The sequence below is a fragment of the Paenibacillus sp. FSL R5-0908 genome (assembly GCF_038006245.1).
GTDB classification, from domain to species: Bacteria; Bacillota; Bacilli; order Paenibacillales; family Paenibacillaceae; genus Paenibacillus_AQ; species Paenibacillus_AQ odorifer.
This window is the reverse complement of the sequence record NZ_JBBOUV010000001.1, coordinates 6,169,662-6,227,332: the sequence shown is the minus strand read 5'-3', so window position 1 is coordinate 6,227,332 and position 57,671 is coordinate 6,169,662. Positions and strand designations below refer to the sequence as shown.

51 protein-coding genes and 2 riboswitches (1 of these 53 only partly in view) are annotated in these 57,671 nt (G+C 45.7%); of the genes, 37 read left to right on the top strand and 14 right to left on the bottom strand.

The annotated features are described in order from the left end of the window. Window positions 1–4 precede the first annotated feature (4 nt). The 8 genes from MKZ09_RS28230 to MKZ09_RS28195 all read left to right on the top strand — a co-directional run bounded on the left by MKZ09_RS28230 (window position 5) and on the right by MKZ09_RS28195 (window position 7,481). The gene (locus MKZ09_RS28230; protein ID WP_038573189.1) at window positions 5–490 is read left to right on the top strand and encodes a DUF456 domain-containing protein; all 486 of its coding nucleotides are present in this window, start codon (window positions 5–7) and stop codon (window positions 488–490) included. Between the two features lie 26 nt (window positions 491–516). Continuing rightward, complete coding sequence (locus MKZ09_RS28225) at window positions 517–2,142, top strand: putative polysaccharide biosynthesis protein (protein ID WP_076206394.1); 1,626 nt, start codon at window positions 517–519, stop codon at window positions 2,140–2,142. A gap of 78 nt (window positions 2,143–2,220) precedes the next feature. Next, window positions 2,221–2,565: a thioredoxin family protein gene (locus MKZ09_RS28220; RefSeq protein ID WP_036685265.1), complete on the top strand. Its 345-nt coding sequence runs from the start codon at window positions 2,221–2,223 to the stop codon at window positions 2,563–2,565. A 93-nt stretch (window positions 2,566–2,658) separates the two neighbouring features. Then, window positions 2,659–3,651, top strand: coding sequence for a COX15/CtaA family protein (locus MKZ09_RS28215; protein ID WP_445323459.1), 993 nt, complete (start codon window positions 2,659–2,661; stop codon window positions 3,649–3,651). Between the two features lie 155 nt (window positions 3,652–3,806). Beyond that, window positions 3,807–4,541, top strand: coding sequence for a Cthe_2314 family HEPN domain-containing protein (locus tag MKZ09_RS28210; protein WP_036685261.1), 735 nt, complete (start codon window positions 3,807–3,809; stop codon window positions 4,539–4,541). Window positions 4,542–4,643: 102 nt separating this feature from the next. Continuing rightward, a riboswitch (SAM riboswitch) is annotated at window positions 4,644–4,779 on the top strand. A gap of 102 nt (window positions 4,780–4,881) precedes the next feature. After that, complete coding sequence (locus MKZ09_RS28205) at window positions 4,882–5,898, top strand: methionine ABC transporter ATP-binding protein (protein WP_076206389.1); 1,017 nt, start codon at window positions 4,882–4,884, stop codon at window positions 5,896–5,898. Window positions 5,899–5,927: 29 nt separating this feature from the next. Beyond that, window positions 5,928–6,557 (top strand): methionine ABC transporter permease, encoded by a 630-nt coding sequence (locus tag MKZ09_RS28200; protein WP_370510542.1) that lies wholly within the window; start codon window positions 5,928–5,930, stop codon window positions 6,555–6,557. A gap of 57 nt (window positions 6,558–6,614) precedes the next feature. Continuing rightward, a complete protein-coding gene (locus MKZ09_RS28195; RefSeq protein ID WP_036685252.1) occupies window positions 6,615–7,481 on the top strand; it encodes a MetQ/NlpA family ABC transporter substrate-binding protein in 867 nt (288 codons plus the stop codon). A gap of 158 nt (window positions 7,482–7,639) precedes the next feature. Here the strand turns inward: MKZ09_RS28195 and MKZ09_RS28190 are convergent, their stop codons facing one another. Beyond that, window positions 7,640–7,888, bottom strand: coding sequence for a NifU family protein (locus MKZ09_RS28190; protein WP_036685249.1), 249 nt, complete (start codon window positions 7,886–7,888; stop codon window positions 7,640–7,642). An 81-nt stretch (window positions 7,889–7,969) separates the two neighbouring features. Here MKZ09_RS28190 and MKZ09_RS28185 point away from each other — a divergent pair, with 81 nt between their 5' ends. Continuing rightward, on the top strand, window positions 7,970–8,224 hold the full coding sequence (locus MKZ09_RS28185) for a YuzB family protein (RefSeq protein ID WP_036685247.1): 255 nt from the start codon (window positions 7,970–7,972) through the stop codon (window positions 8,222–8,224). 409 nt (window positions 8,225–8,633) lie between these two features. Here MKZ09_RS28185 and MKZ09_RS28180 read toward each other — a convergent pair whose 3' ends face one another. Together MKZ09_RS28180 and mqnE are read right to left on the bottom strand one after the other, a co-directional pair. Continuing rightward, complete coding sequence (locus MKZ09_RS28180) at window positions 8,634–9,695, bottom strand: NAD(P)/FAD-dependent oxidoreductase (protein WP_076099373.1); 1,062 nt, start codon at window positions 9,693–9,695, stop codon at window positions 8,634–8,636. 51 nt (window positions 9,696–9,746) lie between these two features. Further along, entirely contained in the window at window positions 9,747–10,853 is a 1,107-nt protein-coding gene (mqnE, locus tag MKZ09_RS28175; RefSeq protein ID WP_036685236.1) for an aminofutalosine synthase MqnE, read from the bottom strand. Between the two features lie 458 nt (window positions 10,854–11,311). Between mqnE and MKZ09_RS28170 the strand changes: the two genes are divergently transcribed. Both MKZ09_RS28170 and MKZ09_RS28165 read left to right on the top strand, forming a co-directional pair. Beyond that, on the top strand, window positions 11,312–11,671 hold the full coding sequence (locus MKZ09_RS28170; protein ID WP_036685235.1) for a HesB/IscA family protein: 360 nt from the start codon (window positions 11,312–11,314) through the stop codon (window positions 11,669–11,671). 106 nt (window positions 11,672–11,777) lie between these two features. After that, complete coding sequence (locus MKZ09_RS28165; RefSeq protein ID WP_076128052.1) at window positions 11,778–12,230, top strand: GNAT family N-acetyltransferase; 453 nt, start codon at window positions 11,778–11,780, stop codon at window positions 12,228–12,230. Window positions 12,231–12,672: 442 nt separating this feature from the next. Here the strand turns inward: MKZ09_RS28165 and MKZ09_RS28160 are convergent, their stop codons facing one another. After that, window positions 12,673–12,882, bottom strand: coding sequence for a hypothetical protein (locus tag MKZ09_RS28160; protein WP_036685233.1), 210 nt, complete (start codon window positions 12,880–12,882; stop codon window positions 12,673–12,675). A 333-nt stretch (window positions 12,883–13,215) separates the two neighbouring features. Between MKZ09_RS28160 and MKZ09_RS28155 the strand changes: the two genes are divergently transcribed. Continuing rightward, on the top strand, window positions 13,216–13,878 hold the full coding sequence (locus MKZ09_RS28155; RefSeq protein WP_076127972.1) for a YheC/YheD family protein: 663 nt from the start codon (window positions 13,216–13,218) through the stop codon (window positions 13,876–13,878). A 315-nt stretch (window positions 13,879–14,193) separates the two neighbouring features. Then, entirely contained in the window at window positions 14,194–14,337 is a 144-nt protein-coding gene (locus MKZ09_RS28150) for a sporulation histidine kinase inhibitor Sda (protein WP_036685584.1), read from the top strand. Between the two features lie 132 nt (window positions 14,338–14,469). On the opposite strand, the gene MKZ09_RS28145 is transcribed toward MKZ09_RS28150, so the two are convergent. Then, the gene (locus MKZ09_RS28145) at window positions 14,470–15,444 is read right to left on the bottom strand and encodes an NAD(P)/FAD-dependent oxidoreductase (protein WP_076134261.1); all 975 of its coding nucleotides are present in this window, start codon (window positions 15,442–15,444) and stop codon (window positions 14,470–14,472) included. 331 nt (window positions 15,445–15,775) lie between these two features. Here MKZ09_RS28145 and MKZ09_RS28140 point away from each other — a divergent pair, with 331 nt between their 5' ends. Continuing rightward, window positions 15,776–16,969 carry an NAD(P)/FAD-dependent oxidoreductase gene (locus MKZ09_RS28140; protein WP_036685230.1) on the top strand — a complete coding sequence of 398 codons (1,194 nt, stop codon included), beginning with the start codon at window positions 15,776–15,778 and terminating at the stop codon, window positions 16,967–16,969. A 1-nt stretch (window position 16,970) separates the two neighbouring features. Continuing rightward, window positions 16,971–17,249, top strand: a complete 279-nt coding sequence (locus MKZ09_RS28135; RefSeq protein ID WP_076206387.1) for a hypothetical protein — start codon at window positions 16,971–16,973, stop codon at window positions 17,247–17,249. A 67-nt stretch (window positions 17,250–17,316) separates the two neighbouring features. Here MKZ09_RS28135 and hemQ read toward each other — a convergent pair whose 3' ends face one another. Next, window positions 17,317–18,075 carry a hydrogen peroxide-dependent heme synthase gene (gene hemQ, locus MKZ09_RS28130; RefSeq protein ID WP_036685226.1) on the bottom strand — a complete coding sequence of 253 codons (759 nt, stop codon included), beginning with the start codon at window positions 18,073–18,075 and terminating at the stop codon, window positions 17,317–17,319. Window positions 18,076–18,448: 373 nt separating this feature from the next. Here hemQ and MKZ09_RS28125 point away from each other — a divergent pair, with 373 nt between their 5' ends. The 3 genes from MKZ09_RS28125 to dnaI all read left to right on the top strand — a co-directional run bounded on the left by MKZ09_RS28125 (window position 18,449) and on the right by dnaI (window position 21,499). Continuing rightward, on the top strand, window positions 18,449–18,745 hold the full coding sequence (locus MKZ09_RS28125) for a YuiB family protein (RefSeq protein WP_036685224.1): 297 nt from the start codon (window positions 18,449–18,451) through the stop codon (window positions 18,743–18,745). A 240-nt stretch (window positions 18,746–18,985) separates the two neighbouring features. Continuing rightward, on the top strand, window positions 18,986–20,524 hold the full coding sequence (locus MKZ09_RS28120; protein ID WP_076134189.1) for a DnaD domain protein: 1,539 nt from the start codon (window positions 18,986–18,988) through the stop codon (window positions 20,522–20,524). Between the two features lie 18 nt (window positions 20,525–20,542). Further along, window positions 20,543–21,499 carry a primosomal protein DnaI gene (gene dnaI / locus MKZ09_RS28115; RefSeq protein ID WP_076134190.1) on the top strand — a complete coding sequence of 319 codons (957 nt, stop codon included), beginning with the start codon at window positions 20,543–20,545 and terminating at the stop codon, window positions 21,497–21,499. Window positions 21,500–21,694: 195 nt separating this feature from the next. On the opposite strand, the gene MKZ09_RS28110 is transcribed toward dnaI, so the two are convergent. Beyond that, window positions 21,695–21,853 (bottom strand): YqzM family protein, encoded by a 159-nt coding sequence (locus tag MKZ09_RS28110; RefSeq protein ID WP_094902239.1) that lies wholly within the window; start codon window positions 21,851–21,853, stop codon window positions 21,695–21,697. A gap of 353 nt (window positions 21,854–22,206) precedes the next feature. On the opposite strand from MKZ09_RS28110, the gene trxA reads away from it, so the two are divergent. After that, window positions 22,207–22,524 carry a thioredoxin gene (gene trxA / locus MKZ09_RS28105; protein ID WP_036679814.1) on the top strand — a complete coding sequence of 106 codons (318 nt, stop codon included), beginning with the start codon at window positions 22,207–22,209 and terminating at the stop codon, window positions 22,522–22,524. 121 nt (window positions 22,525–22,645) lie between these two features. Then, window positions 22,646–24,598: an excinuclease ABC subunit UvrC gene (uvrC, locus tag MKZ09_RS28100; protein WP_269473518.1), complete on the top strand. Its 1,953-nt coding sequence runs from the start codon at window positions 22,646–22,648 to the stop codon at window positions 24,596–24,598. An 89-nt stretch (window positions 24,599–24,687) separates the two neighbouring features. Here the strand turns inward: uvrC and MKZ09_RS28095 are convergent, their stop codons facing one another. After that, a complete protein-coding gene (locus MKZ09_RS28095) occupies window positions 24,688–26,364 on the bottom strand; it encodes a CPBP family intramembrane glutamic endopeptidase (RefSeq protein WP_076206384.1) in 1,677 nt (558 codons plus the stop codon). 320 nt (window positions 26,365–26,684) lie between these two features. Next, window positions 26,685–26,862, top strand: a riboswitch (cyclic di-AMP (ydaO/yuaA leader). 61 nt (window positions 26,863–26,923) lie between these two features. Between MKZ09_RS28095 and MKZ09_RS28090 the strand changes: the two genes are divergently transcribed. Beyond that, window positions 26,924–28,282 (top strand): TrkH family potassium uptake protein, encoded by a 1,359-nt coding sequence (locus MKZ09_RS28090; RefSeq protein ID WP_076206382.1) that lies wholly within the window; start codon window positions 26,924–26,926, stop codon window positions 28,280–28,282. 13 nt (window positions 28,283–28,295) lie between these two features. Continuing rightward, window positions 28,296–28,967 carry a potassium channel family protein gene (locus MKZ09_RS28085; RefSeq protein ID WP_036679808.1) on the top strand — a complete coding sequence of 224 codons (672 nt, stop codon included), beginning with the start codon at window positions 28,296–28,298 and terminating at the stop codon, window positions 28,965–28,967. Between the two features lie 524 nt (window positions 28,968–29,491). Here the strand turns inward: MKZ09_RS28085 and MKZ09_RS28080 are convergent. Beyond that, window positions 29,492–30,394, bottom strand: coding sequence for a LysR family transcriptional regulator (locus tag MKZ09_RS28080; RefSeq protein ID WP_076134195.1), 903 nt, complete (start codon window positions 30,392–30,394; stop codon window positions 29,492–29,494). A gap of 402 nt (window positions 30,395–30,796) precedes the next feature. On the opposite strand from MKZ09_RS28080, the gene MKZ09_RS28075 reads away from it, so the two are divergent. The 7 genes from MKZ09_RS28075 (at window position 30,797) to MKZ09_RS28045 (ending at window position 37,602) form a co-directional block, all read left to right on the top strand. Then, window positions 30,797–31,462 carry a succinate dehydrogenase cytochrome b558 subunit gene (locus MKZ09_RS28075; protein WP_036679804.1) on the top strand — a complete coding sequence of 222 codons (666 nt, stop codon included), beginning with the start codon at window positions 30,797–30,799 and terminating at the stop codon, window positions 31,460–31,462. A gap of 45 nt (window positions 31,463–31,507) precedes the next feature. Next, complete coding sequence (gene sdhA / locus MKZ09_RS28070; protein ID WP_076206380.1) at window positions 31,508–33,250, top strand: succinate dehydrogenase flavoprotein subunit; 1,743 nt, start codon at window positions 31,508–31,510, stop codon at window positions 33,248–33,250. A gap of 75 nt (window positions 33,251–33,325) precedes the next feature. Further along, window positions 33,326–34,090 carry a succinate dehydrogenase iron-sulfur subunit gene (sdhB, locus tag MKZ09_RS28065; protein ID WP_036679800.1) on the top strand — a complete coding sequence of 255 codons (765 nt, stop codon included), beginning with the start codon at window positions 33,326–33,328 and terminating at the stop codon, window positions 34,088–34,090. 210 nt (window positions 34,091–34,300) lie between these two features. Next, on the top strand, window positions 34,301–35,092 hold the full coding sequence (locus MKZ09_RS28060; protein ID WP_076206377.1) for a DUF3891 family protein: 792 nt from the start codon (window positions 34,301–34,303) through the stop codon (window positions 35,090–35,092). Between the two features lie 57 nt (window positions 35,093–35,149). After that, complete coding sequence (locus MKZ09_RS28055) at window positions 35,150–36,079, top strand: metallophosphoesterase (protein WP_081394311.1); 930 nt, start codon at window positions 35,150–35,152, stop codon at window positions 36,077–36,079. A 38-nt stretch (window positions 36,080–36,117) separates the two neighbouring features. After that, window positions 36,118–36,660: a GNAT family N-acetyltransferase gene (locus tag MKZ09_RS28050; protein WP_051491088.1), complete on the top strand. Its 543-nt coding sequence runs from the start codon at window positions 36,118–36,120 to the stop codon at window positions 36,658–36,660. A 210-nt stretch (window positions 36,661–36,870) separates the two neighbouring features. After that, the gene (locus MKZ09_RS28045; protein WP_232061547.1) at window positions 36,871–37,602 is read left to right on the top strand and encodes an NADPH-dependent oxidoreductase; all 732 of its coding nucleotides are present in this window, start codon (window positions 36,871–36,873) and stop codon (window positions 37,600–37,602) included. Window positions 37,603–37,745: 143 nt separating this feature from the next. Here the strand turns inward: MKZ09_RS28045 and MKZ09_RS28040 are convergent, their stop codons facing one another. Continuing rightward, window positions 37,746–38,555 carry a histidinol-phosphatase gene (locus MKZ09_RS28040; protein ID WP_076134201.1) on the bottom strand — a complete coding sequence of 270 codons (810 nt, stop codon included), beginning with the start codon at window positions 38,553–38,555 and terminating at the stop codon, window positions 37,746–37,748. A gap of 71 nt (window positions 38,556–38,626) precedes the next feature. Then, window positions 38,627–39,529: a LysR family transcriptional regulator gene (locus MKZ09_RS28035; protein WP_038573173.1), complete on the bottom strand. Its 903-nt coding sequence runs from the start codon at window positions 39,527–39,529 to the stop codon at window positions 38,627–38,629. Between the two features lie 254 nt (window positions 39,530–39,783). On the opposite strand from MKZ09_RS28035, the gene MKZ09_RS28030 reads away from it, so the two are divergent. From MKZ09_RS28030 to MKZ09_RS28005, 6 genes are all read left to right on the top strand, one after another. Next, window positions 39,784–40,239: a chemotaxis protein CheX gene (locus tag MKZ09_RS28030; protein ID WP_036679793.1), complete on the top strand. Its 456-nt coding sequence runs from the start codon at window positions 39,784–39,786 to the stop codon at window positions 40,237–40,239. A gap of 28 nt (window positions 40,240–40,267) precedes the next feature. Further along, window positions 40,268–41,044, top strand: a complete 777-nt coding sequence (locus MKZ09_RS28025; protein WP_076206372.1) for an SDR family NAD(P)-dependent oxidoreductase — start codon at window positions 40,268–40,270, stop codon at window positions 41,042–41,044. 97 nt (window positions 41,045–41,141) lie between these two features. Then, a complete protein-coding gene (locus tag MKZ09_RS28020) occupies window positions 41,142–42,650 on the top strand; it encodes a DEAD/DEAH box helicase (protein ID WP_076134204.1) in 1,509 nt (502 codons plus the stop codon). Beyond that, complete coding sequence (locus MKZ09_RS28015; protein WP_036679788.1) at window positions 42,647–43,393, top strand: ABC transporter ATP-binding protein; 747 nt, start codon at window positions 42,647–42,649, stop codon at window positions 43,391–43,393. The genes MKZ09_RS28020 and MKZ09_RS28015 overlap by 4 nt, the downstream gene beginning before the upstream one ends. 1 nt (window position 43,394) lies before the next feature. Next, the gene (locus tag MKZ09_RS28010) at window positions 43,395–44,615 is read left to right on the top strand and encodes an ABC transporter permease (RefSeq protein ID WP_076206369.1); all 1,221 of its coding nucleotides are present in this window, start codon (window positions 43,395–43,397) and stop codon (window positions 44,613–44,615) included. Between the two features lie 261 nt (window positions 44,616–44,876). After that, window positions 44,877–52,727 carry a carbohydrate-binding protein gene (locus MKZ09_RS28005; protein WP_256719237.1) on the top strand — a complete coding sequence of 2,617 codons (7,851 nt, stop codon included), beginning with the start codon at window positions 44,877–44,879 and terminating at the stop codon, window positions 52,725–52,727. 562 nt (window positions 52,728–53,289) lie between these two features. On the opposite strand, the gene MKZ09_RS28000 is transcribed toward MKZ09_RS28005, so the two are convergent. From MKZ09_RS28000 to MKZ09_RS27990, 3 genes are all read right to left on the bottom strand, one after another. Then, a complete protein-coding gene (locus MKZ09_RS28000) occupies window positions 53,290–53,409 on the bottom strand; it encodes a YjcZ family sporulation protein (protein WP_212592220.1) in 120 nt (39 codons plus the stop codon). A gap of 150 nt (window positions 53,410–53,559) precedes the next feature. After that, on the bottom strand, window positions 53,560–54,861 hold the full coding sequence (locus tag MKZ09_RS27995) for an aminotransferase class I/II-fold pyridoxal phosphate-dependent enzyme (protein WP_076134264.1): 1,302 nt from the start codon (window positions 54,859–54,861) through the stop codon (window positions 53,560–53,562). Between the two features lie 111 nt (window positions 54,862–54,972). Beyond that, complete coding sequence (locus MKZ09_RS27990) at window positions 54,973–55,590, bottom strand: pyridoxamine 5'-phosphate oxidase family protein (RefSeq protein ID WP_076206367.1); 618 nt, start codon at window positions 55,588–55,590, stop codon at window positions 54,973–54,975. A 142-nt stretch (window positions 55,591–55,732) separates the two neighbouring features. On the opposite strand from MKZ09_RS27990, the gene pdxR reads away from it, so the two are divergent. After that, window positions 55,733–57,238, top strand: coding sequence for a MocR-like pyridoxine biosynthesis transcription factor PdxR (gene pdxR, locus MKZ09_RS27985; RefSeq protein WP_076206365.1), 1,506 nt, complete (start codon window positions 55,733–55,735; stop codon window positions 57,236–57,238). A gap of 254 nt (window positions 57,239–57,492) precedes the next feature. Continuing rightward, window positions 57,493–57,671, top strand: partial view of a helix-turn-helix domain-containing protein gene (locus MKZ09_RS27980; protein ID WP_036679782.1) — the 5' end (the start) only. 607 nt of this gene lie beyond the right edge of the window; the window shows 179 of its 786 coding nt (coding positions 1–179); it begins with the start codon at window positions 57,493–57,495; the stop codon falls past the right edge of the window.

Below are 57,671 nucleotides of genomic sequence, written 5' to 3'. Positions count from 1 at the left end.
GGAATTGACGATCCTGGGTTGGATTCTTATCATTGTTTTGTTTGCTGTAGGATTGGCAGGGGCTGTGTATCCTATACTGCCGGGTGCGTTAGCGATCTATCTTGCCTTTTTTGTATACGGCTGGTTCTTTTCTTTTGAGCCCTTTGGGGTTTGGTTCTGGATTATTCAAACACTGATCGTTGTAGTTCTGTTTGTTGCTGATTATGTTGTAGGAGCGTGGGGTGTCAAAAAATTTGGCGGCTCACGTTCATCGATTATCGGGAGCACGATCGGGCTGATCTTAGGACCTTTTGTTATTCCAGCTTTTGGTCTTATCATTGGACCATTTCTAGGGGCTTTTATTGGAGAATTGATTGTGGGATCTTCCCCGTCTAAAGCTGCTAAGGTAAGTGTTGGCTCCATACTCGGCTTATTTAGCAGTACCTTGGTCAAAATCGTATTGCAGGTAATTATGGTCGTCCTCTTTTTTATATGGGTCGCCCGGTTTTAATTTAACAGTGAAGAAGGGGAAAGAGTTTGTCCAAGAAAGAGTCTTTTGTTAAAGGCACGCTTATCCTTGCTGCTGCAGCTTTGGTGGCAAGGGTACTCGGGCTTGTCCAGCGGGTGCCGCTGGAGCATTTATTTAATGATGTTGGTAATGCTTCATTTACGCAGGCAAACACAGTTTATTTGATGTTATTACCGCTGGCTACAGCAGGGATTCCAAGTACATTAAGTAAAATGGTATCTGAGCGTTATGCACTGAATAGACCAAATGAAGCTCAACAGGTGTATCGGGCGGCATTAATGTTTGGTGTTGTAGTTGGCGTAATTATGAGCGCATTGTTATACATAGGTGCTCCTTATTATGCAGAATATGCAAAAGTTCCTGAAAGTACTTTGGCGATCCGGGCCATAGCTCCGGCACTCCTACTCTTCCCTTCTATAGCAATGATGCGTGGGTACTTTCAAGGGCGGAATAATATGATGGCTGGTGGCATCTCTCAAATTGTGGAGCAGATCGCGAGGGTATCTACAGCTGTTCTTCTGGCATTTGTATTGTTACAAAAAGGGTACGACAACACTTGGATGGCTGCTGGAGCATCATTCGGTAGTGTATTTGGTAGTGTTGGTGCTTTTGGTGTAATGCTCTATTACGCTATGAAATTACGGCGTAGTGAGGGGCAAACTGCGTTATACGAAACGAATGAAGCGAAGCTTCCTCTATTTGGAATTTATAAGGATATATTTAAATTATCCATTCCTATCGTTCTATCTTCAGTTACGGTTCCAGTAGTGAACTTTATTGATACATCTTTAATTGTACCGTTACTGAGTGGACAAGTTGGTGTAGCTGATGCCACACGTGCTTTGGGTATTTTCGGGAGTCGGGCACAGAGTGTCGCCGGGATTCCGCCGGTTCTTTCTATAGCACTGAGCACTTCACTAATACCAATTATTTCAGCTGCATATGCCCGTCGGGATGAGAAACATCTAAAAGGGCAAGTGACGTTAGCGCTTCGTATCTCTATTTTAACAGGAGCACCGATTGTTCTATCACTCGTAGTTGCTGCATATTCAGTTAATGGCCTCTTATTCAGTAGTTTAGATGGCAGTGGTATCGTAGCCATGCTTACTTTAGGAACGATCTTTCAGATTACGATGATGACAACGAACTCTATTTTGTTAGGTATGGGCAAATCGCGAATTTCCATGTATTATGTGTTAGCGGGTATTATTGTAAAATTAGTGGCAAGCTTATTACTTAGTAAGGTGTTTGGCATCTACGGAATCATCGGTGCAACAGCACTTTGTTTCGTGGTCATTACTTTGCTTAACTTACGTATGCTGAAATCGATTGTGCCTTTTGAAATTATGGGCAAACGTTGGGGCGGTTTCGCGATTGCGGTACTTGTGTCCGGCGGGATTGGTTATGGCTTGAATGAGGCTGGGATTCTGTTAACAGATCTGATGCCTGCACGTTTGGCGTTTCTGATCACTTGTCTTGTTGTAGGAGCCGCTGTTGTTGTTATTTATCTAGTACTGCTTATTGTGCTGGGCGTGCTGACTAAACAGGAAATCTCCAGTTATCCGCGGGCGCTGCAAAAATTATTGAATCCGCTGATGAAGTTACAGCCTGCACGTGTTCGTATGAGAGAATAGGTTTGACTTCTACCCTGCATTTTGCTTCACTTAAAGAGTAGAAAATAGACAGATATTGAAGAAGGGACTGAGTAAATCATGGACAAAATTAGTTCTCCTGCTGAATTTCAGGTAGCCATTCAATCACCTCGATTAACAGTGGCCATCTTCAAGGCTGACTGGTGCTCGGATTGCAAATTTATCGATCCTTTTATCCCAGAGGTAGAGCAGGCTTATGCAGACCGCCTTACACTGGTTGAGGTAGATGTTGATGCCGTGGGCGATGTTAGCCAAGAACAAAATATTATGGGTATTCCAAGCTTCGTCGCATATTCGGATGGACGGGAATTGGTTAGATTCGTTAATAAATTGCGCAAATCCCGTGAAGAGATTGAGAATTTCCTTGATAAAGCGGTCCAAGTGCATCAAAGCCTTCAAAAGTAATTCCTAAGGAACCACCGCTTTCGCCTGTTTGTGCAAAAGCGGTGGTTTTTTGAAATATAAGTCTGGCTGCTTCTTCATTACTAAAAACTGCGGGTGATATTTTTGACGACAAATCAGTTGAAATGGCTTAGTTATCTTACTTGCCTTATCATGTTCCTCGCTGTACTCGGAGGAGCGGTAGTGACGAAGACTGGATCGGGCTTGGAATGCGGAAATGAATGGCCGCTCTGTCATGGGAAATTAATTCCGGCTTATACTATAGGCTCGATGATTGAATACACCCATCGCTTGTTTAGCGGTTTGGCGGGGTTATTCTCACTTGCCTCGATGTTTGCTTTTTGGCGTTATGCCCGTACTCGGCGCGATTTGCTGGGATATGCATTTATGACTTTATTATTCGTCATCGTTCAAGGTGGTATGGGAGCGCTTGCAGTAATTAAATCCCAATCCGCCGCTGTAATGGCGCTGCATATGGGTTTTTCTTTGATCGCCTTTTCGAGCGCTATGATGTTGGCTCTTGGAACCAAGAGATGGCATGAAGCGCGCGAATATGATCATAAGCTGGAGGCTCAAAAGAAGCCTGTAAGTAAGGCTTTTCGCAATTTAACCTGTTTTACTGCCATCTATTCTTATATTGTCGTGTATATGGGAGCTTTTGTAAGTCATACGGATTCACAAGGCGGGTGTTCGGGTTGGCCGCTTTGTAATGGAGAATGGGTTCCAGAGCTTTCCGGAGGTGTGGGTGTTGTTTTTATGCATCGTATTGCGGCTTTGATCTTATTCATGCTTACGGCGCTGCTTGGGCATTTAGCATTTTGGAAACATAAGGATTATCCAGAGCTTAGAGCGCTAGGTGTAGCTGCAGTGCTGTTATGCTTGATGCAGGTATTTAGTGGGGCGGCTGTGGTTTACACCTTAGATAATGAAAGATTGTACATATTTGCCGCTTTGGCTCATATTTTGCTGATTGCCAGTTTGTTTGGTGTCTTATGTTATATGAGTGTAAGAGTCTGGCAGTTAAATCGCGCGAGTAGTGTCGTGTCTGGAAAAAATGTAACGAACCCAATGATTCCACCGCCTTGGTAGAACATTCCCTCCGTGGATAGAGGTGCTTCACCCGCGGAATAATAAAGTGGAAATCGGTATATCGTGGAGCTGATTGGCCGATGCTTACGTCGCGAGTTTTGTACGAAGCAGTCCATGGAAGCAGACGCTGAACAAAACTTTAGGAGGACTGGGATATGCTGCGGGTATTACTTGGAGAGCCGCCTCGAAAGAACAGTGGTGTGTTGGCTGATGCGATGGAGAATATGGCCACTTTTGCAGCATTGCTGCGCAAGGAAATGAGTGCCCATGAGGATAATGACCATGAATACCGCAAGCTGGAGATTTGGACACGTGGGCTGATTTCCTCTCTGGATGAACTGGAGCAAAGTTGGTTCGCGGCCGCTTTTTACCGGAAATTAGTGATTGCGGGTTATATGGATGATATGACACCGGTGGAACAGGGCGATTATGCACGTTATGTTTATTTTTATAAAGATGGCTTTATCCGGGTTTTCTCTCTCCTGGACAAGCTTGGGACGGTACTGAATCATTTTTATGATCTCAAAACATCCAAATTAAAAACGCACTTTTCTTACTTTACAGTGCTGCGTCAGCTTCAATTATTGAATGTGCATCCTGCATTAGCGGATCAACTGGAGCAGATTAAGAACTCCTACCGCGATCCATTGGAGAATTTACGCAAGCGCAGAAATGCTGAAATTCATTATATGAATTCCGAAATGCAAGATGATCTGTGGCAGCGGCACCAGGGTCTGCATGACAAAATTCAGCTCGAGGATCTGGATAGCCATCTTGAGGATTTAAAACAATCGCTCGAAATGAACTGTAAGACATTAATTGCGGCATTCAGCTACAGCAATGAACAGCTGCGTAAGGAAATAAGCAAGGCAAAGAGCATAAAATCGTAATCGTTCAATATATTTCCTTTTGACAAAAATCGATAAACTCACTATACTTATGCTTGCATTAAAGTATGTACGATTTCAGAAAAAATATAATTTCATAACTTTATCTTATCGAGAGCGGCGGAGGGATAGGCCCGATGAAGCCCGGCAACCGATTTGTATCCAGCGCGTGAAGCGTTGTACAAATGTCATGGTGCTAATTCCTACAATGGCGCAGGTTGCGGTCGTTGGCAGATGAGAAGGCATTGTCTTAATAAACCCACAGAGCCTCTTGCGATCTGCATCGATCGTTGGAGGTTTTTTTGTATAGAATAAGTGAAGTATAAAGGGGGGGCGACGAGAGTTGATTAATCTAAAAGGGATAACAAAGGTTTATGGAAAAGGGAGTAATGCGGCAACAGCACTTTCTGGATTAAATCTGTCCATCGAGAAAGGTGAAATATTCGGAGTCATCGGCCACTCTGGAGCCGGGAAAAGTACATTGATCCGTTGCATTAATCTGTTGGAACGTCCGACAGAAGGAGAGGTCTGGGTAGACGGTGTTGAGCTAACCAGTCTTAACCAAGGTCAGCTGCAGGAACAGCGGCGCAAGATTGGGATGATTTTTCAACATTTCAATTTGCTATCTTCGGCGACCGTATACGATAATATTGCCTTTCCACTGCGACTTGCAGGCACATCTAGAACAGCTATTGATACAAAAGTGAAAGATCTGCTCGCTCTAGTTGGGCTTGAAGAACATAAAGATAAGTATCCTTCTCAGTTATCTGGAGGACAAAAGCAGCGGGTCGGCATCGCCCGGGCGCTAGCCAGTGACCCCGATGTACTCCTGTGTGACGAGGCCACTTCTGCGCTTGATCCCCAGACAACGGACTCCATTCTTAAGCTGCTGCTCGATATTAATAAAAGATTCCATTTGACCATTGTGCTGATCACGCATGAAATGCATGTAATCCAGAGCATCTGCGACCGTGTCGCGGTCATTCATGGTGGTGGGATTGTTGAGCAAGGCAAAGTTACAGAGGTATTTCTCAAGCCGCAGCATGAGGTTACACGTGATTTCATCCGCAGTGAGACACAGAATGAAGGACCTCTTCGAGTGGCGCTTGATGCTGCTGCCGGGGATAACTCTAAAGCTGTCAAAATTACTTTTTTCGGAGAAAAAACATACGGTTCGGCACTATCCGATGTCGTGCGTGATACGGGTGTAAGCTTTGCAATCTTACATGGTACCATTTCAACGATTAAAGATGTGCCTTATGGACAGATGATTGTGCGGTTCGAAGGGCCAGCTGAGGCGATTGCTGTAACGATCTCCAGACTAATTGCTCAAGGCCTTGATGTGGAGGTGATTTCGTAATGAATTTTGCAGATCTAAATTGGCAAGAAATGATGGATGCTACGGTTGCTACTATAAAAATGATATTTTTTTCCGGATTGTTCACAATTATTCTTGGTTTACCACTCGGAATTCTATTGTATTTATGGGGGAAATCGAATAGTATAGTAATCAGAGTAACTTACTCGGTCTTATCATTACTTGTAAATATTCTACGTTCCGTACCCTTTATCATTTTGATGGTGGCTCTAATTCCTTTCAGCAAAGCCGTTGTTGGAACCTCCATTGGTGTACTCGGTACGATTCCACCTCTGGTGATTGGTGCAGCTCCGTTTTTTGCCCGCTTGGTAGAGACGTCGTTAAGAGAGGTAGACCGCGGAGTCATCGAAGCCGCACAAGGTATGGGAGCATCGACGAATCAAATTGTTATGCGTGTTCTTTTGCCAGAAGCTCGTCCAGGTCTGCTAGCTGGAGTTACGATCACACTGGTTACACTGGTCTCCTATACAGCAATGGCTGGAATGGTTGGGGGCGGCGGATTAGGTGACTTGGCGATTCGTTATGGTTACCACCGCTATGAGACGGAGATTATGATTGTTTCTATAATATTTATTGTCGTACTGGTGCAATTGCTACAAATGGCCGGTGACCGGCTCGTAAAACATTACACACGGAAATAAGGTACATCCATATATATCCTTATTCAATACAAAATATAGATTAGAGGGGGATTTACAATGAAAAAAGTACTACTTACATTTTTTAGCCTGACACTGGTTGCGGTGCTTGCAGCTTGCGGTAACAACAATGCATCTAATAATGCTGGGAGCTCGGCTGCTACAACAGCACCAAACGCAGAAGCAACAAGTGAACCTACTAAAGATCCTGTGAAACTGGTCATTGGTGCCTCACCTGTGCCTCATGCTGAAATTTTGAAGGCTATTGCTCCATTGCTTGAAAAAGATGGAATTACACTTGAAATCAAAGAATTCACTGACTATATTCAACCTAACGTGCAGCTTGATGAGAAGGAGTTAGACGCTAACTTTTTCCAACACCAACCGTATCTGGATGACCAAAACAAAAATAATAAAACAGATCTGGTCTCCGTTGCATCCGTTCACGTTGAGCCTTTTGGAGCTTATTCCAAAAAAATCAAATCGATCGATGAGTTGGCTGATGGTGCAAAAGTTGCCATTCCGAACGATGCTACTAACGGTGGACGTGCACTAATCCTACTTGCAAAAAATGGTCTGATTACCTTGAAAGATGATACAAACATTGCTGCAACGAAAGCAGATATCACTGAAAATAAGAAAAACCTCGACATCATTGAGTTGGAAGCAGCTATGCTCCCACGTCAATTGGATGAGGTAGATCTTGCTTTGATCAACACGAACTTTGCGCTAGACGCTGGTCTCGTACCAACTAAAGATGCATTGTTCATCGAGGGTGTAGATTCCCCTTATGCTAACATTTTGGTTACCCGTCAAGACAATAAAGATTCCGAAGCCATCAAAAAGCTGGTTGCTGCCCTGAATTCTCCAGAAGCTAAAGCTTTCATTGAAGAAAAGTACGAAGGTGCGATCATTCCAGCGTTTTAAGGAATTAAGTTAAATTCATCTATAGTCATAACAAGAACCCGCAGCCAAGTTGGCTTGCGGGTTTTATGTTCTAAGGTTGTGAGAGAATGTTAAATCCTCTATAATAAGAAAATCCCGATCTCCTTTACAGGAGAATCGGGAGGGTTATTGAACGGGATTTAGAATACTTGAACTACTTCTTCAACGCCTTCTACTTCTTCAAGGAGGGCGCGTTCAATCCCGGCTTTCAAGGTGATCGTGGAGCTTGGGCAGCTGCCGCAGGCACCCATAAGTTTCAACTTAACGATGCCGTCTTCTACATCGACCAGTTCTACGTCACCGCCATCGCGCTGCAGGAACGGACGAAGCTTATCCAGCACTTCTAGTACTTCATCATACATTTCGGTGCTTTGTGCATTCTCACTCATTTCTCAATCACTCCTTTCGTAAGTTCATTATAGTACAAAAAGTTAAAAAATAAAATGGTTAGGCGGAATAGGGAGATCATCATGAGACCAATTATTGAATTTTGTTCCAGCAACATGGGTCACGGAACAGACAAGCTAATGCATAAGCTGGAGGAAAATCCGGATTATGATGTCATTGAATACGGATGTCTGAACAATTGTGGAGAGTGTTATTTAATGCCTTTCGCCATGGTTGAAGGTGACATTATTGCAGCAGACACTGTTGCAGAGCTAGAAGAGAAAATTGAAGCCAAGATCAAAGAGCTTGAGGCTTGGTTTAATATAGATCTTGACTAAATTTCTCGAGAAAAAAAGAGGGAGCACTCCATAATCTAAATTATGGAGTGCTCCCTCTTTTTGGAACCTTGCTTGAACAAAATCCACCAATTTGCTCGATTAGGCAACATATTGGAGAGTGCAGGTGCTACCGTGAAGGTGCCACCGGACTCAGGTGACCTTATATTGAGTGTCTTCCTACATTTGGATAGCTATCGGACCCCATAGTCATTATTCACCTGAAAAGCAGCATAAATGAACCTCATTATAAGCAATAACTTCACTGGAGACCGAAACTCTCATCCAAAGGCTAAAAATTTGCGAATAAGGTCATCTGAGTCCGCAGGGTATACGCACAATAACGTAAGAAAGCTACTCTCGTGTTTATCTGAGAGTAGCTTCGTTGAATACTTATGAACCAATCTTAGGTTTATCCTAAAGTGCGTTTCGACATCCAGAGCACTCCGCTCTTGAGGATACGGGGAACCCGTCCTTTGACGGAGCGTTGTCCCATAAGTCCGAATCCTGCTTTTTTGCCTAGTGACCCTAAAGTACCCTTCAGGCGAATAGGATGAAGCTTAGGAGTCTCTCCGCGCCAGGTCGCTTGAATAACCTGAGCTACCTGCTCACCCTGTGCTCCAGCGGCTTGTGCGCTTGGTGCGAATGGCAGACTGGCACAGTCACCAATCACATATACCTCAGGATAATCCGGTATACGATAATACTCATCCAGCATAATCCGTCCACCGCGGTCCTTCGACACATTCAAATCTTGAACTACTTTTACAGGTTGAATCCCTGCGGTCCATACTGTCACATCTGAAAGGATTTCCTCGGTACCGTTAAAAATCGAATCCTTCTCTACATGAGATACAGAGATTCGTCCCAGCGTTTGCACCTGATGGTGATGAAACCATTCCTCTACGTACTGTGACAGCTTTGCCGGAAAGGCAGATAAAACACGCTCACCGCGATCCAGAATAGCGATGTTAAGATCTGGACGGCTCTCCCGAAGCTCTGCGGCTAATTCAACACCGCTTAATCCTCCACCTACGATGTTTATCGTTCCGTAAGGCTTCACATCATTTAAACGGCGGTAGGTTTCCCGAGTACCAGCAAAGGTCTGGATGCTGCAGGTATATTGATCAGCACCAGGGATGTTGTGGTAATTGTCGGTACAGCCAAGAGCAATGGCTAGGAGATCATAAGATACAATCTCACCGGATTCCATACTGACTATTTTGCTCTCCAAATCAATGGAACTCACTTCACCGTACCGGACAGTAAGCCGGGGGTGAACCGGAAAATGAATGCGCAGGTGATAATCAGTTACGGTACCTGCGGCGAGCGCATAATATTCCGTTTTGATTCCTTGATAAGGCATTCGGTCAATTAAGATAATTTCAACATCATGAGGAAGATGATTATTGAGTAATTCTTGAATTAAGGCTAGGCCGCCGTAGCCACCGCCAAGAACGAGTATTGTTCTCATGCTGACCGAACTTCCTTTCCAATATGGGATAACAAATCTCAGGTAGTTTTCTTATTCGTATACCTTAACCTCATTATAGAAAGTGTCACGTTCAACAGGAATTCGTCCAGCACCTTTCACTAGCCAGATCAATTCGTCGCGAGTCAGACCTTCCGGTGTTAAGGCGCCAGCCGCGTGGCTGATACGTTCTTTTAGAATTGTGCCATGCACGTCTGATGCACCGAAGTTCAGCGCAACTTGAGTAAGCTGAGGGCCAATGTTAATGAAGTACGCTTTGATGTGATCGAAATTGTCCAACATCAATCTGCTGATCGCAATGGTCTTCAGATCCTCATAAGCAGAGTTGCGGCGCATAATGCCAGCGTTTTTATTCTTAGGCTGCATGGACAATGGAATGAATACCATAAAGCCATTGGTTTCGTCCTGCAAATCACGGATTTGCATCATATGGCGGATACGGTCTTCGTGAGATTCAATGGAGCCGTACAGCATAGTGGTATGGGTCTTCATCCCAAGCTGATGTGCTGTCCGATGGACTTCCAGATATTCTTCTACATTAGCTTTGTCTACACGCATTTTTTTACGATATTGGTCGGATAATATCTCTGCGCCACCACCGGTGAGTGTTTTGAGTCCAGCAGCACGTAATTGTTCCAGTACCTCACGAATACTCAAACCGCTAATACGGGTGAAAAAATCAATTTCAGCGGCAGTGTAGGCTTTTAAGGTAACCTCAGGGAAACGTTCGTTCAAAGCTTTTAAAGAATCCACATAATATTGGAATGGAACCTTGTCGTTATGGCCACCAACAATATGGAATTCGCGTACGCCTGGGTGGATATGCTGTTCGACATATTGCACCATTTCTTGACCGGAAAGGGTATAGGCTCCCTCTTCTCCATCATCTTTGCGGAAATTGCAGAATGCACAGTGCGATTCGCAAACATTGGTGAAATATAGACTCATGTTTTCGATAAAATATACCCGGTTGTGATTCTTGGCGATATTGACTTCATTCGCTAGCTGGCCAATGGTAAGTAAATCGTTGCTTTGATATAAATAAACGCCATCTTCCAAATTCAATCTTTCGCCGCTGCGAACCTTATCAATAATGTTCGCCATTCGGGCATCCGTGTGGGGGGTAAAAAGAGTAGACATATTATGATTTCCTCCTGAAAGTTTACGAGCAGACTGCTCGAAGATAAATTCCAGACGTACCCAAGTGGTAGCTGTTCATTCTAAAAAAGAAAGAGGCGAGCTTGCCTCCGTGACAAATTTCCGAATTTTTACTTAGAGTGCCTTCCCTATTATAAACCTACTCTCCTAAGGGTATCAACAGCTTGATATTGATGGTGTTTTTTGCTGTGAAGGGTCATGCCTAAGGCAGTTGTGACTTGAGGGTAACGGAATAGTCGGTTATACTGAATTTATCAAGCATAAACGTCATTGGCATCCTTATAAAGGTGATAAGCGTTTGAGCGAGAAATATAAGAGATAAAGAATAGGTGCAACACTTATACTTTCTTATATTTTTAAGAAATAACTTTTGGCCGGAAGGCCCCTTAAACATAAGTTTCCGCTTATGAAGTGAGACGAATTTGTAGGAGGATGAGATCATGATTAATATTAGTGAAAAGGCAGCAGAACAATTAAAGGCGATGCTTGCTGAACAAGAAGTACCGAACATGTTCCTCCGTATTGGAGTAACGCCCGGCGGTTGCAGTGGATTCTCGTACGCTATGGGCTTTGATGATAATGAAACCGATCAGGACGTATATATGGACATTCAAGACATGAAAGTGGTTGTGGAGAAGGAGAACCTTCGTTACCTGGACGGTCTCGAAATCGACTTTGAAGAATCCGGCATGACGGGTGGCTTCACCATTAATAACCCTAACGCTACTGCAACTTGCGGCTGCGGTTCAAGCTTCCGTACAGCTACGGATGCAGGGAAACCTAACGAAGAGCCTTGCTAATCACAGCAATCACGGCTCCAAGCCCCGTGTTGGATTCTAACAACACAGGCTTGGAGTTTTTTTATTCTCAATGACAAAAATCATCACAAGGAGTCCGGAAGTGGAAATGGAAATCAGAAAATTAAAAGCTGGTGAACAGCCTCCATTAGAATTACTTCTATTAGCAGATCCTTCGGAGAGCTTGGTTAACGGATATTTACAAAGAGGGTTATGTTGTGTGGCTGAGGTGGATAACAGCATCATCGGAGTCTACGTTGTGCTGCAGACAAGACCGGAGACTGTAGAGATCGTAAATATCGCCGTCGACGAAAATAAACACGGGCAAGGAATAGGTAAACAGCTGCTGAACCATGCGATTCAGAATGCCAAGCTGCTTGGAGCAAAAACCATTGAAATTGGCACAGGAAATTCGAGTGTTGGACAATTGGCACTTTATCAGAAATGTGGATTCAGAATCACCGGCATTGATAGAGATTTTTTTATTAGACATTACAGTGAAGAGATCTTTGAAAATGGGATTCAAGTCATAGATATGATACGCCTGTCGCTGGATTTATGAGTAAAGAGGAGTTTATCAAAAGCCTGGTAATGACCGCTGGGGCAGCCCTCTATTCTTTTACATAGGAAGCAAAACTGTATCGCAAACCATGTATCGGACACAGATGACCCCAAACGCCGCATTTTCCCATATTTGTGGTGCCAACGGACCGCATTGCCGCTATTGCTATGAAAATCAGTAAATATGAAGCTCTTTCTAAGCAATAGTGTCACTGGAGTCCGAAACCACGCCTCAAAGGTTGAAAATCTGCAAATAACGTCATCTGGGTCCGAAATACTCATGGGTTAACGACACTGTTGAAGCAGATAGCTATTGATTAAAAACACAGAGCAGCGATTCTCCAGGTAACTGGAGAATCGCTGCTCTGCTTTTTTTTTTTTTTGCGATGGTCGGACCGTCTGTGCATAGAAATAAGCTGTTTATAGGACAGTCTCTGCGTACATTAGGCTGGAATAATAAACTTGTAATTAATCATAAATACGATGAGCGCTGCAGCTCCAAGGGAGAAGGCGATACAGCCCGTACCCAGTGCTCTGCGTTTGTCTTTAATAAATTTAAAGCCAATGGCGCAGATCAGTATAGTCGTTCCAGCCAATACAATGGACATCCCAAGCATAGCCACCCAATATAAAACTTCAAAAAACTGTGCCATTCTGAGCCCTCCCCGCGCTGTGCTTTTTAGTGATTCTGTTAGTACTCACTATAATAGTAGAAATTGAAAATGTAACCGCTATTAATAATACAACGATTTTGAAGATTATTCTAGTTATAGTGAACTCATCCATTAAGATAATCTTGTCGAATTTTTTGAGAATTGAATCTACAAAATCCGCGGTTGTACCCTATCGCTGTCGACTGATGCTGTGCTAAACACTAAGCCCTTTTTGCTAAGAGCGGCATCTTACACGGACAATCATACAAGAGGGCGAGACCTTCTCTGAGTAATGTATAGGGTAGGCTGGAATGTGAAGGGAGGGAAAGGACGATGGCAGGAAGACAATTGGCCAGTAAGTGGCTGAAGACAGAGGCGTTGCTGACCGACGCTCGGGTTGCACCCTATATCCCAATGACAAGGGGGTACAGGGCAGAAACGCTCCTGGCAATGCTTCGTAGATATGGAAATGTTGTCATTAAACCTATTGTGGGTGGCGGGGGTTACGGTGTAATCAAAGTTTTTCGGGATAGTCGCGGTTATGGATTCACCTATATGGACAGAACTCGAATTTACAAGGATTTTGGATCCATGAGACGTGCGCTTAATACTGTGAAGGCAAGACGCAGATATTTGATTCAACAAGGGATTTCCCTGGCTAGAATCGGCGGGCGGCCTATTGATTATCGGGTCAAAGTAGTTAAGAATGGTGAGGTTTGGGAATTTCGCTCCATGGTAGGGAGATTGGCTCGGCCAGGTCTGTTCGTAACCAATCTTTGTAAAGGGGGAACGATGCTATCATGTCGTGAAGGACTTCGTAGATCGTTGCCGCGGATTAAAGCTTCAGCGAAGAAAGCAGAAATGCGAAGACTAACCCATGTATGTATCGGAATTATGGAACGGCATTTTCCGGGAATAGGTGAGCTGGGCTTTGATTATGCTGTGGATTATTCAGGGAAAATATGGATTCTGGAGGTTAATACAAGACCTCAATAAATTAACAATTATTTTAAGAATTGACGATAATAGAGTAGTAAGATAAAATTGCGTTTAGTTGCGTTCTTTTGGGGTAAATAACATTGTAATTTATTTACAATAAAAATATATTTTTTGCTGTATACAAGTGGTTCAATCCTGTGTATAACTATTATCCCCATAGTCCACTGTGTAGCTAGTACCTTTACAACGCTTACACACATTTTATACACAGGATTTCCACATGTACTTGTGGATAACGCGAACGCTTGTTCGAAAAATGATAGTTTGATATGATAGATTCAGATCCAAATAAAGGAAAGGTAGATGAAGTTTATGGTTGAATTGTCGGATGAGATGCTGCTTGACTCTTACCATAGAGCAATAGAGCTGCAACTAGAGCATGATTTCATCGCTCTTCTACTCGTTGAAATTCGCAAACGAAACTTACACTCTCCAGTACATGCGGTTCTTCATTAAAAAGCGCAAAGGATAACTTTGTAGCAGGCTACATATATAAAACCGCGAGGCACAAACAAACATAAAAGGGTATCCTCACAGGCTGTTATTAACAGGCCTGTAAGAATACCCTTTTTTATTGTGTTAATAGATTTAGAGTTTCATATTACTGCTGTGACCCGGTGAAAGCTTCGCTTCTGGATCAATGTACACCTTAGCATTATTCACAGCCGTTGGAGCTTCGCCAAATCCTACAGCAATCAGCTTCAGCTTACCAGGATAAGTTGTGATGTCGCCGGCAGCAAATATGCCTGGAATGCTTGTTTCCATACGCGAGTCAACAACAATGGAGTTCCCTTCAATCTCAATACCCCATTCGGCAATAGGACCTAGGGAAGAGATGAATCCGAAGTTAACAATAACGCTGTCCACTTCAATTTCTTGAGTTTCTTTGGTCTTGATATTTGACAATGTAACCTTGGTAATGAACTCATCACCATGCAGCTCTGTAATTTCAGTAGGGGTAACTACGTTAACCTTGGAAGCCATCAGGTTCTCAACGCTATGTTCATGCGCACGGAATTTATCCCGGCGGTGAATCAGGGTTACCTGTTCAGCGATGGGTTCCAGCATGAGCGCCCAGTCAACTGCAGAGTCACCGCCACCGCTGATCAGAACTTTTTTATCTTTAAAGGCATTTAGATCATTTACAAAATAATGGAGGTTTGCTTTTTCAAAACGTCCAGCGTTGGGTAATTCCAAACGACGAGGTTCAAATGCACCTACACCAGCTGTAATGATGATCGCCTTACTGTGGTATTCGGCTACATCGGTTGTAACCACAAAATGACGTTCGTCCCGTTTTTGAACAGAAATCACTTTCTCCTCCAGCCGGATATTGGATTGGAACATATCCATTTGCCGAGACAGGTTGTCGACCAATTCTTGTGCTGTTACTTTTGGAAAACCTGCCACATCATAAATGTATTTTTCTGGATAAAGCGCAGCAAGTTGTCCCCCCAATTGGGGCATACTTTCAATAAGGGTTACTGATGCCTGACGCATTCCGCCGTAAAATGCGGCAAACATGCCAGCTGGCCCGCCACCTATGATTAAAAGGTCGCTCATAGGAACGCTGGATTGCTCTTGGGTCACGGGATATTACACCTCCGAGTTGATATATTCATTTTGCCATACTTGTGTACCTACTTATTATAATCATTGTGACACATACCTGCAAAGAAAGACTTTAGAAGTCAATAAAAGTGTGACGTTTTTTAGTATTTTAATGTTTGATTAATGCTACACTAAGGTTTACAATGGATATGGTCAATTTAGAAATGCTTCAAGTTTGATTGGAATTTCTTCTAAATATAAGTGTATAAATTCACAAAAAGGACCGTACATTGTTTCAATAAAAAATACAAAGACAGATTTACCTCTTGGAAGGAGCCGGAACATGAGTAGTATTCCCAAAATCGTTATCTTAGGCGCGGGCTATGGGGGTATTTTGACCGCACAGCGCTTGCAGAAGGCTTTGAATTATAATGAAGCGGATGTCACGCTTGTAAACCGTCACGAGTACCACTATTTTACTACCCATCTACATATGCCTGCGGCGGGTACGGACAGTATTGAACACACTCGGGTGTCCATTTCGAAACTAATCGATGAATTCAAGATCGACCTCGTGAAGTCATCTGTTCAGGAAATTCGTACTCAGCAGAAAAAGATTATTTTGGAGGATGGTACCCTATCGTATGATTATCTTGTCATTGCTTTAGGTGGAGAACCTGAAACATTTGGTATTCCTGGACTTGATAAATACGCACTGACAATCCGGAGCATCAATTCCGTTCGTTTAATTCGCGAGCATATTGAATATCAATTCGCTAAGTACAAGAACGAGAACAATGCTCAGGAGCATATTAATTTTGTTGTCGGTGGTGCCGGCTTTAGCGGTATCGAATTTGTAGCTGAATTAGCTGACCGTATCCCTGGATTGTGTAAAGAATATGACGTTGATCCAAGTATGGTTAATATATATAACGTAGAGGCTGCTCCGACAGCACTGCCTGGTTTTGCTCCTGAGCTTGTTGAGTATGCGATGGACTTGCTCACCAAAAAGGGAGTTACCTTCAAGATGGGTGTTGCGATCAAGGAGTGTCTGCCAAACGGGGTAATTCTGGCATCAGGCGAAGAAATCAAAGCCTCCACAATTATTTGGACAGGCGGAATCCGTGGCAATCGTCTTATTGAGGCTGCCGGATTTGAAGCTATGCGTGGGCGCGTGAAGGTAGATGAATATCTACGTGCACCGGGCCAAGAGAATATCTTCATTATTGGGGATGGCTCCCTTATGATTAATCCGGAAGGACGCCCTTACCCGCCAACCGCTCAAATTGCTATGCAGCAGGGTGAATGCTGTGCGCATAATTTGGTGGCAGCAATCCGCAATCAACAGCCAAAGAAATTCGCATTCAGCAATAAAGGAACCGTAGCTTCCCTAGGCAAAGGCCAAGGAATCGCTGTAGTAGGCAGCAAAACTTACAAGGGCTGGACTGCAGCTCAGTTGAAAAAAGTTGTAGATATGCGCTACTTGTTCATTATCGGCGGAATTCCGCTGGTTCTGAAAAAAGGAAGATTCTTATAAGATGCGCCATTGCAGCGTACAGGTACGCGGACTGCTGACTCGTGAAGAATTGGACCGTTATAACGGACTGATAGAGGTTGGATCTTATCTGGAGGATCAGAACCAGTATGATCTGGCTTATATCGTTCAGAAGGAAATTGATCTGCTCATTCTCCCTGGTATCGAACGTCTGAAGGATAAAGGGCGCGCTCGGGATCGGGCCACGGCTGAATATCTGGAAAGTTTACGTGAAGATGATGAGGATAAAGAAGACGAGGATTCAGGAACTTCGGTGTCTTAATCTAATGATATGGCAGTTAAAAAGGGTGTGTCTCCATGCGAACTGGAGACACACCCTTTTTTTATTGTTACAGCTTGAGCATTTCTTCAAAAGATTCTTCAGTCAGCAGATTGCCGACATAAAAAGGTCCGAATTCGCCGTAGCGAGCACTTACTTCGTCAAAACGCATTTCGTATACCAGCTTTTTGAATTGCAGTGCATCTTCAGCGAACAGAGTTACGCCCCATTCCCAGTCATCAAAACCGACGGAGCCGGTAATAATTTGCTTCACTTTACCTGCATATGAACGTCCAATTAACCCGTGTGAAGCCATGAGCTCCCGGCGTTTGTCCATATCAAGCATGTACCAGTTATCGGCAAGCTCGCGTTTTTTGTTCATAGGATAGAAACAGATGTGTTTCGCTTGCGGTAAAATAGGCTTTAGACGTGCGGCAACATGCGGATTCTGCATAGGATCGCTACCGTCGCTGCCACTGCCACCAGCAGCGTAGTTGCTTAATTCAACAATACTTACATATGAATAAGCTTTGGTTGTATATTGAGCAAAAGCGATTTTGTTAAAGGCGGTCTCAAGTTGGTTCAAAGCTTCTAGGCTTTCGCGCAAAAACATCATTACAAAATCGGCCTTTTGGCCCACTATGGAGTATACTGCGGTGCTGCCTTCTTTAGCTTCCTCAACAGGGCTCCATTCCTGCATAAAAGCATGTAGTTCTTCCAGGGCAACGGCACGTTCTTCATCATCTGCTGCCGTCCAAGCGGTCCAGTTCAGAGAGCGGAAGTCATGCAGTGCATACCAGCCTTCCAGTGTCAAAGCGGCTTCGATCATGATCTCACTCCTTAAAAGTTTTACGAAGCATAAGCCTCGCTGAAATAACATCGCGTAAAACTTGCTTCGAAAGCATACGCTTAGTTTTACGAAGCATAAGCCTCGCCCAAAATAACATCGCGTAAAACTCGCAATTGAAGCATAAACTTAGTCTTACGAAGCATCTGCTTCATAGGCTATGTATGATCTGATTAATCTACTTGCATTGTATCGCAATCAAGCCGCCAAGAGCAAACGGAGGCATCCTGTAAGTGTGCGAATTAGTGCGTGATTTTGAATAAAGTTCATTGCTTCGTGACATTTTTTCTAGTAAACTTACTACTAGCTTGTAAAAGATGTGCGCTTCTTTATAGAAAGGGGTGGAGACGGTAAGATGGGATTTATTCCAGTGTTTATCCTAGCCGTTTTATTCTTTGTGATGATGTTTGGTATCGGCTTTATTCTTAACATGTTAATGAAGACAACCTGGTTTCCCGCTTATCTATTCGTACTTATTATTCTACCCGTCGTAATCTATTCTATTTGGGATAGAAACGCGATGTCGCTCTGGGAGCATCTCTCCAGTTTCCACTTTGTTGATTATCTTACAGGTGTCGCTGGTCTTGCAGGTGCTATACTTAGTGGATGGACCATTCAAAAGCTGCGCTTTGGCGGTTACAAGATGTTTTAAAGATTTGAAAGAGCCTATGTTATGAATCAGTCTTATATTTCTGCGAGAAACGGGATACCTTCCTCTTTAGAGGTCGGCGAAGCCGTTTCTTCTTGTTTAATAGAGGTAGATATTCGTAAGAAGAAGTTGATTATATTGCGAAAAGAGTCGAAATTGGGATTTTATTTACATTTTCGCTATGTTAATTTGTGATAGAATAGAATCCTGTATGAATTCGTGCAAACAAGGGGGTATCCGTAGATGCGGATGAGTAACTTACATCATTTCACCGAACATCATCGGTACTGCGTTTCCCGCGAATTTGGTCTTAGTGTTATAGATGGACGTATGCTTAGCTCTGTATATCAACCTATGGTAGGAGCCTTTGCAATCAGTTTCTATCGCTTGCTGGTTGAACATGTGCCAGCAGATAGCATTGGCTATTCTGGAGTGGAGCAACAGCGCAGGCTATTTATGACTTTGGGTGTTGAGCCCAATGAGAAAGGCCGCAAATATTTAATTGATCAGGCTTCTCGGTTAGAAGCAGTAGGTCTGTTGCAGACCTGTCGAATCTATGTGCCGGAAACAGATGATTATTTATATGAATATGAGCTAATGCCGCCGCTATCGCCAGCTGACTTTTTTGCCACTCAGCATTTAACCTTGCTGTTACGTGATAAGATTGGCAAATTTGCTGTGCTGTCCTTACGGGAACAGTTCTGGAATCGCGAGCCGGAAGAGTGGAGTCGCAGATCTATAGGCAAAGAGAATATTTCCGTGCCTTTTTATGATATTTTTCAACTTAATACACATGTCATTGATTATGAGCTGGAGCAAGCTTTGGCAGAGGTAGCCTCTGTTCGACAGCCCGGCACGCTTGAATCCGGAGAGCAGGCAATCGGATATAGTGACATTATTTTGCGTTTTCCACGGGAGTCTGTGAATCGGGCTCATGTAGAAAAACTGCGCTTTGACCATACTCAAATGGGTGTAATTAACTATGTTGCTCATAAATACGAACTGAGTCCGCAGGATTTATGTCGTTTGCTGGATGAGGATGGAGTGTTCTCACCGGAGGGCGAGGTCATGCTGGATGCGTTGCAATATAAAGCGAGCCAACATTTCAGGCAAGATATGAAACGACAGGAAAAACGTGAAATTGCAGCTGCGAAAGTTGTTTCTATCCGGTCCAGTGCGACCGAAGAGAATGATGATTCTATAGCACCACCAGAGCAATCTGTTGAGATGGAGTATTATGTAGAAGTACCGCCACAATTTTTGTCCAAATGCGACATTCACCAATATAATATGATGCTGCGGAACGAACCTTATACGAGACTGCTACAAACCTTTTTCCCGGGTGCAGTGCCCAGCCATCTGATGGATATGTTCGAGAAAATAGATCTGAACTATAAGCTGAGCGGTGAAGTAATTAATGTACTCATTCATTATTTAATGACTATGGTAGCCTCGGGTGGAGAACAGCGGATGAACCGCAATTTTGTAGAGGCTATCGCCTCCAATATGCTGGTTAAACAAGTGAACACCTACGAGAAGGCTGTAAGATATATTAGAGATCAGTCCAAAGTGAAGGGCAAGGGGACAACGGCTAATACGGCTGGAGGAACACGATCACGTTCTTATGCCAAAAATACAGGCCGCTCTAATAAACCGGAAATTCCGATTGTGCTGGATGATGGAAGTGCTGGAACAGTATCGGAAGAGGAATTCGCGGCGATGATGAAGAAAGCGGCAGAAATTAAGGCCAGTAAGAAAAAAGGCGTATCGCAAACGCCTTAATGAAAGAGAGGTGGAACAATGGAGTCTATGGGCGATGTACTTCGTTCGATCAACAATCCAACTCTACGGCAGCGTCAACGCGATCTTGAACAGGGGTTATTCAATCATCCACTTGTGAAGGCATTACAGTCCGAACATCCTGAACTGGACGAATCACGACTGCGGCTTCATATGAGTCGCCTGTATCAATATGTAGAGGAAAGCCGAAACTGTGCGAACTGCCCAGGACTAGAGAAGTGTCCAAATGATTTTCCTGGCCATTATAGTAAACTAACGGTAGAAACTGTAAATGGTTCAGTGGATCTATATGAACGCAAGACGGCATGCCGACTTAAAGTGGCACAAGATAATCAGGATAACATCCGCAAACGTATTCGTAGCTTTTATGTGGACGAGCGTGTACTTAACGGCGGTTATGATGAGATAGATATTATGGGCAAAGACCCGCGCCGGGTCTCGGCTGTGAATAAAATATTTGATTATATCACGAATGTTAAAGAGGAAGGCCTGACTTCACGCGGCATTTATTTACATGGCTCTTTTGGAACAGGCAAAACTTTTTTGATGTGTTATTTGCTGCATGAGCTTGCTGTTGCTGGATATACCGGAGTGATCGTATACATGCCAGACTTTATAGAGGACTTGAAATCGATCATGATGGATGGCCAGAAGATGAAGGAAACTGTCGATACGATGAAAAACTGCGATTTACTTATTTTTGATGACATTGGTGCGGAAAATCTGAATCCTTGGGCTCGTGATCATGTACTTGGGGCGATCTTAAATTATCGGATGAACCGCAAACCAACCTTTTACACCTCGAATTATCCGTTGGATGGCTTGGAGAAACATCTTAGCTTTACGAGCAAAGATGGTGAAGAGGTCTATAAAGGCCAACGGCTAATGGATCGCATTGCTCCTTTTGTGGATGTTCTTCCACTGCATGGGGAGAATCAGCGAGGGGCCAATAGATAAGCCTGAAATATTCATAATGTAAAATTCAAAAGAGCAGTGGTTCTCCTTTTATTGGAGGATGGCTGCTCTTCGTTTTCTTTAGTTATCCTAACTCAAACGCCGCTTTTTCCCTCATTATTCTCAAAAAAAGAAGCCGCCCCATAAGTAGCACTCACTACTTTTGAGACAGCTTCTTTTTAGTGTGCGATGTTTCCTTTACTCCGAGAGAATGAACTTAAGGATGACCATTCCGAAAAAGACAACCGTCATAAACGTGGTCATTCCGAAAAATCCGGTCATTAAATCCCCAAGATCATTGCGGGGTTCTTCGTTGATATGTTCTCGTGGGTCCCGTACTTGCGCGTTAACATCCATAGTTTCTGCCTCCTTACAGGGACAAGCCCTGTATTATTAGATGCAAATTGACATTAGTTTATGAAATAAGTCATTGACAATTAATGCGCTTTCTTTAAGTATACCGAAATGCTGGGGAGGTTGTAAAGAAAAGAGTGCGTAAAAAAAATACATTGAAGGCAATATAATTGCGAGTGATATTTCACATATCCCATAAAGATATGTTATACTTGTAATGTGTCGGTAAGTGGTAATTTGGTTATCATATTACATGAAACAATTTATTAACTCATATTTCGGAGCAGCTTCCATGAACTAAGCTTTGGCTTAAGATGTGCGTAATGCTTCGCAAAACTTAAAGGAGGAACAATATCATGGCTATCGTGAACGTGTCTGACCAATCCTTCAGTAACGAAGTGGAAGGTCAAGGTACTGTAGTAGTAGACTTCTGGGCTCCTTGGTGTGGTCCTTGTAAAATGCTCGCTCCAATCTTGGATGAATTGTCCACAGAGCTGGGAGACGACGTGAAAATTGCAAAATTGAATGTGGATGAGAATCCGGAAACGGCTTCCCGTTTTGGTGTTATGAGTATCCCAACTCTGATCTTCTTCAAAGACGGTCAACCGGTAGATAAAGTTGTGGGACTGAACTCCAAAGAATCCCTGAAAAATATCGTAGCAAAACATCAATAATTGATAGATGCTACTGTTCGGGCCTCGGCCCTGCCACTCAGCGCCTTCGGTTCATTCCGGAGGCGTTTTGTGTGCTGAATGCCAACTAATCATGGGTCCAATTTAGCTGGAGGGGATCATTTTGGACAATATCCGCAATAAACTGGCACTACTACCCGATCTGCCTGGTTGCTATCTGATGAAGAATCAGGAAGGCACTATTATTTATGTGGGCAAAGCGAAAGTACTCAAGAATCGGGTGCGGTCTTATTTTACAGGCAGTCATAATGGTAAAACGCAGCGGCTTGTCGCTAATATTGCTGATTTCGAATACATCGTTACGTCCAGTAACATGGAAGCGCTCATTCTAGAGTGTAATCTGATTAAGAAACATATGCCGCGTTATAATGTGCTTTTGAAAGACGACAAGACGTTTCCTTATATAAAAATAACGAATGAAACTCACCCGCGCCTTGAGGTTACACGCCGGGTGATTAAAGATAAAGCAAAATATTTTGGCCCTTATCCTAATGCTTATGCTGCTCAGCAAACAAAAAAGCTCCTAGATCGTATGTACCCGCTTCGTAAATGCGGCGTGATGCCAAAGGAGGTCTGTCTTTATTATCACATGGGCCAGTGTCTGGCACCGTGTGAGAAGGAGGTTCAGAAATCCGAGTATGAGCAGATTACGCAGGACATCGCTGCTTTTCTAGGCGGAGGTCATGAGGCGGTTAAAAAGGATTTACAGCAAAAAATGCAGGAAGCTGCTGAGGAATTATATTTTGAGCGGGCGAAGGAACTGCGGGATCAGATTATCCATATCGATGCATTGATGGAGAAGCAGAAGATCAACACTACAGATACTAAGGACCGGGATGTATTTGGTTATGCTGTAGACAAGGGATGGATGTGTGTGCAGATTCTGTACATGAGACAAGGGAAGATGATTCAGCGCCATTCCTCCGTGTTCCCGTTTTATGGTGAAGCCTACAGTGACTTTATGTCTTATGTGACGCAGTATTACAGTGATAATCCCGCTTTGCCGCAGGAGATTCTGCTGCCGGATGTGCTCGATGAGGAGTCTCTGGTTAATAAAGAGACTAAACCCGAGATCGCCATAGCTGCTCCAGCAGAAGCGGATTTACAACAGGGTGAAGATACTCCTGAATCGGCTGAAGAGGCTGAGGCACGTGCGACGGCGGCTGAGGAAGCTGCGGCAGCAGGGATCGTGGATGCCGCTGGCGGTGCCTCCATTCTGCAGGAGTGGCTGGGCATTAAGGTGCTTGTACCACAACGCGGTCTTAAGAAGCAGATGGTTGGCATGGCTTGTCAAAATGCAAGAGTGGCTATCGACGAGAAATTCCGGCTGATTGAACGGGATGAAGAGCGTACCTCTGGAGCAGCGATCAGCTTAGGAGAGAGCTTGGGGCTTGAACGCTTGAGCCGTATTGAGGCGTTCGATAACTCGAACATTCAGGGGACTAACCCGGTCTCAGCGATGGTCGTCTTCATTGATGGCAAGCCTGCACGAAAAGAGTATCGTAAATATAAGGTTCGTACGGTAGTGGGTGCGGATGATTATGGAACGATGCGAGAGGTCATTCGGCGGCGATATGAACGGGTATTAAAGGAGAATCTTCCGATACCGGATCTTATTGTAGTCGATGGAGGGAAAGGGCAAATCTCCTCTGCTATTGATATTCTGGAGAATGAGCTGGGATTATTCATTCCGGTCTGCGGCCTTGTTAAGGATGATAAGCATAAGACGGCTCAGCTTTTGGTTGGAGATCCGCCAGAGCCTGTCGCGCTAGCCCGGGATAGTCAGGAATTTTACCTTTTGCAACGGATTCAGGATGAGGTCCATAGGTTCGCGATCACCTTCCACCGTGAGCAGCGCGGGAAGTCCATGGTTACCTCCAAGCTGGACTCTATACCTGGTATTGGTGAGAAGCGCCGTAAAGCGCTGCTAAAGCATTTCGGATCGCTTAAGAAAATTAAAGAAGCCTCCGTGGATGATTTCCGTACACTTTCTATTGGAGAAAAGCTGGCAAGACAAATTCTTGATGCGCTCAAGGATGAAGAGCCAACCTCATAGCAATGGTGACAAAAGAAAAAGGGGATCACAGCAGCGATTAAAGCTGCTATGATCCCCTTTTTTTAATTTCATTATGTCTTCAAATTAGTTTAAATCAAAGAAGACGGCTCCACCGGCTTAGGCTTCTGCGGTGGATTAAATCGATAGACGATGTAAGCGACTATGAACGGCATAATAATCGCGAAGATACCCGCGCCTACATTTACGCTCTCCTTCATAAAGATCAGCGTAGCGCCCATCAGGATGCTGTCAAACACGACGTGGCTGAACATGACAGCAATAAATCCGTAACGAAGGAAAATATAACTGAACAGCAGCCCGATTACGGTCAGCTCAATGGGACGGGAGCTGATGGGATAGATCGGATATAACGTATGGCCAAACGCCCAAACCAGTGTGGTGATCAAGCAAGCAACAAAAGTGTTCCGGAATACCTTTTTCAGCATAGGAATTCCGAAAAAGCGATAAATGGCTTCCTCAGATAAACCAGCGAGCCATGCGACGATAGGCAAAAGCCAAGCATATCTCATGTTATAAGGAGATTGGGTGGCGTCTGTAGTGGACCAATTGTGCAAGGTAAACGATAATATGATGAACATAACCGTCTGCACCCCTAGCAGAACGAAAGCCCAGATGTATCCAGCCCGGATACTATCCAATACATATTGTCCATAGCCGGGCTCTTTGGCGCGGGGCCAAGGGTTCATGCCTTCCTCTTTTCGCCATAGGCCATTGCCGCCCACTAAAGAGAAGTAGAGCAAGGAGGACATCAGCAGGCTGTACAAGGCATAAATGATAAACATAATGACAGAGGTAATCTGTGCTTCTAGCCCTTCGCCCGTAGATTCAGGCAGCATATTATAGGTGCTGATCATCATGATTACAAAATAGGCTGAGCTCAGGAATACTCCACGTTTAAAGGAAGTGTGCTCTCTTCTAAGAATACTGTAGACGAGTGCCAGAATTCCTAAAATCAGTGTGGGTATACCGTAACCGAATAATGTTAGCTTTTCCGCTAAAGAAGTCTGTCCTTGTACGTAGGAGGTATGCCAAGCCGGTGCAGTGAAGCCGGCATTAAAGCTGGATACCTGCTCTCCACTGAAATCAAAATAATAGTGCAATAAGGATTCGCCGACCTGAACAGTACTATCCGTATACACTAGCCCATGGCTTCCTGTATTCGATTCAATTTGTAGCTTGGCAGGATTTACTTCCCATTCCTGAAGCCAAGGACGAGCAAGATTCTCCTTCTGCGCTAGAGTGAGGTCAGCTCCCTTGTCCTCTTTTGCACCAACGGAAGCGATGCCTGACCCCTCTTCAGAGGCAACTTTTGCAGCCTTTGAGAAAGCGACAATCTTACCGTTATACATATTGAGGTCAACAATGATTTGCGGCTCTTGCTCCGCTGACGGAGTAAGCGTTGCACGAAAGACATCAAAAGGATATTTTTGATCCAATTTTTTCTTGGTGTAGTCCTCCACAAGCTTCTCGCGAGACATATAACCATAAAAGGAAGAGTCCGTCTCGTAAAGTACATTCCATTGATCGTTTGGTGCTTCGGTGTAGTTGAGCTTTTGTTCTGCAAATAATATGGCTTGGTCACGGGCTTCTGCCTTGCTAATGACGGTGGTATCTTCACCTGTAGGGCTACTAAGCAGTGAAGGGGAAATCTGAAACATAATAAATAGAATAAGACCGATAATGCCCGAGATGATGAGCCTCTTGGAGAGGGCACGTTGCTGTAAGGGCTGGCCGACGGGATTCATGTAACGCCTCCTTGTTATGTACTGACAATGTTATGTTCCATTATAGTATTAGTGCCTGGTTGGTTACAAAAAACATTATATGTTCTTTTTATGGGTAATAGAGATAGTATAGAATAGCCATGTGAATTTATACCATGAATTTTATCGTGTTCATTTCAGCATGAATGGTGAGAATCGGTGTAATTGCAGGGAAAACACGGAAAAGTGATGAGAAAAGGCACTCCTTTTGATGCAGTCTCTTTAAACCGCATTTTTTCATGTGAATGAGCATTAATTGTGTCTTTGTGAATTCACTAAATAACGTATATAATTTGTATGCAATTGTATAGTAGCCGAATTTCTGGTGAAAACGGGGGAACCATAAGAAGTGATGAAAAGTGGAGTGTACACGATAAATGGCACTTTCATCAGGGGTGAATTTCGTTCTAGGAACGAATAGGGCAGCCTGCATAGTCCGAATCCGTCAGCTAACCTCGTAGGCTAATTTACTGCAGGAACCAAGTCAGCATTGGTTTTCCAGTGCTTTTTTTGTTGGAATTTTTGATAAGAAGGTGAGCAAATGGCTTCACAGTTTCGTAGGATTTCTGAATTTAAGTTTCTAAAGCTCTCGCCGCCGCAGATACTGGTGCTGGGTTTTGCATCGATTATTTTGATAGGGGCCTTGCTGCTTATGCTCCCCATCTCAAGCACAAGCGGGAATTCCGTGAAATTTATTGATGCATTATTTACTTCAACTTCGGCAACCTGTGTAACAGGGCTTGTTGTGCTGGATACCGGAACTTCGTTCACGATTTTTGGGAAAACCGTAATTATGATCCTAATCCAGATCGGCGGCTTAGGTTTTATGACCATGGCCACTCTATTTTCACTGGTGTTAAAGCGTAAAATATCTTTGCGGGACAGGCTAATCCTACAGGAAGCCATGAATCAAGGCTCTATGGAAGGAATTGTGCGACTGATCCGGAGAGTCCTTATATATTCTCTTGTCATAGAAGGCTGTGCCGCTTTGCTGCTGTCTATTCGCTGGGCTTTTGATATGCCGTTGGGAAAAGCGATTTATTATGGCATATTTCATGCGGTGTCTATGTTTAATAATGCGGGGTTCGATATTTTTGGGGATTTTCGCAGTTTAACTGATTACGTATATGATCCGCTTGTGAATATTATTGTGATGTTTCTGATTGTCTCCGGCGGGATTGGTTTTATTGTAATGTCAGATCTGGTGGAGTTTCGGGTAACCCGCAGGCTGTCTCTACATAGTAAAGTTGTCCTGTCCACCAGTACAGGGCTGATTCTGATCGGAGCTCTGGTTATTTTTATATTCGAGTTTACTAACACTCGTACCCTGGGTTCACTGAATTTTGGCGGTAAAATATTATCGGCCTTCTTTCAATCCGTTTCTCCCCGTACGGCTGGCGCGAACACAGTTGATATTGCTGGACTTCGGCAGGCTACACAATTTTTTATAGTGATTCTTATGTTTATTGGTGCTTCTCCGGGCTCAACGGGCGGCGGGATCAAGACAACAACCTTTACGATGATGATTGGTGCTGTAATTGCTATGCTGCGTGGACGGGAAGATGTTGTGTTGTTCCGTTATCGGCTGGCTCAGGAGCGCATCTACAAGGCATTAACGATCACGCTGCTGGCTTTGTTGTTAATCGCCTCTGTGTCGATGATACTCTCCACAACTGAAGACAGTAATTTCTTGGCAATCTTGTTTGAGACGACCTCCGCCTTTGCTACGGTAGGACTGACTATGGGGCTAACTCCGGAACTGTCAGCGATCGGTAAGATTCTACTCTGTCTGACGATGTTTGCAGGTCGGCTAGGTCCACTAACCTTAGCGTATGCACTCGGTCCCAAACAGGGTAAACCATTGTATAAGTATCCGGAAGGTAAAATAATTATTGGATAGGAGTTAATTAGAAATGAAAGCACAGCAATTTGTAGTAATCGGCTTAGGTCGCTTCGGTTCAAGCCTGGCGCTTGAGCTGATGGAAATGGGCTACGAGGTGCTCGGCATTGACCACCATGAAGAACGCGTGGAGGAAATGAGCGATCAGTTGACGCATACGGTAGTAGCAGATGCTACAGATGAGGGGATTATGCGCTCGCTTGGTGTACGGAACTTTGATTGTGGGATTGTTGCGATTGGTGACAATATGGAGAGAAGCATTCTGGCGGCCATTTTGTTGAAGGAGATTGGAGTCAAGCAAGTGGTGGCTAAGGCAATCTCCATCCTTCATGGCCGCGCACTGTCGCGGCTGGGGGTTGATCGGGTTATTTTTCCGGAGCGGGATATGGGGATTCGTGTGGCACACCAGCTGGTGACGCCCAATTTGCTGGATTATATTGAACTGTCCAAGGATTATAAAATTGTCGAGCTGACCGTACCGTCCTGCATGAACGGCAGAAGCTTGTCTGATTTAAACACAAGAGCTAAATATGGCTGCAGTATTGTTGCCCTAAATAGGGAAAGTGGAATAATCGTCGCTCCAACTGCCCATGATTATTTGAGTGAAGGCGATGTTATGGTACTCATTGGTCCTAATGAAAGTATTGACCGTTTTGAGAGTGAAGTTGTGAACCAAGAATCATAGGAAAAGAAGCTGACTCAAAAGTAGTGAATTCTACTTGGGGGCAGCTTCTTTTTTATGGAGTAAAGAGTAGGAAACGTAATGGATTTTACTATGCCATATGACTATAGACCACGCGTAGTGTTCTAAGATATTGGTTTGGGCGGTGGATGATTTGTTAGGTGTGATATTCGTACGGCTGTAGTAGATGATTTGTGGTATCTGTGACGGTGGAATATGGGCGATATGCGTTCTTTGTTTGTACGATGTATAGAGTGGGTGTGAACTAATTAGGGAAAACCTCCCTAAAAATAGCCGCTATTCGCTCTAAATGAACGACATTAGGGAATTCCTCCCTAATAAACAGAGGGATTCCTTTATTAGTTACTGAATCAGCCGAAAATTAGGGAAGTTTTCCCTAATTTTAAGTCTGTTGAACAGAAATCTCTAAATTTCAGGGAGAAATTCCCTAATTACGCTATAAGTGCTTCACTTATTGCCTCATCTGGAGATCACTAGGTGCGCACCTTGATTCATTTGGTCCGGCTTTACTGCTCACGTTCTGTCAGAAACATCTCTTCGGTAACTTGCACCAGACTGCGAGCCGCCGTGCTCATGCTTCCATCGTCACGGTAAATCAGGCAGGTGGTCCTTTGAGTCTGCTCCAGCTCCTTGATATGTAAGGACACCAGCCCGCCGCCGTTCAGCAGCTCTGGACGCAGATAAGACTTTGGCAGTAACGCAGCCGCTTTGACAGTCGGAAGCAGCCGCACGATGGCTTCGAAGGAGTCAATCTCCATACGCACATCGGGATCAATCCCGCAGCGCTGGAATAGATCGTCCGTCAGACGCCGGTACCAGGTCCCCTTTGAGAAGAGAATCATAGGCAGCCGGGATAGATGATCCATGGTTAGCTTGGAAGATAAATTTAAAGGATGCTGCTCTGAGACGACCAGTCGCAGTTGATCCTCAAACAGAGAAATGCAGCGTAACCCGGGTTCTTGAATAGAGGAAGCGATCAGACCTACATCTGATTTTCCCTCACTAACTGAGGATACGATCTCATGCGTTCGGCCTGTGATCAGCTTCAGCTCTGCAGTCGGATATTTATCCATATAAGCGTTTACCAGCGGCGGAAGCGTGGTCTGCAGAGAGGTAAGACTAGCCCCCAAGGTGACAAGCCTTGGCTCCCCCTCTTTGAATTTAGAAAGGGCTTCCAGAAACTTGGAACGCTGCTGCCGTTGTTCAAGCGCATAGGAATAAGTGAGACGCCCAACCTCGGTTAACTCCAGTCGTTTGCCATAACGATTAAACAGTGCGACCCCCAGACGTTCCTCGAGTTTAGAAATTTTGCGAGACAAGGCGGGCTGGGATAGATTGAGCTGGCGTGAGGCCCGGTTTAAGCTGGAATGTTCCACAACTGCTGCAAAAACATCTAAATCGTCAAACATAATTGAGTTCCTCTCCTAATGCGATGTACGATCAGTAGTGATGAAATTCATAGCCGTAAGAGTAACTGTTCTTATTACATAAGGAAAATCAGGTTATGTCGGAAAATGTTGTTTTGCTAAATGAGAATTATTATCATATAAAATCTATTCTTATGCGTTTATTGTATAACGTTTAATAATTAGATTGCAATTCCCTTATAAGCGAAAAAAGAGTAACATGAAAAGTGACACAAGATATTCACATTTTGTGAAAAATAAAACTAAGTCCGGTAAACTCTAGGATAACGGTAAATTAAGGAATTATGTCATTGGATTGTCAACGTTATCCTGTGTCAAATGTAGTTCCGGCGGTGAATACCCATTAATGAAAACGCTGTTTTAATCGGAAAGGGGTTACTTTGTATGAAAGGATTTTATTCCAGAAAGATTCATTCCTTGCTAGGCGTTATCCCACTTGGAGCCTTCTTCATTGAGCACATGATGACGAATTTTGCGGCTGTAGAGGGTGGCGCTTCCGGTTTCACTGACAGCGTGTTATGGCTGAACAGCCTGCCGCTCGTCTTCTTCCTGGAATTGTTCGGTATATGGCTTCCTCTGCTGTACCATGGGGTATACGGACTTTATATTGCGTATCAATCCAAGCCGAACTTGAACCGTTTCAACATTGAAAGAAACTGGCGTTACACCCTGCAACGGATTACAGGTATTGTTACCTTCATCTTTATCGTCTGGCACTTGTTCCAAACACGGGTTCAGGTGGCAGTGGGTAATGTGGAGCACGAAGAATTAGGCGGTCTGATGCATGATATCGTGACTCAGCCACTTCTGCTGACACTGTATATTATCGGTATCGTTGCTGCATGCTTCCACTTCTCGAACGGTCTCTGGTCTTTCTTGATCAGCTGGGGAATTACCGTAGGTCCACGTGCACAGCGGGTATCTTCTTACCTCTGTCTTGGCATATTTGTATTAGTAACTTTCATGTTCCTGATTTCGCTGGTTACTTTCCGTGACAGTGAATTTCAAACCGCAGCAACCATTGCCCAGTCCATAAAGACCTTCATTTAATTTAAGAATCCTTTCTGATATTTTCGATAAAAGGAGTGAACTATCATGGCAACATCCGATATCATTATCGTGGGCGGCGGCCTGGCCGGCCTGATGGCTACCATCAAGGCAGCGGAAGCCGGTGCGCATGTCCATTTATTCTCATTAGTTCCTGTAAAAAGATCACACTCCGTATGTGCGCAAGGCGGCATCAATGGCGCTGTAAATACCAAAGGTGAGGGCGACTCCCCTTGGGAGCATTTTGATGACACCGTCTATGGCGGTGACTTTTTGGCGAATCAGCCGCCGGTTAAGGCAATGTGTGAAGCTGCGCCAGGTATCATTCACCTTATGGACCGGATGGGCGTTATGTTCAACCGTACGCCGGAAGGCCTGCTCGACTTCCGTCGTTTCGGCGGAACGAAGCGGCACCGTACAGCTTTTGCCGGCGCGACAACAGGCCAACAGCTGCTGTACGCGTTGGATGAGCAGGTGCGCCGCTGGGAAGCTGAAGGTCTCGTAACTAAACGCGAGAACTGGGAGTTCCTTTCAGCTATCATCGACGACGAAGGTGTATGCCGTGGCATCAGTGCCCAAAATCTTAAGACGATGGAGATTGAGACTTTTCCTGCGGATGCTGTTATTTTGGCAAGCGGCGGGCCGGGTATTATTTTTGGCAAAACAACGAACTCCGTTATTAATACAGGGACAGCCGCAAGTGCGGTATACCAACAGGGCGTACATTATGCCAACGGAGAATTTATCCAGATTCACCCAACGGCTATTCCGGGAGATGACAAGCTCCGCCTGATGTCGGAATCGGCACGTGGCGAAGGCGGCCGTATCTGGACTTATAAAGACGGGAAACCGTGGTATTTCCTCGAAGAAAAATATCCGTCCTACGGTAACTTGGTGCCGCGCGATATTGCTACACGTGAAATTTTTAATGTGTGTGTGGATCAAGGGCTGGGCATTAATGGCGAGAACATGGTGTATTTGGACCTCTCTCATAAGGATCCGAAAGAGCTGGACGTGAAGCTTGGCGGGATTATTGAAATTTACGAAAAATTCATGGGGGATGATCCCCGTAAAATACCAATGAAGATTTTCCCGGCTGTGCACTATTCTATGGGCGGCATGTGGGTTGATTACAATCAAATGACGAACGTTCCTGGTCTTTTTGCAGCCGGAGAATGTGAATATCAATATCATGGAGCGAACCGCCTAGGTGCCAACTCACTGGTATCTGCTATTTACGGCGGTATGGTCGCAGGACCAAAGGCTGTTGAATACATTAAAGGCCTGAAGAAATCATTGCAGGATATCTCTTCATCTGTATTCGATAGCTTCCACAAAAAGCAAACGGACAAATATGAGTCTCTGTTAGCGATGTCTGGGACAGAGAATGCTTATGTGATCCATAAGGAACTGGGCGAATGGATGACCGCCAATATGACCGTGGTGCGGCACAATCCGAAGCTGGAAGCGACCATTGGCAAAATCAAAGAGCTTAAGGAGCGTTATCGCAAGATCAATATGAATGATGCATCGCGCTGGAATAACCAAGGTGTGGCCTTCACTCGCCAGCTCTGGAATATGCTTGAGCTGTCCGAAGCGATGACACTTGGAGCGCTTATGCGGAATGAGAGCCGTGGTGCACATTACAAACCGGAATTCCCGAATCGTAATGATGAGGAGTTCTTGAAGACCACAAAAGCAGCCTGGACTGCAGAGGGTCCACAAATCTCCTACGACGAAGTGGATGTCTCGCTGATTCCTCCACGGGTACGCGATTATTCGAAGGATTAATGCTTTCCAGTAACAGAATAGCTTGCGAGGCAAGCTTCATGAAATAAAATCAGGCAATTTTAGGAGGGAACCATTATGGCGGAAACAGCTGCAGCTCCCAAAAACGTAAAGTTTATCATCACCCGCCAGGACGATCCACAAAGTTCATCGTATGTCGAGGAGTTTGAACTTCCTTATCGTCCAGGTATGAATGTGATCAGTGCTTTGATGGAAATTCAGCGTAACCCTGTGAATGCCAAAGGTGACAGCACAGTTCCCGTATGCTGGGATTCCAACTGTTTAGAAGAAGTGTGCGGAGCTTGCTCCATGGTGATTAATGGCAAACCCCGCCAAGCCTGCGCTGCACTTATAGACAATCTGGAGCAGCCTGTACGCATTGAGCCTATGAAGACATTTCCGGTGGTGCGTGACTTAGTCATTGACCGTACCCGGATGTTCAATGCGCTAAAACGGGTGAAAGCATGGATTCCGATTGACGGTACGTACGATCTTGGACCGGGACCGCGGATGCCGGAGAAAAAACGGCAGTGGGCCTATGAATTATCCAAATGTATGACCTGTGGCGTATGTTTGGAGGCTTGCCCGAATGTCAACGAAAAGACGGATTTCATCGGACCGGCAGCCATTTCTCAAGTACGTCTGTTCAATGCTCACCCTACAGGTGAAATGAACGCTGACGAAAGATTGGACGCTCTGATGGAGGATGGCGGGATCGATGGCTGTGGTAACTCACAGAACTGTGTGCGCGCTTGTCCAAAGGGGATTCCTCTTACGACATCCATTGCAGAAATAAACAAGCAAACAACAAAGCATATGTTCAAACGTTGGTTAGGTGTGTAATTAATAGTACCGCCAAATGTTTATCTATTGAGCTATCCTCAAAGTGGATTCCATTCGCTGGGGGTAGTTTTTTTTATGTGGTTAAGACTCTCTTATCTGCTTGTGGCGGGAAAGTCTTGCAGGGCTGGAGCAGGTTCAGAACATTGACCAATTTATGCTATAATATCCATTGTTAACGTAATGTTAGCTGTGGAACAAGGAGGAATAATCGTGATTTGTCGGGAGCAAGATGGAGCAATTGTAATGGTTAAGCAGCATGATCACGGGAAACTTGCCGGAGAGCTGGCCATTGGGTTCAAAGAGCAGCATGTGCCAACTGAAGGACGCCGGGAAGAGGTTCTGTGGGCAGTAGCGCAGCATGATAGGGGCTGGATTGATCTGGATGAGACCCCTTTCTGGAATGATGCGGAGCAAGCACCCTACACCTTTATTGATTTTCCTGTAGTGCCTAAGTTGACCTTTTATAAGCGTGGATTAGATGAGATCGAGGAACACACACCGTACGGAGCGTTGCTGTGCAGCTTGCATTTTGAACGGCTTATTAAGATAGCGGGACTCGATTATCCAGAACTTACTTTATATCAAGAACATGAAGAGGAGCGCAGAGCACGTATCCATCGGGAACTTGAAGCTTCTAAGCCTATTGGGGAAGATGAGCTGTATTATGATGCCCGTCTTTTAGAATTCTGCGATGATCTGTCCTTGTATTTGGCCTTAAATGAGCCGGGGTGTCCGAAATCAGAGGAGCATCCATGGTGGCGTGAAGGGTTCTCAGGTACTGAAGATTTCAGTTTTACGTCAGGTCGTGTCATCACAGCGGAGTGGCAGGATAAGTCAACGTTAATGCTTGAACCGTTTCCTTTTGAAAAAACGCTGGAAGTAGCATTTATGCTGAGACGAGTTGAAAAATCAGAAATCGCAAAAAAAGGGATTGCACGCGCTTACAGCGAAACTCCGGAGAAAGAATGCCGGATTGTTCTAACTGCCCGAAATAATATATAAGTTATTATTTGGACCGTCTGTTTTTCGGGGAAAAGGTAAAGAAAGGAGAATCTCCCTATGAAGATACAATCGTCTGGGGCTTCTCCCAATAAGAATGGCGATAAGATCCACAAGGACACCTCTAAGGGGCGTTCTGGTGGCGAGTCTACAATTACCCGCCGGCAGTTCCTGACTCGGAGTGCGGCTGCTGTAATCGGCGCAGGATTGCTTACAAGCGGATATGCATGGCAGGGAGAGCCGAACTGGATTGAGGTCACTAAGCTGGACTTGCGCTTTAAGGAGCTTCCTTCCGCTTTTTCAGGGATGAAGCTTGTCCATTTCAGTGATACGCATCTCGGATTTAATAAGGATGCCAGGGATCTGGCCCGACTCGCTAAACATATAAGCAAAGCTGAACCGGATCTTATTTGCTTCACGGGTGACATTGTGGACAGCGATCCTGAGGATCTTGTTGAAGCCGTACCGGTGCTGGCAGCGTTAAGTGCGCCATTGGGGAAATTTGCGATATTAGGCAATCATGATTACAAGAATACCCAGCTGGTTACCGAGCTGCTGGAGTCTGCGGGCTTCCGGGTGCTAAGGAATAAATCCTACCTTCTAAAAAGAGGCGGGGCAGTCATGGCGGTTACGGGTCTGGATGATTTGTTACACGGTAAACCTGACCCAGCGAAAGCCATTACTGGTGTTCCTGAAGGAACTTTTAACATCCTTTTGATGCATGAGCCGGATTATGCGGATACCGCACAGGCCTATTCATTCGATCTACAGCTTTCCGGGCACAGTCATGGCGGACAAATTCGCCTGCCCTTTATAGGTGCGCCATTTACGCCTTATGGATCGCTTAAATACATAAATGGATTGTATTATACAGAAGACAAAGCCATGCCTGTGTATGTGAATAGAGGGTTTGGAGAGACATACATGCCATTTCGGTTATTGTGTAGGCCAGAATTAACGGTTCTGACGCTGCATCGGTCCATGAGCTGATTAGGCTGGAATTTTAGCTGCACGGAAGGGGAGAGAAGATGAGCACCTATGGAGCAGTGTTGTTAGAGACACAACATGGTTTAGCGGTTGATCTGAGGCTGATCATGCCTGAGGATGTTTTAGCTTTGCGGCAGCTGCTTTCCCATCCAGATGTGCAGCGCCATATTCTAGTACGCTCCGGCCCTGGATCAGCATCTGCCCAGGTGGAGAAGCTGGTAAACCGGATGTTATTTGCCTTCGATCCTTGTGCGCTGCATGCCGGGATCTATTTAAAGGGGCAGCAGCGGTTGATCGGTATAGTGGCTTTGCAGAATTGGAACCGCCGTGAGGGCACAGCTACCTTAGGATATATGCTGGACCCGGCATGGTGGGGATGCGGGCTGGCGACGGAAGCCGTGGGTTTGTTTTTGAACTATAGTGTTCATACCCTTGGGATAACAAGGATCGAAGGACGCTGCACAGGAGATAATATTAGATCGGAACGTGTGATGCTCAAGAATGGTATGAAGCTGGAGCGGGTGATGCCCAAAGTCGGATCCTTGGACGATGTAATGAAAGTATTCACATTGTTACACAAATGAAATAATGCCGTTATCAAACTCTAACAGTGTGCGGTTAAACTAAGTACATGACCCCCTTTTAAAAATATACTGCTTTGGGACCCGATGATTCGGGTCCATTTTTTTTGTTTGAAAAGAGTAGCGTAAGTGATTGGCAGTACCGAATCCGATCGTTTATGATTAACATACTATGGAGTGGAATGACCAAGGAGGCGTAACATTTTGAATGAAGTGGTACAAACATTAAAAAATCATCGTTCTTTCCGGCAATATTCAGACCAGCCTGTGGAGCCAGAGAAGCTACAAACAATGATTGAATCGGCTCAAGCCGCACCGTCATGGGTTCATGGACAGCAGGTATCGATAATCGCCATCAAAGATCCTGCGCGTAAGCAGCAGCTTTCAGTTTTGTGCGGAAATCAGAAGCATGTAGCGGCAGCACCGGTTTTTTTGGTGTTTTGCATGGATTTTTATAGAGCTAAAGTAGCTAGTGAGCTGGAAGGCAAGTCTTTTGAAGCCGTAAAAGATGTGGATGCGCTTTTGGTTGGAGCTACAGATGTGGGAATCTCATTGTCTAACGCGATTGCAGCGGCGGAATCCATGGGACTGGGCATCATTCCTATTGGGGGTGTGCGCCGCAACACAGCAGGTGTGATTGAATTGCTGAAGCTGCCGGAGTACGTATTTCCTGTCGTCGGTCTCTGCGTGGGATACCCAGCGGAGGAGGTTTCTCAGAAGCCGCGGCTGCCGCTGGAAGCTATATTTCATGAGGAGCAATACAATCCGGACGTACAAGGCCTCCTGGAGGCGTATAATCAAACCCACCGTGAATTCTTGCAGCAGCAGGGGATGACGGAGAGAGATTGGACCAATACGATTGCTCATTTTTATGAGATCAACCCGGAATATGGAGATGCGAAACGTACGCTGAAACAACAAGGCTTTAGCTGTGATAATCTGTAAATAAACAAAAAAATGCACCAAGCTGAGATTGGTTTAACGGAGGGTGAACCTTGCCCCTAAACCAATAACGCTTGGTGCATTATTCAATTTCTACCTTAAACGCTTACCGTCCTTACAGGAACATTGAAGGCGTTTAGGCTTGATTACAGAGAAACTTTGACTTTTTGGCGCTGCTTGTAATAAACCCAGTGTGTAAAGCCTATTGCTTTGAGCTGTGCAGCTACCGCATCACGATCCTCAGCGACCCGGGACGGCTTATGTGCATCCGAACCGAAACTAACCTCTACGCCAAAATGTAGTGCCCGCTCCAGAATATCTTCAGAGGGATACCAGCCGCCGACCAGCTTAGTTCCACCTGAGGTATTGATTTCGATGGCCACGCCACATTCACTGATTACACGCAGACAATCGTCAATCGGCTGAGGTGCAGGAATTTCGGAAAAAGCAGGATAATTTCCCTTCATCGCATCAATGTGTCCGAGTATTTGGAACATACCACTGCGTGCGGAATCAGCAATCAACCGGTAATATTCAGACTTCACGCGGATCTTCTCATTTTTGCTAAGGTTTTTCCAGCGCCCTTTGTTAAAAATGCTGACTCCACCAACACTATGTACCGATCCAATCACATAATCAAAAGGGTAGGCCGATAATGTCTTGCGGTATATCTCAGCATGTTCGGGGAAGTAATCTGATTCAATGCCTAACAGTACGTCGATAACGCCTTCGTACTCTTTTTTGAGGGAGAGAACATCATCTACATAATTAGCAAATTCGGATTTAGCCATTGCGATTTTGGGAAAAGCCTGATCGGATGGATCTCCGAAATAAGGAGTATGATCGGAAATACCTATAACGCCCAATCCAGCGGCAATCCCAGCTTCGATATAATCCCTAATCGTTCCGTCAGCATGGCCACAGCGGAAATGATGGGTGTGTAAATCAAATTTCATCAAGAACATCTCCTTTAAACAAGGTTATGCAATCAGCTCAGAAGTAATCGGTTCCACTTTGTGGTTGGGATTTATTCAGACCCGATAAATTGGGTTTCTGGCATGCCTTTAAGATCGCTTAGGAACTGCCTCATAGCAGAGTTTACGTATTTGCCTGATTTTGTGATCACGCCAACAGGATGGGTGACTTCCAGCTCAATAATTGGCACGATTTTGAGGGTGCCGGCTCGAACCTCAGCAGTAACTGACTGCTTGGAAATAATGGCGGCGCCCAAATCGAGCTCGACCATCCGTTTCACTTCCTCGCTGCTGGTCAGCTCCATAATGACCTGAGGTTGAATGCCATGTTTGTTCAGAACCTCATCTGCAAATTTACGGCCCACTGTATCTGGTGAGAGCAGAATCAGCGGGGTTTTGCTTAAGGCTTCTATCCCAGCGGTCTTCACTTGAGCGAGAGGGTGTCTGGGAGAGACCACCAGTTCGAAGGTATCATAATACAAAATGGAAGTAGACATGCCCGGGCTACGTCCAATTAAATAACCGATGCCGACATCAACAATGCCGTTTTCGACATGCTGATAAATTTGTGATGAGGACATAGAAGAAATTGATGTTTTGATATGGGGGAACTGGTCTTTAAAATAAGATAGAATACGCGGTAAAATTTGAATGGCGATTGAGGTAGTTGTGCCTAGAACTATATGACCTTGGGGATTTTCATCAAGATCTGCAAGCCGTTCCTTAAGTTCCTCGACAATCCTCACTATTTGTTCCGCATGCTCCAGAAAAACAGTCCCTCTATCCGTTAATGTAACAGGCTGGTTTCGGTCAACCAGCTGAGTCTTGAACTCTTCTTCAAGGCTCTTAATCTGTGCTGAAACCGCTGGTTGGGTCAGATTAAGCAGTTCTCCGGCCTTGCGAAAGCTCATCGTTTTGGAAATTGTTATTAGTGTCTCCAGCTGGCTGATGTTCATGGAATACCTCCTTTGGACCATCGAATTGGATGTGTAATTGCGTTAATATCTTACGTTCCACGTTGGCATTTGTTTAAATTATAGGAGATAATACCCGGCAGAGCAATGTTGCTGCGTAAACTATCTTGGGTTTGAATTCGACATATGCATTAATTTTTGCTGAATTGTGCCGATATATAAAGTATAATATATCCATATTGCTTGGGACTTTTGGTATATGACCAAAGCACGATAAAGGGGGAGACTAGACATTCATGAAAGCAGAAGTAATTAATCCGTTTCTAGAGTCTGCACGGACTGTTATAGAACAAGTAATTCAGGTCTCGCCTTCTACGGGGAGTTTAGGGATTAAAGAAATTGAACTGATCGATAATCATATATGGATTCAAGTAGGGATGACAGGCCAACTGAGCGGAAATATTATATTTGGTATCGCGGAGCAGGTAGCCTTGCGAATGGTATCGATTATGATGGGTGGCTTTGTGATCACCGAGATGGATGAGATGGGTCAAAGTGCAATTTCAGAGCTGAGCAATATGATCAGTGGGAATGCCAGTACCATTCTATATAATCAAGGTGTTTCGGTGGATATAAGTCCTCCTCAGATTATGAAGATGGAAAGCATGTCTTTTATGCCTCGTAAAGCGCTTAGTATTCCGTTGTTGATGGATGGGGTTGGAGAGATGGATATTCAGGTGATGATCTCTTAGGCAAGAGTTAGGAGCTGAAATACTTTTCATGGTACTCAAAGATAAGGTTGTTGTGATTACAGGAGCGTCCAGCGGCATTGGTGCATTAACGGCACAGATGCTTAGTAAAAAGGGGGCAATCCCTGTCTTGGTAGCACGTTCCGAAGCGAAGCTGAAAGAAACAGCGACCGGTATCCCGGGCGTTTTTGGACTGTATACCTGTGATGTAACAGATGCTGAGGGTGTTCAGAAGACGTTCGCACAAATTTTGGCCGCATATGGCAGAATTGATATTTTGCTAAATAACGCAGGGTACGGCAAATTTGCTGCTTTTACGGAGATGGAGCCTCATGAATTTGACGATATGATGGATGTTAACTACATGGGGATTGTCCGGTGCACAAAGGCTGTTGTTCCACATATGCTGGAGCGGGGAAGCGGCCAGATTGTAAATGTGGCTTCCATGGCAGGGAAGATAGGCACAGCCAAATCCGTAGCCTACACAGCTACCAAACATGCTGTTCTCGGATTCACAAATGCGCTCCGTCAGGAGCTGCGGAAGAGTGGAATTATCGTCTCGGCTGTGAACCCGGGGCCTATCGCCACCGATTTTTTCAAAACGGCAGACCCGTCTGGCAATTATGAGAAGAGTGTAGCCCGGATGATGATGACCCCAGAGCATGTATCTTCTAAGATCGTTAAGGTTATGGAGACCGGCAAAGAAGAGCTCGATCTTCCGGGTCTGGCAGGGTTTGGCATACGGCTTTACGGGCTGTTTCCTCGCCTGGCGGACAAGCTTACTTATAATGCGATGAACAGAAAATAGACCCTGTTGTCAGCTTTATTGGCCTTCCATTTGGTGGAGAGGCCTTTTTGGCATATAATGAAGATATTATCTCAAGCGAAAAGGATGAATTACACTTATGAATAAAGCTTCTTTTGCGGCTATCGGCATTCAGGAAGACCTCATTGCCCGGTTGTCGGAATTCGGCATTAACGCTCCATCCCCGGTACAAGAGCAGACAATACCGCTTCTACTAGAGGGAAGAGATGTTATTGCAGCTTCCCAGACTGGAACGGGTAAGACGCTGGCCTATCTATTGCCGCTGCTTCAAACGATTAATCCGGAGCAGAAGGTGGTCCAAAAGCTGGTGCTCGCCCCTACACAGGAGCTGGCGATGCAAATCTTACGCGAGGCGGAGCGTTATGGCGAACAGCGCGGAATCCGAGTTATGGGTCTTATTGGCGGGGCCGCAATCAAACGCCAGATTGACAAGCTGCGTGAGCATCCACAGCTAGTTGTGGGAACACCTGGGCGGATCCGCGAGCTGATTGGACTTCGTAAATTGAAGATGCATGAAGTCAGTACTATTGTTCTGGATGAGGCGGACCAAATGTTCCAGCTTAGCGGAGCTGGCGAAGTCACAAAAATTGTCAGCAGTGCGCTGCGTTCACGCCAGCTTGTTATGCTGTCGGCAACAATCGGACCAGAGACGAAAGCGCTGGCTAATCGCGAAATGAAGAACCCGGCAGAGGTTGGGATTGCTCCAGGTGTAATGACTGCTGAAAGTTTGGAGCATCATTATGTTGTTGCTGAAGAGCGTAACAAAATGGACATGCTGCGCCGGGTGATTCGCCATTACAATCCCGATAAAGCGATTGTGTTCGTGAATGCTACAGACGATATTGCCGAGGTTGAGGCTAAGCTGAATCATCTTGGGCTTACTGCGGCAGCACTTTACGGAGATGCCGATAAGGTAACGCGCAGCAATGTATTAAAAGGTTTCCGGGAAGGCAAATTTCGTGTGCTTGTTGCCAGTGACGTAGCTGCCAGAGGACTGGATATTGAGAATCTTTCTTTGGTAGTTAGCTACGATCCTGCTTTTGATTCTGAACATTATGTACACCGTGCAGGCCGTACCGGACGGATGGGACGCCGCGGCTTATCTGTAACAATTGTTACAGAGCAACAGACCTTTATCATGCGGAAATTCGCCCGCGAATTGGATATTGCGCTTGAGGAGCGGGAGATGGTCGGCGGTAAGGTGCTTGCAGCAGATGAAGCGCGCAGCGCTTTGCACAATGGACGGGGACGGAGTAGTGAAGGCAGTGGGCAACGCCGTGATGGATCCGCTCCACGCAGCGGCAAGCCACCTGTAAGCACATCTGGAGCCTCCAATGTTCAGTCGCCATCCGTTGGAGCAGGTACACCGCCTGCCAAAAGAATGGCTACGATTAACACAAGTGAAACAACAAGCGGAGAACAACAGCGCGATCCACAGCGCAGCGCGAATCCTTCTGCGGGAGCACGCGGAGATGCGACTCCTGCACGGAGCAAACGCAGCAGCAATGCGGAACGTGAGAAGAACCGTAAAAATAAAGGAGCTCCAAAGTGGTTGAAAGACAAAACTCCGAGAGGTGACGGTCAATGAATAATGCTCCCGTATTGCAAATTACGGGTCTCAGTGGTGGGTACAGCCTGAATAAGCCAGTGCTGCATGATATTGCACTTCAGGTGCAGCCTGGCGAAATGGTTGGATTGATTGGTTTAAACGGAGCAGGAAAAAGTACGACGATGAAGCATATTCTAGGATTGATGTCGCCCCATAAGGGCGATATCACCGTACAGGGCAAGACGCGTGCTGAAGATCCCGTTGGATACAATAATGCGTTGTCTTTTGTACCGGAATCGCCGCTACTGTATGACGAAATGACAGTTCGTGAGCATGTTGAATTTACTGCCAGAGCTTATGGGGTAGATCAAAAGGATTATGAATCCCGCACCTCGCATCTTGCCAAGCTGTTCCATATGGAGGATAAGATGGACACCCTGTCGACCCATCTATCCAAAGGGATGAAACAGAAGGTTATGATCATGTGCGCTTTCGTTGCACGGCCTGCATTATATGTCATCGACGAGCCATTTTTAGGATTGGATCCACTAGGTATCCGCTCCTTGCTTGATTTCATGATGGATCTAAAGAACTCTGGATCGTCGATTCTGTTAAGCTCTCATATTCTTTCCACAATAGAGAATTATTGCGACCGTTTTATTGTATTGCATAAAGGCAAGGTGATTGCACAGGGGACGTTGGCGGAAATAGCGGCAACTGCCGGGCATCAGGGGCTGACTTTGGAGCAGCTGTTCTACGAGCTGGTTCAGGGAGGGAAATAATATGGATTTGAAAGAGCTGCGGCGCACGCGGCGCGGTCGATTCATGGGAAGTATGCTTCCTTATGTGGGATATATCATTCAAAGCGGCGTAGCCATGGTCTTCCTGTTCGTGTTGATCGTCTTCTCTGCTTGGTATACATCGCTGTTACAAAATGTACCTGAAGGCATTCCCATTCGCTGGATTATGTTAGCATTACTGTTGCCTGCGACAGTGCATAGCGGCTTCCGAACCTATTTGCAGACCCCGGATACGATCTTTCTGCTGCCTCAGGGTCAACGCATGAAGGAATATTTTGCACCCTCCTGGGTTAGTGGAAACGTGTGGAAGATCATTCGTTTGTTATTTGTACTGATTACCCTTTGGCCGTTGTACATACGTACAGATGATTCTCCCAAGCGACTTTTATTTACAGTATTGATCCTGATTGCTGTGAAGCTGATCGCGAGCTATGGATTATGGAAAGAGATAGCTATGCTGTCACGTCCGATGGCGGGTGTGTTTGCTTTCTTGCGCTGGGCAGTTGGAGGTTTGATTATTGCCGCTTGGTTGTGGCAGCCTGCCGGCCCAAGCCTGATATTTATGGTGTTATTGGCAGCAGCCTATCTTGCTGCACTGTCTGTGCCTGGGCGTCACGCTGTGCCATGGGAAAGACTGATCGCCATGGAGAACAATCAAGGTGCACGTGCGCTGATGGTTCTGGGCTGGTTCGTGGATGTACCGGGCCGTGAGCAACGGGTGTATTCCCGCCGTTATCTTTCCAAATGGGGCGCTAAGCTGCCTTGGCGCAAGGATACTGCTTATCGGTATCTGCTGACCAAAAGCTTTGCCCGGGGTGATATCTTTGGAATCATTATGCGGATATCGGTGCTGGCTCTGCTGCTGAATTGGTGGAACCGTGATAGTTACTTTGGCACCGGAATTTATTTGTTCTTCCTGTTCATCATTGGTGTTCAATTGTCGGCACTCCGCAAATTGCATAGCGAGTCTTTTTGGCTGACAGTGTATCCTTTTCCTGAAGGCAGTAAGGCGGACAACACGACACAATTTGTATTCCGTGCGCATCTGGTTGTGGCATTGATTCTTGGATTACCTTTCTTAGCTTCCATAGGTGACCGTCTGATGCCAGTGGTCTTTACCTTAGCTGCAGGTGTTGTGGTAGTCTTTCTGTTTAAAGGATATTTGTCCCGCAAAGCGGCACGATTGGATGATGACGATCTGTAAAGCAATTTCATAGTCACAATAAAAAGGCTGTCTCACAGTAGAGAAATTCTACGAATGAGAGAGCCTTTTTTGCTGGAAGCATAATTTGAGCCGGGCAAGTCCTTAAATTTGCAAAAACGGAACAGAGTATTTAAAAAATGCTGTATGTCTTTTACCAGATGGCTCCAGCATAATAAGCCTGTATCTTACATCGTGTATACGCTTCCATTCATAGGCGTAGTCATCCGTACCAACAAAACAGTATTGGGGGAGGATTCAGGCGTGAAAAGAAGATTATCAATATTCATGGTGGCGCTTTTACTATCATCCTTATTCTTGAATGTGCTTGAGGCGGGTATACCACGGGCCGCAGCGGATGCCGCAGGAGTTCCAGTGTACTATGATCCCACAAAAAGTGTGGAGGAGCGCACTGCGGATCTATTATCCCGAATGACGCTGGAAGAGAAGATTGGGCAGATGGTTCAAGCAGAAAGAGCTGCCGTCACTCCTGAGGAGGTACAGAAATATGCTCTTGGCTCTGTACTCAGCGGGGGAGGCTCATTCCCTAACGGAAAAGAAAGTGACAGCACTCGCGATAACTGGAGAAGTTTGATTGATAGCTATCAGGATGGTGCATTGTCTACCAGATTAGGCATTCCGTTGCTCTATGGGGTGGATGCAGTGCATGGACATAACAATGTCAAAGGCGCGACGCTTTTTCCGCATAATATTGGTCTAGGGGCTGCTAATGATCCCGCATTGACTGAGCTTATTGGTGCAGCTGCTGCTAAGGAAGTAGCCGCAACAGGAGCAAACTGGACGTTTGCCCCAACGATAGCCTCCCCTCATAATGCAAGATGGGGTAGAACCTATGAAGGTTTTAGTGATAATCAGGATATTTCAGCAGAACTAGGTGCGGCTTATGTGTTTGGTCTGCAAGGACGGACTGCTGCTGCATTGGCAGGGACAGATACAATCACGGCAACTGCAAAACATTATCTAGGTGAAGGTTATACGGATAATGGTGTAAATCAAGGCAACATCACTAAATATACCGAGCAAGAGATCATGGATAAGGATTTGAAAATTTATAAAGCAGCTATAGACGCAGGGGTGCAGACGGTTATGGCCTCCTATCACAGCATCCAAGGTCTTAAAATGCATGCCCATAAACATTTGCTGAGTGATGTTTTGAAGGGTGACAAGAAAAATGGCGGACTTGGCTTTACCGGTTTCGTTATCTCGGATTATAACGCTGTGCAGCAAATCACAGTGGATAGTGAGGGCAAAGCTGTTAGCGGGTTGAAGAACCAGCTGAATGTGTCCGTAAACGCCGGAGTCGATATGTTCATGATGCCGACCGTTTGGAAGGATACGATTATGTACATCACAGAACTTGTAGGCGAAGGTAAAATCACTACGGAGCGCATAGATGATGCGGCAGAACGTATCCTGCATGTCAAAATCGCTTCAGGATTGTTCGAGCATCCCAAAAGCGATCCGGAGCTGTTGAGTGCTTTTGGCTCAGCAGAAAGCCGCAAATTAGCCCGCCAAGCTGTGGCGGAGTCGCTTGTTCTTTTGAAGAACGATGAGGTAAATGGAAGTCCAATTCTATCGCAATTAAGCGGGATGGATAAAATATTCGTAGCGGGTAAAAACGCTAATAATATCGGTAACCAAGCCGGCGGCTGGTCGATCACTTGGCAAGGGAAGTCGGGCAATATAACTGAAGGCACGACGATCCTCGAAGGGATAAAGGAGGCTGTTCCTGCTTCTACAACGGTCACATATAACCTTAATGGGCGCGGGGCTGCGGGTTATGATGCGGCGATCGCAGTTATCGGTGAGACACCTTACGCCGAGACCGATGGCGACCGGACTATCTTGAATCTGGATGAGCAGGATCTGGCGACACTTTCGAATATACGTGCTGCAGATCCTAATATTCCGCTTATCGTTGTATTGGTGTCTGGACGTCCAATGACAATAGCCAGCCAATTGAAAGATTGGGATGGGCTTGTGGCAGCTTGGCTACCAGGCACAGAGGGTGCAGGAGTAGCTGATGTGTTATTTGGTACTAAGGATTTTGTAGGCAAAAATCCAATTCGTTGGCCATTCACTTTGAACAATTATCCGGCAGACAATAACAGTACCAATGTGTTGTTCAAAACGGGATATGGCTTGACCAAAAATGAGAAAACACCAAAGCTTCCAACCGCTCCTGTCGATCCGGAAGCTCCAGAGATTCCTTCCCTGCCGATTCCCGGCAAAATTGAAGCAGAGGATTTTCTGAACAAAAGCACAGGACTGCAAACTGAAAATACGCAGGATATAGGTGGCGGTCTCAATGTCGGCTATACCTCGGCTGGTCAGTGGCTCGAATATAACGTGAATGTGGCGCAAGCAGGTACGTATCAAGCAGATTTCCGCTATTCCGTTAATAGTGGTACTACAGGCATCAACATCAAATCAGCAGAGGGAACCAAGCTAGGAACATTAAGCGTGACCTCAACAGGTGGCTGGCAGAATTGGCAGACGAAAGCTGTAGAAAACGTTGTGTTTAAGAAGGCAGGATTGCAAAAGATCCGTCTGGAATTCACCGGTGGGGATATCAACCTGAACTGGGTGAGCTTCACTCGAACAGGTGATGTGCCTGTAGATCCATCAAATCCCGGAGATGGCGGGGAAAGCACTAAAGATGTTATTAAATCAGATGTAGTTAGCTCCTGGGTATCGAGTGAGCGAGATCCTTCCGATCGGAAATGGTATTATGCTGACCGTTATCAAGAGGGTGATTTGAAGCTGGAAGAGCAGACGAAGCTGGATATTGTAGTTCCCGACGTGAAGGCAGGTACAGAGATCCATATTGATCCGGACCGGAAATATCAATCTATTCTAGGGATCGGTACCTCCATGGAGGAATCGACGGTTAATAATCTGGCGAAGATGTCTGCGGCGAAGCAGGAGGAATTGCTGCGGAAAATGATTGATCCTGTATCGGGGATCGGAATGAGTATGCTCCGGTTGACGATTGGGACGGCTGACTTTACAGATAAACAATTTTATACCTACGATGATATGCCTCCAGGACAAACCGACATTAATTTGGAGCATTTCTCCATCCAAAAGGACATTGACTACCATATCATCAGCACGGTTAAAAAAATTCAAAACATCAACCCGGACATTAAGTTTTTTGCTTCACCTTGGAGCCCGCCCGGTTGGATGAAGACTACAGACAGTATGATCAAAGGCCAAGTGAAGGATGAATATCTGCCTGTACTGGCCAAATATTATCTTAAATTCGTACAGGAGTACGAGAAGCTGGGAATTACCTTTGAAGGTCTGACCTTGCAGAATGAACCTTTGCTGGAAATTGAATATCCAAGCACCAAAATGCCGTGGGAGCAAGAAGCACAGCTGGCTAAACTGCTGCGGAAGGAATTAGATGAACATGGATTCAAAGACGTGAAGCTGTGGACATTTGATCATAATCCTGGTGACACGATGGCCTATCCAGCACAAATCCTTGGCAATCCTGAATTAGGTGCCTACGATGCGGTGGATGGAACTGCTTTTCATGATTATGGCGGTGACCTTGGTCTGATGACCCAGCTCCATAATCTCTATCCTGACAAAAATGTATATTTGACTGAACGCGCAGTCTGGGGCACCTCAGGCGCAGACCGCATTGCTCAATATTTCCGTAATTGGGCCCGCAGCTATAACTCCTGGGTAGCGATGCTGGACAGTGATATTGCCTCTCATCAGTGGACCGGAACGCCAGACCCAACCCCGATTGTGCAGGATTCGGGAGACCGTAACCATTACTGGCTGCTGCCAGAATATTATCTGATGGGCCAATATACAAAATTCGTTAAACCGGGGTACGTGCGGATTGATAGTGACTACGGCTCAAGCAGCACTGTAACGAACGTAGCTTTTGCTAGTCCGGATGGAAAAGAGATTGTGACGGTAGTAATCAACCAGACGTCGGATCCACAGCCGTTCAAATTGCTAGTGGACGGTGCGCAAATTAGTGCTGTGCTGCCGGCGAAATCAGTGGGCACTTATAGCTGGGAACGTCTGAATGGTATACAGACGGTGCCGGGTGTAGTGAATGCTGTTGATTTTGAAGAAGCGCAAGGGGTTTACACTGTGAATGAGCAGGGTTATATTGGCGGGTTCTCGCCAGACGCCTCGTCCACCTTCGATTATGTGATTGATGTTAAAGAGAGCGGTGAATATTCACTTCAATTTAAGCATGCCGCTCAATTCAGCGATGGCGCCGGAAAATCGGTGGAGATTAGTGAAGATGGTAAGGTCATTGCTACGCTTCCAATTGTGCAGCAGACGGAGAGTATGGCGGATTTTGCAGATTATCAATCCTTGATCTCTCTGAACAAGGGCATTCACAAGCTCACCTTGAAGACGAACGGGAACGGTTATAATATCCGTTCATTAGTTTTACGCCAAGCGCCTTCCGGATCACATGAGCTTCCTGGTGTGCTTCAAGGGCAAGACTACACGACAGCTTCAGGTGTATTAGTAACGGGTGGTGCAGTGGGTTATACTGACCCCGGCGATTGGGTGAAGTACAAGATTAATGTACCTGCCAGCGGTACCTACCCACTCCTGATCTCCTATGCTACTAATCAGGATGATGCAGAGCTGGAACTGCTGACGGGAGAGGATGGAGCAACGGTAACGGCAGCGACTTATGCTTTGACGAAGACGGGGGGATGGTCCAATTGGCAAATAGCTAATGGAACAGTAACCTTGCCTGCCGGGGAGCAGACGCTGACCATGAAGGTAAATGGAACAGGATTTCATCTGCAGTCGCTTACGATCGGACCCGCGCTTCAATCGGAGACTGCTTTGGTAGAAGGAAATGAGGAGGGTGCAGAGGTTATCGTCAAGCTATTAAATGACAAATATGCACCTGACCTGGACACCGCTTATTGGTCTATTGAAGGTTACGAGGGAACGGTTGTGGATAGCGTATACCGGGTGGATGATTATACAGCGAAGGTCGTATTAGCGGGGACGCGAGCTATTGATTTCGACACTGATCGTATTCTTACGGTTACCGCTGATGTGTATCAGACAGAATCAAATCAGTCGTTTGGCAGTGTACATGTTCTGAAATTGCCTCTTATAGTTACAGCAATCAACGACGAAGAGAGCATTAGTCTTTCTCCGAGTACGCTTCCATATCAAGTGAACGGGAATGAATTGGTAGTCAGCCTTACAGGAGGGACATTTAATCCTGATGCCATTCAGAGCATTTCTGTCTCTGGCCCAGGTAAGGATCAGGGGCATGTAAGTATTGGGGCAGCTGCCTTACTTGACCCTACCCATGTGAAGCTGACGCTGGCATGGAATGATCATACCCCGTATTATAGTGATTTGCAGCTTACCGTGAATGTGCCTGCAAATGCCTATGCCGATTCAAGTGTTGGCGGCGTGCTGCGTGCGGAGGTTAAGCTCTTAGGAACAACTAGTGCTACAGCCCCTATAGAAGTCACAAGCTTGAACGCACTGGATCAATTCTACCAGCTGCAAGGTATCACAGTCAGCGGCCAAGGCAGCGGAGCGAAGCTGACCGGCATTGATGCTGGAGACAGCATCGATTACTGGGTACATGTGCCGCAGGATGGAAACTATGCTTTTACGCTTACCGTAACTTCCGCGAATGGTGCTCCTAAGGGCATTATTTATAAAACGGAGGATGGGAAGACATTAAGAACCGTTGATGTGCCGAATCTTTACTCGCAAACCGTTGGCATACGCACCGTTCTTCAATTGAAGGCGGGTGAACAGAAGCTGCGCCTGCAAGCTGGATCAGCAGGATACGAGCTCAGTGGTATTCAAATAGAACCTTATACTGAAGAAATCATGGATGGCACTGGTTCTTTGAAGGTGGAAGCCGAGAATTATTACGATGCTACACCCAATGGAATTCAGAGTACCATGACTGGCGGTGTGCTGGATTTTAGAAATGTCGGGTTTACCGTTGCAGGTGGTTCCATGGATTATGTCCTTGATATTACTGAAGCCGGATTTTATAAAATCGTATATCGGTATGCTACAGCACAAGGCGGAGTAAGCACTACGCTATCTGTAAAGGGTACAAAACTCTCAACAGTGCCTATGCCTACTACAGGTGGATGGGCGAATTACACGCTGGCGAGTGGTATCGTACAACTTGCGCAAGGAAAACAGGTAGTACGGATGAGCTTCAATAATGACGGTGCCAATCTAGATTGGTTCACGCTGGAACGGACGGAAGAAGGAGAGCAGCCGATTCATTCAAAGACTTCCTTACCTGTTTCTTCTTTGAAACCGGGAGTTTACAGCGGATTACAAACGATCAGCCTTACTACAGCGACCTCAGGAGCAGAGATTCATTACACAACCGATGGGTCGTTGCCTACAGCAGACAGTCCACTTTATACCGGAACTATTGAGGCAGCAGGAGTCACAGTTCTTCGTACGATAGCGGTAAAAGAGGGCATGGAGAACAGTTTTGTAGCTCCATTCACGTATGTGATCAGCGGAGTGGTTGATATGAAGACGGTATCTGCACCGCAGGCTGATCCTGCCGGGGGAACTTATACAGGGCAGGTTGCCGTGAAGTTAACTACAGCTACAGCTGGAGCGTCTATTCACTATACGTTGGATGGCACTGTACCTACAGCAGCCAGCGAACTTTATAGTGGAGTGATTTATGTAGGCAAGAGCAAGACGATTAAGGCGATTGCTGTAAAAGAGGGCTGGAAGCCAAGTGATATTTCCAGTTTTGAATATATTGTTTCTGCGGATAAACCTGATCCAACACCTATACCAACACCAACAGCAACGCCTGAACCAACCTCAAGTCCAACCACTGAACCGACTACTCAGCCAACGACAGCACCAACTTCCGGAAGCGGGGGCACCACAGGGGGTGGCAACAGCGGAACAACAGGGGGGAATTCAAGCGGAAATGCAGGCAGTGTAACAGGCAGCAACATCCTTACAGCAACACCAGTGCTGAACAGTAATACCGGTACGGCGAGAGCAAGTGTAGACCTGGAGAGCTTGAAAAAGGCTGCTACAGCAGGTTTAAGTGGAGCAACTTCAGCGGTTACTGTTAATATACCGGCAGTAGCTAAAGCTAAGGGTTATGAGCTGCAATTGCCAAACGGTATAATCTTTGCAGATGATAAGACTTCATTGGTCGTTCATACTGAATTTGGTGTGCTGGAGCTGCCAGGTAGTCTGCTGAAACAAGCGGCAAAAGAGGCAGGAACCCCGTGGGTAATTACGATAACCAAGGTGGATTCAGATTCTCGCCCAGAATTTAAACTGAGCGTAACTATCAATGGCAAGGAATCCGTATGGAACAGTCCTGACATGCGGGTTAAGGTGTCCCTGCCGTATACTCCACGATCAGAAGAACGTGGTAAAGAAGGACATATAACGATTCATAGTCTGAATTCGTTGGGGATTCTAACGGTTGTTCCAAGTGGCAGATATAACGCTGCTACGGGGATGGTTTCCTTTACAGGAATTCTCTCTGGTACGTACAGTATCACCTTTACGGAGAAGACATTCCGGGATATCGGCAAATTTGAGTGGGCCCGCAATGCGATTGAGGTGCTTGGATCCAAAGGCATCATCAACGGAATGACAGAGGATCAATTTGTGCCTCAAGCGGAAGTGAAGCGGGGAGATTTTGTACTCTTGCTTATAAAAGCGCTTGGCTTGGAAGGCGTTAGTGCAGAAAGCTTCACAGATGTGCAGCCTGGCGATTACAGATATGAAGCGTTGGCTATAGCGAAGCAGTTGGGGATCGCCACTGGTCGTCCAGATGGAAGCTTTGATCCTAACGCTTCTGTTACGCGGCAGGAAATGATGACGCTGGCTGCAAAAGCGATTGCAGCAGCCGGCAGACAGCTTCCAGCCGGCAACGGAGCTTCAATGTCCAGTTTCACGGATAGCCAGCATGTATCAGCGTTTGCACGTGACAGTGTGGCAGCACTAATACGTGCTGGCCTGATCAAGGGAGACGGCTTGCGGATTCATCCACAAGGTGTTACCACCCGTGCAGAGTCAGCGGTTTTGATCTACAACCTGTACAATCTGTAATACATCAGTTGTAAAGATACTTTTAGCTTTTGGGCTGTCGCATCCGTAGATTTTCTACGTTTGCGACAGCCTTTTTTAGGTTGTGTCTATTGGGTGAGTATCTAAGTCTAGAAGTTCGCATTAGCTAGATCTATACTAAGCCTGCACCTCCGCCGCCGAATATAATTATCTTCTGAGGCTTACGGACCCAGTTGCCGTTATTTGCAAATATACAACCTTTATCGGGGAAGTTCGGACACCAGTGGCGTTATTCCCTATGAAGAGGTTCATATTTGGGCTTTGGCATGCCAATAACGGCTTTGGGGTCCGTAAGTGAGTAAAATATGGGATTATACTGCCTTTAGGGTCTGCGGTGTCCGATAGCTGCTTTTGTGCGGCAAATGTGATCTGAGGTAACTAAGGTTGGTGCGGTTGGTGCTTAGACCAAGGCGGAATTTTAAAAAAAGACGCGGACGTCACAGCAGCCATTATTATGACCTACTGGACACCCACGTCTATTGTAAAAAAAGGGATTGAAAATAGGAAAGAGCTTAAAGCTCTCTCCCGAGACTGTCATTAATGGTTAGACAAAAAGTGAACGGCTGATGATAACCAGCAAGATAAAGAGAACCAGGATGGCGCCAGTGCTAGTGAATGGGCCACCTCCACAACATCCATATCCGCCTCTAACTTCTTCGCTCATGTTCATTCCCCTTTCGGTGTGTGTGTTGTACTTGAGTACATCGTATTGTATGTGCGGAGAGAGAGGCGTGTATAGGCCAATGTCGGATTCGTGTACAAAAAAAATCAGCTCCATGAAAACGGAGCTGATTGTAAGCTATATAAAGTTCAGTTAGGCTTTTTCTAAATCGCGAACACCTGCGTATACAAGATCGAAAAGATCTTCGAGCTGTTCCTCTTCGATACATGAGAAGGCAATACGTAGATCAGTTTCACCCAAAGCAATAGTGCCTAGTCCGTAATTATGAATCAGGTGAAGCCGGAGCTCTTCAGCCGCAACTGTGTGCAGCTTCAGACACATAAAGTAACCGGAGTTAAAAGGATAATACGTCCATACATCCTCGCCGTATTTGCCGCTATCCAGCAGTGCTTTTACTTTATTCGCACGGCCCTTCATGATCTGGAACTTCTCTTCCTTCTGTGCTTCGAATTCCGGCGACTTCAAGGCGTCTAGTACGAAGGTCTGCGAAGGATGCGCACCACTGGAAATGGTGGCACGGATGATACCTAGTGTTTTTTGCTCCAATGCTGCCAGCAGGTCTTTGTCCTCCGAGGCATAAGTGATGAAACCCACACGGAAGCCCCAGACAAATTCTTCTTTGGTTGCACCGTCAATCTTGATTGGAAGCACACGAGGATGCAGATGAGCCAGTTTGCCGAACAGCGATTCTTTAAGTGAATCCTCAAAGAATAACCCGAAGTATGCATCATCACTTACAACAACAACGTTGATGCCTTCCTCAGCCGCACGAAGGATAGCTGCAACGATCTCTTCGCCTTCCTTAATCCCTGGAGTATATCCGGTAGGATTGTTAGGGAAGTTCAGCAGCACAATCGCTTTGCCGCGTTCTTTTTGAGCAAGCAGCGCGTCTTGCAGACCTGCACTGTTAAACGTCATTTCTTCTGTGAACAGCGGATAGTTAACGGTCTCCCCATGGCGGCGGATTCCGAAGGTTAATTCGTAGTTCTCCCAGTTCTTGTCCGGGTAGATAATCGCGTCACCTGGCTCTGCGAAGAGGTCAGCCACAATGCTAAGCCCGTGAGTCAGGGCATTGGTTACAACGGGATTGCTGATGGTTTTACCTTCTAGCGATGGATTTTCGCGCAGCATCTTTTCACGCCATACAGTACGCAGCTCTGGTTTACCTGCCGGAGGGGCGTAACTATAAAGATCCTTAGGACTGTAAGCGGAGAGTTTATCCTGAATGACGCCGAGGTGCATAGGTACGCCACCTTCAGTAGCAATACCGATGGTTGCGTTGTATTTCTTGGCGTGAGCTCCTGCTTCAGCGGATTGGCTCAGGATGCCCTCTTTTGGGAAGTAAATCTCTTTGCCAAGCGTAGAGAGCATATCATACACATGTTCATTTCCTGCTTTGATACTTTCGTTTAATTGTCCAGCTAGTGGATTCATCAGTTTCATCCTTCCAGGGTTCTTTGGGGATAACATACTGTTAACATTGCCTAACATTATATCACCGCCAATTGCAACCGTCACTTGGAAAGATACGATTTTTAAAAAATATCATTCGGCGTGGAAAGGGCAGTATTTTTTCATCATTTCTATCGTTTCTTCATCACGCGGATTATTTCTTTCAGACAGGCCGGAAATGATGCCGGAGCGCTCTTCTTCTTTTAGGTTTTGCCCAAACTTAAACTTCGCAGTGATCTCATCGGGGGTAATGCGCACAACGGCGACTCCCTTTAGACGGGGACGATATTTAGGGTCCTCTGCATCGATGAAATCATACCCCCCCTCGGGCTGGAGCTTTTTCATAAATAAGGAGAGTACACTGGCTTTTTCACTAATGTCTTCAACAGGTTCGGCTGTGCCGTAGGCGGTCACACTTTTAAAATAGGCGGTTGCTGGGCAGGCCAGCTCGGGATCGCTAAAATAAGACGGGATAAGAGCATACTCATCCGCTACCGTAAAGCAGACCTTCTGCTGATTGCGGATCGACTTCATTTTGCCACCAGCGTGACTGCCATGGAAATAGAAACAACCATCTGTATATACAAAATTCAGCGGTGTCACCCGCGGTTGCCCCTGTTCATCGCTTGTACCGAGAAAACCAAAACTCATTCCGTTAAGAAAAGAGACCAATTCTTCCTCCTGATCTACTTTAAATTCTTTTCTGCGCATAGGGATCACGTCCTCTTTCTTTTTAGTCTAGAGCGTTGCTCCAATGTAAATGTTCTCTAAAGAATAGTAGAGTGGTTGACAATTAAAAAGGACCAATTAAGATAGTTTTTAATGGACCACTTGCTGGTCAAGGAGGATAACGATGAATATCACGCTGGCATACGATCAATATCTGGCGATACACCGCTACAAATATTTAGCGTTATATCACGCGCTCCGCGCAGGAATTTTGGAAGGAACACTTCCGGGAGGCACTTCGCTGCCGTCTACACGAAGTCTTGCTAAGCACTATGAGCTGTCGCGCGGATCGGTCTCGCAGGTGTATGAAATGTTGCTCGCTGATGGTTATGTAAGGACTGAAACGGGGCGGGGGACATTCGTATCGGAAGATAGCTTTGCTTCAGCTGCCAGTCGCAGTGACGGTGAAAATCGGGCTTTGGGTGAAGCCGCAGATGCTGCTGGAGGAGATAATGCAAGCGAGACTACGATTCCAATCTCCGCGTGGGGAAAGCGGCTGCTCGCGCACCCAACACCCTTTTATGAAAAGACTAACAAGAAAGTAGTGAGCTTCCAGAGTAGTGGTATGCGGATGGAACATTTTCCTTACTCCGAATGGCGCAGTGCACTTTCCTATGCTGGAGGGAAGGAAGGTGGATTGCTGCAAAGCACTTGTCCACCTCAAGGCGATGAAGGGCTTCGGAAGGCTATCGCTGCACATCTGCGGATTACCCGCGGGATTCGCGCGGATGCAGAGCATATCGTATTGTTCAGCGGCTCGATGCAAGGCATCGTTATTTTGACGCAGCTGCTGCTGGATGCAGGAGGCTCAGCGGTCGTTGAGGACCCGGGCTTTCACGGAATTCGCCGAGCCGTAGAGATCACCGGAGGCCGATTGCTGGCAGGGAAGCTGGATGGCAACGGTCTTATTCCGGAGGATTGGGCTGCCCGGTTGTTGTTTGTTACACCGAGCCGTCAATTTCCTACGGGTGTGGTACTGCCTTTGGAACGACGCCGAACCTTGTTGGAATGGGCGCAGCGGCATCATGCAGTAATTATTGAAGATGATTATGACAGTGAGTTCCGTTGGGCTGGGCGTCCTATCGAGCCCTTAAAAGCACTGGATCGCGAAGAGCGAGTCGTATATGTGGGCTCCTTTTCAAACACGATGTTTTCGGGCCTGCGGCTAGGCTTTGCAGTGCTTCCGCCCTCTCTGGTAAAACCGACTATCGCCGCCAAGGCGCTATATGAGCCCTTGCCGGTAGGGCTGCTGGAGCAGCGAGCCTTGGCGCGGTTCATGAATACAGGCGGCTATGGCCGTCATCTGCGCCGGATGACACGCATCTATGGTGAACGCGGACGCATCCTCAGGACGCTGCTGTCGGAACGGCTTAAGGAGCTCTTCGAGCTGCTGCCTGGTGATGCGGGCTTGCATGTATATGCCCGCTGGCTGCGCAGCAGCGAAGAGTTTGTAGCTTTCCGTGCGGCAGCGCTTAGGCGCGGCACGGATTTTAGAGATGCCGCGTTATATCAGCTATCACCGGGAGCGCCGGCCGCTTGTTTTTCTTTTGCCCATCTGAATGCCGCAGAGCTGGAGGAAGGGATAACAAGCCTGCATCTGGCGTGGGAAGATGTACAAAATGCAACATGACAAGGTATGATAAAGAAGATGAAATGCAAAACTAAGCGAATGCTTGCGAATTTTGACGAAGAAACTCGGAGTAGATTAAGCTAAACAAAATTATATAGACACTGCGAAGTCAGAAAGGGCAGATTTGCTGTGAATACTAAGCGGATGCTTACAAAGCAAGTTTTGCTCACAAAACAAAGCGGATGCTTACGATGAAAGTTTTACGAAGAAGTTTATAGTAGGTTATGCTAACAAAACTTTTAGGAGGGAACGTTATGCTGCATGCATCGCCGTCCTCTTTTGTTATTTTGCCGGCTCTGGCTAAGATTGTATGCGAGCCGGGCTGGAAATGGCAAAAAAGAGAGAAGTCGCTGCAAAATTATGATTTATTTTATGTATGGAGCGGGGAAGGGACGGTTGTGCGTAACGATGAACCCTTTCAAGTAGGAAAGGG

Bases quoted from the DNA above. Each gene is read 5' to 3' on its own strand.
- MKZ09_RS28220 (WP_036685265.1), top strand. From the start codon at position 2,221: ATGGACAAAATTAGTTCTCCTGCTGAATTTCAGGTAGCCATTCAATCA.
- MKZ09_RS28210 (WP_036685261.1), top strand. From the start codon at position 3,807: ATGCTGCGGGTATTACTTGGAGAGCCGCCTCGAAAGAACAGTGGTGTG.
- MKZ09_RS28200 (WP_370510542.1), top strand. From the start codon at position 5,928: ATGATGGATGCTACGGTTGCTACTATAAAAATGATATTTTTTTCCGGA.
- MKZ09_RS28195 (WP_036685252.1), top strand. From the start codon at position 6,615: ATGAAAAAAGTACTACTTACATTTTTTAGCCTGACACTGGTTGCGGTG.
- MKZ09_RS28190 (WP_036685249.1), bottom strand. From the start codon at position 7,888: ATGAGTGAGAATGCACAAAGCACCGAAATGTATGATGAAGTACTAGAA.
- MKZ09_RS28185 (WP_036685247.1), top strand. From the start codon at position 7,970: ATGAGACCAATTATTGAATTTTGTTCCAGCAACATGGGTCACGGAACA.
- MKZ09_RS28180 (WP_076099373.1), bottom strand. From the start codon at position 9,695: ATGAGAACAATACTCGTTCTTGGCGGTGGCTACGGCGGCCTAGCCTTA.
- mqnE (WP_036685236.1), bottom strand. From the start codon at position 10,853: ATGTCTACTCTTTTTACCCCCCACACGGATGCCCGAATGGCGAACATT.
- MKZ09_RS28170 (WP_036685235.1), top strand. From the start codon at position 11,312: ATGATTAATATTAGTGAAAAGGCAGCAGAACAATTAAAGGCGATGCTT.
- MKZ09_RS28165 (WP_076128052.1), top strand. From the start codon at position 11,778: ATGGAAATCAGAAAATTAAAAGCTGGTGAACAGCCTCCATTAGAATTA.
- MKZ09_RS28160 (WP_036685233.1), bottom strand. From the start codon at position 12,882: ATGGCACAGTTTTTTGAAGTTTTATATTGGGTGGCTATGCTTGGGATG.
- MKZ09_RS28155 (WP_076127972.1), top strand. From the start codon at position 13,216: ATGGCAGGAAGACAATTGGCCAGTAAGTGGCTGAAGACAGAGGCGTTG.
- MKZ09_RS28150 (WP_036685584.1), top strand. From the start codon at position 14,194: ATGGTTGAATTGTCGGATGAGATGCTGCTTGACTCTTACCATAGAGCA.
- MKZ09_RS28145 (WP_076134261.1), bottom strand. From the start codon at position 15,444: ATGAGCGACCTTTTAATCATAGGTGGCGGGCCAGCTGGCATGTTTGCC.
- MKZ09_RS28140 (WP_036685230.1), top strand. From the start codon at position 15,776: ATGAGTAGTATTCCCAAAATCGTTATCTTAGGCGCGGGCTATGGGGGT.
- MKZ09_RS28135 (WP_076206387.1), top strand. From the start codon at position 16,971: ATGCGCCATTGCAGCGTACAGGTACGCGGACTGCTGACTCGTGAAGAA.
- hemQ (WP_036685226.1), bottom strand. From the start codon at position 18,075: ATGATCGAAGCCGCTTTGACACTGGAAGGCTGGTATGCACTGCATGAC.
- MKZ09_RS28125 (WP_036685224.1), top strand. From the start codon at position 18,449: ATGGGATTTATTCCAGTGTTTATCCTAGCCGTTTTATTCTTTGTGATG.
- MKZ09_RS28120 (WP_076134189.1), top strand. From the start codon at position 18,986: ATGCGGATGAGTAACTTACATCATTTCACCGAACATCATCGGTACTGC.
- dnaI (WP_076134190.1), top strand. From the start codon at position 20,543: ATGGAGTCTATGGGCGATGTACTTCGTTCGATCAACAATCCAACTCTA.
- MKZ09_RS28110 (WP_094902239.1), bottom strand. From the start codon at position 21,853: ATGGATGTTAACGCGCAAGTACGGGACCCACGAGAACATATCAACGAA.
- trxA (WP_036679814.1), top strand. From the start codon at position 22,207: ATGGCTATCGTGAACGTGTCTGACCAATCCTTCAGTAACGAAGTGGAA.
- MKZ09_RS28095 (WP_076206384.1), bottom strand. From the start codon at position 26,364: ATGAATCCCGTCGGCCAGCCCTTACAGCAACGTGCCCTCTCCAAGAGG.
- MKZ09_RS28090 (WP_076206382.1), top strand. From the start codon at position 26,924: ATGGCTTCACAGTTTCGTAGGATTTCTGAATTTAAGTTTCTAAAGCTC.
- MKZ09_RS28085 (WP_036679808.1), top strand. From the start codon at position 28,296: ATGAAAGCACAGCAATTTGTAGTAATCGGCTTAGGTCGCTTCGGTTCA.
- MKZ09_RS28080 (WP_076134195.1), bottom strand. From the start codon at position 30,394: ATGTTTGACGATTTAGATGTTTTTGCAGCAGTTGTGGAACATTCCAGC.
- MKZ09_RS28075 (WP_036679804.1), top strand. From the start codon at position 30,797: ATGAAAGGATTTTATTCCAGAAAGATTCATTCCTTGCTAGGCGTTATC.
- sdhA (WP_076206380.1), top strand. From the start codon at position 31,508: ATGGCAACATCCGATATCATTATCGTGGGCGGCGGCCTGGCCGGCCTG.
- sdhB (WP_036679800.1), top strand. From the start codon at position 33,326: ATGGCGGAAACAGCTGCAGCTCCCAAAAACGTAAAGTTTATCATCACC.
- MKZ09_RS28055 (WP_081394311.1), top strand. From the start codon at position 35,150: ATGAAGATACAATCGTCTGGGGCTTCTCCCAATAAGAATGGCGATAAG.
- MKZ09_RS28050 (WP_051491088.1), top strand. From the start codon at position 36,118: ATGAGCACCTATGGAGCAGTGTTGTTAGAGACACAACATGGTTTAGCG.
- MKZ09_RS28040 (WP_076134201.1), bottom strand. From the start codon at position 38,555: ATGAAATTTGATTTACACACCCATCATTTCCGCTGTGGCCATGCTGAC.
- MKZ09_RS28035 (WP_038573173.1), bottom strand. From the start codon at position 39,529: ATGAACATCAGCCAGCTGGAGACACTAATAACAATTTCCAAAACGATG.
- MKZ09_RS28030 (WP_036679793.1), top strand. From the start codon at position 39,784: ATGAAAGCAGAAGTAATTAATCCGTTTCTAGAGTCTGCACGGACTGTT.
- MKZ09_RS28025 (WP_076206372.1), top strand. From the start codon at position 40,268: ATGGTACTCAAAGATAAGGTTGTTGTGATTACAGGAGCGTCCAGCGGC.
- MKZ09_RS28020 (WP_076134204.1), top strand. From the start codon at position 41,142: ATGAATAAAGCTTCTTTTGCGGCTATCGGCATTCAGGAAGACCTCATT.
- MKZ09_RS28015 (WP_036679788.1), top strand. From the start codon at position 42,647: ATGAATAATGCTCCCGTATTGCAAATTACGGGTCTCAGTGGTGGGTAC.
- MKZ09_RS28010 (WP_076206369.1), top strand. From the start codon at position 43,395: ATGGATTTGAAAGAGCTGCGGCGCACGCGGCGCGGTCGATTCATGGGA.
- MKZ09_RS28000 (WP_212592220.1), bottom strand. From the start codon at position 53,409: ATGAGCGAAGAAGTTAGAGGCGGATATGGATGTTGTGGAGGTGGCCCA.
- MKZ09_RS27995 (WP_076134264.1), bottom strand. From the start codon at position 54,861: ATGAATCCACTAGCTGGACAATTAAACGAAAGTATCAAAGCAGGAAAT.
- MKZ09_RS27990 (WP_076206367.1), bottom strand. From the start codon at position 55,590: ATGCGCAGAAAAGAATTTAAAGTAGATCAGGAGGAAGAATTGGTCTCT.
- pdxR (WP_076206365.1), top strand. From the start codon at position 55,733: ATGAATATCACGCTGGCATACGATCAATATCTGGCGATACACCGCTAC.